This window comes from Serpentinicella sp. ANB-PHB4 (assembly GCF_031432315.1).
GTDB lineage: Bacteria > Bacillota > Clostridia > Peptostreptococcales > Natronincolaceae > Serpentinicella.
Map to the genome: position 1 here is coordinate 1 of NZ_JAVKGO010000010.1, position 57,671 is coordinate 57,671.

Consider the following 57,671-nt stretch of genomic DNA (forward strand, 5'->3'; position numbering starts at 1 on the left):
AAAGTTAATAAAACAAGTTTAAAAAACTAAGAAAACAAGAGTAAATGTAAGAAAAAACAAGATTATATAGGGAGGAAGTTCATGTCAAATAATTTGCTAATTGTAATAATTGTTATTTTCCTTATTATTTTAGTATCATTACAATATTCTTTAAATAAAATTATTGTCATATTAAAAGAGCTAAAAGATATTTTATACCAGCTTAATGGTAAACAAAGATGATTTAAGAAATTGACAAAGCTATGTCGTATAAATTACAATAAAGAAAGCATTACATATAAGACAATGGAGGATTATTATGGACATAGAAAAAAAGGTATGGGAAGTACTTTGCTCAGAAGAGAGTATAAAAGGAAGACTAAATGAACTAGGTACACAGTTAACACAGGATTATAAAGAAAAAAAATTATATGTTATTTCCTTATTAAAGGGTAGTTTTATTTTTGCAGCAGACTTAGTTAGAGAAATTAAAACACCAGTTAAAGTAAATTTTATTACTACGTCTAGCTATGGTCATTCGCTAGAGTCAACTGGCAGCGTTAAAATCGTTGCAGATATTGAAGACGATTTAACAGGCTATGATGTGTTAGTAGTGGATGACATAACAGACTCTGGGCTAACTATGAAGTATGTAATAGATCATTTAAAGAAAAAAAATGCTGCTAGCGTGAAAAGTTGTGTATTATTAGATAAACCTGAAAGAAGACAAGTAAAAATTGAACCTGACTATGTTGGTTTTACTATTCCAGACAAATTTGTAGTAGGTTATGGGTTGAACTATGGTGACTATTATCGTAATATCCCTTATGTTTTCGCTGTAACCGATCAAGATAGAATCTAATTTAAATATAGCTTCTAGAAGAATTCCTTAATGTTAAGGGATTCTTTTTATTTTTTGTTATAAATAATGCTTTTTTAACAAAAGATAACATTAAATATTGGTGATTTTCTGAGGAGGTATATATTAATGACTACGTTTTTACAAAATGTTATTGCTGGTATTGAAACAGGAAGTCTATATGCACTAGCGGCATTAGGCGTTGTTCTAATATACAGAGTATCTAGCGTAACTAACTTTGCACAGGGTGAAATGGCAATGCTAAGTAGTTTTGTTGCTTATACACTTTGGAAAAATCTATCTTTTATAATGGGCGGCGGAGATTTGACATATATAGTTGCCTTTATTGGGGCATTGATTTTTGCTATGTTATTTGGCTATTTAGTAGAAAGAATCTTTATAAGACCTGCTTTAAGAGGATCATTAGTAGGAAAAATGATTATTACTTTAGGGCTTATTATGATTGTAAACGGTACAGCTAGAGCAATCTTTGGAACAGACACCCATGCTATGAGAAGAGCGATAACAAGACCAAGCTTTTATATAGGTAATTTATTAATTCGTCCCAATGCGTATTTTATTATTTTTCTTACTTTAATTATTATGTTTATATTGTTTTATTTGATTAGAAACACAATATTTGGCGTGGCAATTCGAGCTACTGCTGAGAATGAAACAACTGCGAGACTGATGGGGATACCAACAAAAAAGATTTCATCGGCTTCGTGGATCATAGCGACTGTTTTAGGTGCAATTGCTGGTATATTAATTGCTCCAGCAACAAATGTGCATACTAATATGATGGCAGATGTTCATCTGAAATCTTTTATAGCAGCAGTTCTTGGTGGATTTACTTCATTTGTAGGGCCAGTAATTGGCGGTTTAATAATAGGAATCATGGATAATTTAGTAGGCTATTATATTTCTTCAAAGTGGCGGACAGTTATCGTATATGGTTTTCTTATTTTAATTTTAGTTATTAAGCCAGCAGGGTTGTTTGGAAAAGTAACAAGAAAGAAGGTGTAGTATGGCTGGATTAAATAGTGATATAAAAACAGCATCAAAAAGTAGCATTTTAAAAAGAAGACCTGGCAGTTATGTAATTGTTGGTATGATTTTTTTACTCATCCCAATTATTAATCTGATAAACCCAATTTTTGCTCACTCTACTATGACATTGCTAAACCGTGTTGTTATTTTTTCCATTGCAGCTTTAGGATTTAATATTTTATTAGGGTATTCAGGTCAAGTGTCCTTAGGGCATGGGGCATTTATGGGATTAGGCGCATATATATCAGCATATCTAACGATGCGACTGGAGCTTCCCTTTTTACTTGCATTATTTTTAGCTGGTGTTATTCCAATGATATTAGGCATCGGTTTAGGACTAGTTGCATTACGATTGGAGAGGTTATACTTAGCCATTGCTACTTTGGGACTAGGTGTGACGATTCAACATGTATTTTTAGAGTGGACAGAATTTACAAATGGACACGCCGGGCTAAGAAGAATACCGATACCATCAATTTTAGGATTTAGTTTCCGGCAAAGAGAATACTACTTGATTATGTCTACAATCATACTAGTTTGCTTAGCTATTTTTGCATATAACTTTATCCACTCAAAAACAGGACGCGCTTTAGTAGCCATGAGAGATAGTGAGCACGCGTCTCAAGCTATGGGAATTAGTTTGTTTAGGTATAAGCTAATAGCTTTTTCTTTGAGTACATTTTATGTTGGGATTGCAGGTTCTCTATATGCTCACCTGTTTAGGTATATTGAACCTGGAACCTGGGGTGCTGAGCTATCCCTTGATTTATTAGCAATGGTTGTAATCGGTGGAATAGCATCCATAGGAGGAAGTATAGTTGGAGCAGCGTTTATACAAGTACTTCCTAGAGTTATGCAAAATGTACCGCTCCTTAGAGGAATATCAAATATAAATTTTATATTAACAGGTATTGCCTTAATCCTTGTTATTATATATTTTCCCCAGGGGATTATTAGACAATTTGTAAAGCTTTGGAACAAATTAACCTATAAGAAATCAGTTTCTAAGTAGTAGAGCGACTGAGGAGGATGAGCATGAGTATATTACAGGTGAAAGATCTATCGATTAGCTTTGGTGGATTAAAGGCTGTTGATAATGTAACATTTGAGGTTCAAGAAAAAAGTATTTACGGTTTAATTGGACCAAATGGTGCTGGTAAAACAACAATATTTAATTGTATTAGTCGGTTTTATACGCCTGACGAGGGAAAGGTGATTTTCACACCAGGTGGTGATCGTTCAATAAATTTATTAGATTATCCCGTTTATAAAGTAATTAATAAAGGATTAGCTAGGACGTTTCAAAATGTTGAGCTATTCAAAATGATGTCTGTCATAGAAAACATTGTGGTAGGACAACACAGCCATATACAAACCAACTTTTTAATTGAAGGCTTTAAACTCCCAAAAGTTAAGCGGGAAGAAGAAAGAGTAAAGTCAAAAGCAATTGAGATAATGAAATTTCTAGGTCTGTCAGGCATAGAGAATGAATCAGCAGCAGCCCAATCTTATGGCACACAAAAACTAATAGAGTTAGCCAGAGCACTTGTATCAGAGCCAAAATTAATTATTTTAGATGAGCCCGCTGCAGGCATGAATAGTACAGAAACGAAAGAACTAGCAAAATTAATTAGAAAAATAAGAGATAAATTTGGTACAACTATTTTATTAGTGGAACATGATATGGGGCTAGTAATGGATATTTGTGAAAGAATATGTGCAATAAATTTTGGGAAAAAAATTGCTGAGGGAACACCAAAGGAGATACAAAATAATCCAACCGTACAAGAAGCTTATCTTGGAAAGGAGGATGCATAAAATGCTCAGTATAAAGGATTTAGATGTGTATTATGGATATGTTCACGCATTAAAAAAAGTGACAATGGATATCCCACAAGGAAAGATAGTTGCATTACTTGGAGCAAATGGAGCAGGGAAAACAACAACATTAAAGGCAATATCAGGCTTAGTACAAATGAAAAATGGCAGCATTGTTTTAGAAGAAAAACATCTGAAAAATATGCCTGTAGAAAAAATAGTTTCACTAGGAATTGTTCAATCTCCTGAAGGGAGGCAAATCTTTTCTGCTTTAACTGTTGAAGATAATTTAAAAATAGGAACCTATACCCTAAAAGACAAGAAAAATACAAAGTCTCTCTATGATAGGGTATACTCATACTTTCCTAGACTTGGGGAAAGAAAAAGTCAGGTGGCAGGAACATTATCTGGGGGAGAACAGCAAATGCTCGCAATAGGAAGAGCGCTTATGGCAAAACCTAAGATTCTTTTACTAGATGAACCATCATTAGGTTTAGCACCATTAATAGTTAAAAATATTTTCTCAATTATAAAAGATATTAATAAGGAAGGCACAACAATTTTATTAGTTGAACAAAATGCAGTACAAGCACTGTCAATTGCCCACTATGGCTATATTTTAGAGACGGGTAAAATTGTTCATCATGGACAGGCAAAAGACTTGAGACACGATGAAAAAGTGATACAGGCATACTTAGGAGGGCAATAAATTAATTTAATTCCGGTTTATTTTGCACACGAAACTAAAGTTAATAAAAATATTGTAAAATAGAAAACTATTATGAGGAGGAATGACCAATGTTTTTGAATGTCAAGCGTAGAAAAACGATACTAATATGTTTACTGATTTTAGTAGTTATCATCACAGTAATAGGTTGTGGACAAGACACAGAGGGAACAGATGGATATGCTCAAGGGGTAACTGACGATCAAATAAAAATTGGAACAATAGGTGTAATGTCCGGTCCATTATCCTTTATTGGAGCACCTTACTTTCAAGGTATGGAAGCATATTTAAAAATGATAAATGATGATGGTGGTGTAAATGGTAGAACCATACAACTTTTTAAAGAAGATGATGAATTTGATCCAGGACAAGCAATAGCATCAGCAGAGCGACTAGTATATGATGAAAATGTATTTGCTATTGTTGGACAATTAGGTACACCTGGCGTAATGGCAACAGCCGAAATCGTTGAACAAGAGGGCATGCCATCTGTTTATTTTGGATCAGGTGCAGCGGAACTAACGGAACTTGGTGAAAACTTTTTTCCTGTACAACCTAATTATGTTTACGAAGGAATGTTAATGTCAAAGTACGCAATCGACTATTTTGAAGCAGAATCTATTGCTGTATTATATAGCAATGATGATGTTGGTAATGAGGGTATTATTGGTATAAGGGAAGGGCTAGATGAGCTTGGAAAAAGAGATTTACTAACGCTGGAAAGACCATTTAATCCTGAAGATACAGACTTTACAACAGATATGCTACGAACAATTGAAGCGGATCCCGACTTAGTTATTGTTTTTGGGTTATCGAATAGTGTGGCTAATATCCTATCTAATGCAGAGGAATATAACGTAAATGTACCTATGCTTACAACGTATTCAAATGCTGATGCTTCATTTTTAGTTTTAGCATCAGATAGAGCACCAGTAGCAGTTGAAAATGTTCATGTTATGGGCTGGTTAGATGTTGAAGAAGAAAAATTAGAACCTTTAATCAATGCAATGGAAACTTATTTCCCTCAAGGAAATCCATTCAATGCCTACACGATGGCAGGCTGGGTTGCAGCTGAGACATTCGTTGCAGGCTTACGAGAAGCTGGAGATGATTTAACCTGGGAAGGATATATAAATGCAATGGATAATCTTCACTTCACAGAGGGATTAGCACCAGAAATCTCTTTTGCCCCAGGCGAAAGGCAGGGTGTAACAATGATGGCAATAAGTGAAGTAGTTAGAGATGATGATGGCAACTACATGTTCCAGACAGTAACAGACTTTAATGAATTTTAATCAAAGCCAGTTCTTATGAACTGGCTTTAATGTATATTAGAATTCTCCTATCGCAGATCTTCTAAAAGTTGAACTTTATCGTTGGTTTTGTTATCTTTAGTTTTAATAATTTTAGCGGGGGTCCCAGCGACAACTGTATTTGGACGAATATCCTTTGTTACTACAGAACCTGCACCAATAACAGCACCTTTACCAATGACAACACCTTCAAGAACTACAACATTAGCACCAATAAATACATTGTCTTCAATTACAACAGATTTACTGCTCGGGGGTTCTAAAACACCAGCAATTACCGTTCCGGCGCCAACATGCACGTTTTTTCCTATTATTGCTCTAGCGCCAATAACACAATTCATATCGATCATAGTATTTTGCCCAATTGTTGCTCCTATATTAATGACCGCGCCCATCATAATTACAACATTTTTTTGGATTATAACCCCTTCCCTTATTACAGCACCAGGCTCAATTCTTGCATTTAGCTCAAGTAAGTTTAGTAAAGGAATTGCTGAGTTTTTACGGTCGAATTCCAAGTGGTAATGTTCAATTGTATTTTTATTTTTATCAAGAATCTCCTTTATTTCATTAAATTCACCAATCAAAATCCAAAAAGAATTAGAACCAAATGATTTAACACTTAAATCGAATGGTTTATTTATATAACCTTGGATGTACGCTTTTATTGGTGTTGTTTTTTTTGCGTCCTTAATGTACTTGGCAATTGCTTTGGGGTCTTGAATATCAATAGGCATAAATCTCATTCCTTTCAATCATTTTTTATACAGCGTCCTATAGACGAAAACTTTCAATAGGGTTTCAACTGACTCATAATAAATTTATGACTGAAAACAGATAATAATCCTAGATTTTAAAAAATATTAATGAAATGTCACTTAAAAAGGATTTAAGTAGTGTCCATTAGGGTTTATTCACCCACAATTTTTTATATAATTCATATCTACTTTAATTATGTACTCTAAAGTTTTTTTATAGTAATTATGCAATTTCCTCTAGTAAGAAGTTGAATTTATTGTTATTAAACTATAAAATTAGTTATACGTATTTACAATGAAAGGATTGATACTATGTTCAGCACAAAAATAGAGCATCTAGGAGAACTAATAAAGAATGTAAGACAGGACTTACATAAAATACCTGAAATCGCTTTTGAGGAATTCAAAACAGCATTATACATAGAACAATTTTTAAAAGACTTGGGTGTTTCCTTTGAAAAGGGTATTGTAGGTACAGGAATTCTAGTTTCTTTCAAAGGCGTTAGCCCAACAAAAACCATATGCTTTAGAGCAGATATGGATGCACTGGATGTTGAAGAGCAAAATGATGTTAGTTATAAATCTCAGCACAATAAAAGAATGCATGCTTGTGGACATGATGGACATATGGCCATATTGTTAGGTTTAGCAAAATTTTTAAAAGATCATGAGGATAGGATTAAAGATAATATTATTTTGTTATTTCAGCCAGCGGAAGAGGGACCAGGGGGCGCAGCACCTATAATAGATAATGGGATTCTAAAAAAGTATGGCGTGAGTGAAATTTATGGACTACATTTATTTCCAAATATAAGTGAAGGGAAATTTGGCGTTAAAAAAGGACCTATGATGTCACAAACAGGGGAATTTGACATTTTGATAAAAGGTAAAAGTGGACATGGGGCAATGCCTCATACTGCGTTAGATAGTATAGTAATCGCATCTGAAATGGTAATAGGATTACAGTCAATAATTAGTCGAACTGTTAACCCAATTGAACCAGCCGTACTTACTATAGGTAGAATAGATGGGGGAGAAATAAGAAACGTTATTGCAAAACAAGTAAAGCTAGAGGGAACAATTAGAACTTTTAGTCAAGAAGTATATGACTTAATTAAAGGTAAAATAAATGACTTTAAAAAAGGCTATGAGACCAGTTACGGATGTACTATAGAAGTAATATTTAGAGATATGTATCCAGCAGTTATTAATGATGAAACATTAACCCAATGTTTTATAGATGCCCAAAATGAAGGAACCGTTGAAATTATTGACCCAATTATGCTAGCGGAGGACTTTTCATATTATCAAAAGGAAATACCGGGAGTATTCTTCTTTTTAGGTACAAAAAATGAAAGTAAAGGATATACATATCCTTTACATAATGGCGCCTTTAATTTTGATGAGAAAGTTCTCCAGGTAGGGTTAGATGGTTTTGTTAAGATACTAATACAACGTGGTGCTCTAGTTTAGTCTAAGGAGTGAAAAAATGGAAAAAAAGTTAAAGGTATTAGATGGCAATATACTGTACGTAATAAGTGCATTAATATTTCTGTTTATAGGGATGTTTTTACATTTTGAAGATGAACGTATTGGGTTAATCATGATACAAGTTTTTGTTGTCTTAATTCCTCCAATAATATATTTAAAATTAAAAGGCTTGAGTGTAAAAAAAATAATGCGATTTAATAAATTAAGAGGAAAACATAGTTTCTTAATTGTATGTATAACCATTTTGATGTATCCCGCAGCTATGTTAGGAAATATGCTTTTATTAATAATTCTTAGTTTGTTTGGTGAACTTCATCCTCCTCAAATACCAACAGCAGAAAATGTTGGGGAGTACGTTATTTTGATGCTAATTGTTTCGATCACAGCAGGTATTTGTGAAGAAGTATTCTTCAGAGGTTTCATGCTTAGAGCTTATGAATCAATAGGAAAAAGAAAGGCAATTATTTTTACTGCGGTTTTATTTGGGATGTTTCATTTTAATTTATACAACTTATTTGGACCTATTGTACTAGGCTTAGTGTTTGGATACCTTGTTTACTTAACTAATTCTATATATGCTGGAATTATTGGTCATATAGTAAATAATGGATTTGCTATGACTTTAGCCTTTGCCATTAATGTATTTTCATCGAACACCCAAGGGGATATAGTTGCTGAACCGGAAATATCAGTAACTTTAAGTCTAATTGTTACATTTATATTTTTCAGTATAATAGCCTCCTTTACCGGCTATTTAGCTTATCAGCTAATAAAAACGATCAAAAAGGATTTGGCCCATGAATTAAATAAAGAATTTGAAGTAGTAGAAAAAAAGACTAGATTTTGGGAGTTTACTCCATTACTTATTGTAATTTTTATATTTGCTTTTGTATCTTCATTTCAAATAAGGCAAATTCTTAATATGTTGTAATAAGAAGATAAAAATCTGTTAATGAAATGAATAAACTGCTTATACAGCGTACATAATAACCATAGGAGGTCATGCTATGGTTAGGAAAAAAACAAAAGAAATTACCCCTGACTTAAGAATGAAGTATGAAATAGCCACTGAATTAGACCTGCTAGACAAAGTAATGAAGTTTGGGTGGGGAGGCTTAACTGCAAAAGAAACCGGTCGTATAGGGGGAATTATGACAGCTAGGAAAAAGAAAAAAAAGTAAATATTGTTGACAGCTGTGTTGTAGCATGATACACTAAAAAAGAAATAAAGGTGTGATATACATACTTTTATAAAATTAAGTTTTTAGGAGGAATTTGTAAGATGGAAAATGGTACTGTAAAATGGTTCAACGCTGAAAAAGGATTTGGATTTATTTCAAGAGAAAATGGTGAAGATGTATTTGTACATTTCTCAGCAATCACTATGGATGGTTTCAAAACTCTTGAAGAAGGACAACAAGTTCAGTTCGAAATCGTTCAAGGCGAAAAAGGACCACAAGCTACAAACGTAACAAGAGCATAATAGAAACGTAGTTATGAACGTAACTGCATCCCTAATGGGATTAATATAAAGATTATTCTTTATGATTTAAAACAAGTTAGTAAGCTAACTTGTTTTTTTTATATAGTAGGAAAGGTCTACTTACCTACTATATAAAAAAATGGTTTGGCTGCATAGCGTCCTCTTTTCTTATACTGAAAGTGTACTCACACAGCTTACCTGTCTTAAAAAGAAACCTAAAATAACAGAGTGAAAGTGACACTAACTACTTTTTTATAGTTATTTTATCATATATGTATAAAAAGAATACAATTGAACCTAAATATAACAATAGTATCTTAGTTGTAGATACATTATAAACTAAATAATATGTAAAAGAGAGGAGAAGAACATGAAAAATACGGTATTAAGAGCAACTGCAGGTCAAGGTAGTATACGAATATTTGTTGCAAATACAACGAACATGGTTGAAAAAGCTAGAAAAACGCATATGGCATCACCTGTAGCAATAGCCGCATTAGGAAGAACCTTAACTGCAACATCTATTATGGGTTTAATGTTAAAAAAAGATGGAGAAAAAATAACAGTCAAAATAGATGGCAAAGGACCATTAGGCCCAATTGTTGTTGTAAGTGATCATTTAGGGCAAGTAAAAGGATATGTTTCACATCCACAAGTGAAAGGGAGTAATATTAGACCTGGCAAACTAAATGTGGGTGAAGCTGTGGGGAATAAAGGAAATATAACAGTTATAAAAGATCTTGGTCTAAGAGAGCCATATAGAGGGACATATGAACTTGTGAGTGGTGAAATTGGCGAAGATTTTGCTGCTTATTTTCTACATTCTGAACAACAACCTTCAGCAGTTGCATTAGGAGTACTAGTAGATCGGGATTATTCTATCAAAGCGTCTGGTGGTTTTATTTTGCAGGTATTACCAAATGCAAAAATAGAAGTGATTAGTAAATTAGAAGAAAAACTAAGTAAATTAGAACCAATCACAGTACTAATGGAAAAAGGGATGAGTGAAGAAGATATACTACATCATGTATTAGGGGACATGGATGTAAAAATATTAGAACGAAATGAAATCGATTTTGTATGTGATTGTAATGCTGAAAGATTTGAAAGAGGTTTAATTAGTTTAGGAAAAAAAGAACTAAAAGAAATAATAGAAGAAGACAAGGGTGCGGAATTACAGTGTCATTTTTGTAATGAAAAATATTATTTTGATGAAGAAAATCTTAAAGGATTACTAAGTAGAATATAATGATCAATACTAGCATATAATGATTTAAGTTTTTTATATGCTAATATAGGGTTAATATCATAATAATTAATGAGTTAGCATGGCTAACTCATTTTATTTATAATTTTTTTTATTGTTTAAAACTTTAGAATTTTCTAAAAATATATTGACATTATAGAATTTGCTTGTTAAAATACATTAAATACTTAAATAATTTCGACAAAAAAATGATGATGGAGACAGGTATTTTAATAAAAACAGTCACAGAGAGTCGATGGTTGGTGAAAATCGGCACTGTTATAAAATACAAATCACTCCTGAATTATATCTCTGAACCAAAGTAAGAGATGATCGGTAGCAACGTTATAGCTAAGACTTTAAATCTCAAAGTGGTTTTTGTTAACACAAAAACAAATTAGGGTGGTAACGCGTGTTAATCCTCGTCCCTGCAATTTTATGCAGGGGCGTTTTATTTTTTAAAAATACATAATGGGGGAGTGATAATATGAATAAACATGTTCTTTCAGTATTAGTGGAAAACCAGTCAGGTGTACTTAGTAGAGTAGCAGGATTATTTAGTCGTCGGGGATATAATATTGACAGCTTATCAGTAGGAGAAACAGAAAACCCAAAAATTTCAAGAATGACAATTGCAGTTCGTGCGGATGCGTTAATATTAGAACAAATTATAAAGCAGTTAAGCAAACTTGTGGATGTTTTAAAAGTAGTTGAGCTAAAACCAGAAGAGTCCGTATATAGAGAACTTGCATTAATTAAAGTAGAAGCAGATTTTGAAAACAGATCTTCAATTATTGAAGTTGTTGCAGTTTTTAGAGCAAAGGTAATTGATGTGTCTAAAGAAACACTTACAGTAGAAATAACAGGTGATAGGCAAAAAATTTCAGCCTTTATTGAAGTAATGACGAGTTATGGAGTCAAAGAAATTGTCAGAACAGGGCTTACAGCACTGGGAAGATAAAAATATATTATTTTAAAAAATAGGGGGAATAAAAATGGCAAAATTATATTATGAGAAAGATTGTAACTTAGATTTATTAAAAGGAAAAACAGTAGCAGTAATTGGTTATGGAAGTCAAGGTCATGCCCATGCTTTAAACTTACATGAATCAGGTGTGGATGTAATTGTTGGTTTATATGAAGGAAGTAAATCATGGAAATTAGCAGAAGAGGCAGGATTAAAAGTTGCTGTAGCCGCTGATGCCGCAGCAAAAGCCGATGTAATCATGATTCTTGTAAACGATGAAAAACAAGCACAAATTTATAAGGAAAGCGTTGCACCTAACTTAAAAGCAGGTAAGTCTTTAGTATTTGCCCATGGGTTCAATATTCACTATGCACAAATTGTACCACCAGAGGATGTAAATGTATTTATGGTAGCACCTAAAGGGCCAGGTCATACTGTTAGAATGCAGTTTGAAGAAGGTAAAGGCGTTCCTTGTTTAATTGCTATTTATCAAGATGTTTCAGGAGATGCAAAAGATCTAGCTTTAGCTTATGCAGCAGGAGTTGGTGGAGCAAGAGCAGGGATTCTTGAAACAACTTTTAAAGAAGAAACGGAAACAGACTTATTTGGAGAGCAAGCAGTATTATGTGGTGGGGTATCTGAGTTAATTAAAACAGGTTTTGAAGTTTTAGTAGAAGCGGGATATCAACCAGAAAGTGCATACTTTGAGTGTCTACACGAGATGAAGTTAATTGTCGATATGATCAATCAAGGTGGATTAGAATATATGAGATATTCTATTAGTGATACTGCAGAGTACGGTGATTATTCAGTAGGTAAAAGAATTATAACAGATGAAACAAAACAAGAAATGAGAAAGGTACTAAGTGAAGTTCAAGATGGAACCTTTGCAAGAAATTGGATTTTAGAGAATCAATCAAATAGAGCGGCATTTACAGCAAGAAGAAGAATTGAAAAAGACCACCAAATCGAAGAAGTTGGTAGAGAGTTAAGAAAAATGATGAGTTGGTCTAAATAGTATTTAGTGTTAAAAAAAAAGGGGTTTTAATGATGGGGAGAAAAATCAAAATTTTTGATACTACACTAAGAGATGGAGAGCAATCTCCAGGTTGTAGCATGAATTTAAACGAAAAAATAAAAGTAGCCAAACAACTAGAAAAAATGGGTGTGGATGTGATTGAGGCAGGTTTTGCTATCGCATCCCCTGGAGATTTTGCTTCTGTTAGTGCTATTGCAAGAACAGTAAAAAATTCAGTAGTAGCAAGTTTATGTAGAGCTCTCCCAAAAGATATAGATAAGGCTTATGAAGCTGTAAAAGAAGCAGAACAGCCTAGAATACATACTTTTATTGCTACTTCCGATATCCATATGAAATATAAATTAAAGTCTAGTAAAGAAGAAGTATTAGAAAGAGCCGTAAACATGGTTAAGTATGCTAAAAAATACTGTAGTGATATTGAGTTTTCAGCTGAGGACGCTTCAAGAAGTAATCCGGAATTTCTTTATAAAATATTTGAAGAAGTAATAAAAGCAGGAGCCACAGTAATCAATGTACCAGATACAGTGGGATATACTACACCAGATGAATACTACAACCTTATTAAAGGGATCCGAGAGAATGTTCCTAATGTAGATAAAGCTGAAATCTCAGTGCACTGCCATAATGATTTAGGAATGGCAGTAGCCAATACATTAGCAGCAGCAAGAGCAGGAGCTACACAACTTGAATGTACAATTAATGGTATTGGTGAAAGAGCTGGAAATGCCGCTATGGAAGAACTAGTGATGGCCATTAATACAAGAAAAGATTTTTATGCCTTAAGTACAAACATAGATACCACACAAATTTATCCAGCTAGTCAGTTAATAACTAAAATCACTGGAATGAAAGTACAGCATAACAAAGCAATTGTAGGGAAAAATGCTTTTGCACATGAATCTGGTATACATCAACATGGAATGTTAGCCAATGCTAGCACTTATGAAATAATGACCCCAGAGTCTATTGGACTTTCAAAAAATAATATTGTCTTAGGTAAACATTCCGGCCGACATGCTTTTGAAAATAGGTTAAATGAGTTGGGATACAATCTTAATACAAAACAAATAGACAGAATATTCAATGATTTCAAAGTCTTAGCAGATAAGAAAAAAGCTATTTTCGATAAAGATTTAGAGGCATTAGTACAAGAAAAAGTTATTGAAGTAGAAGAAACACTTAAACTCCAACAGTTTACGATTAATTGTGGAAATACAATCACATCTACTGCGACGATAAATGTTTTAAATAATGGAAATGAAGTAGAGGAAGTATCCCTTGGACATGGGCCAGTAGATGCAGCTTTTAAAGCAATTGATAAAGTATTAGATGGTAGCTTTACTTTAGATGATTATGCATTAAACTCTGTTACTGAAGGAGAAGATGCACAGGGTGAAGCAACGGTTAAAATAAAGCGCTATGGACGCTTGTATACTGGGCGCGGATTAAGTACAGATGTTGTTGAGGCAAGTATAAAAGCGTATATAAATGCGGTTAACAAAATGTTAAACGATATAGAAGGGCAGGAAGGGTGAGACATATGCCTAAAAAGATTGAAATATTTGATTCAACTTTAAGAGATGGTGCACAGGCTGAAGGAATTTCATTTTCAGTCGATGATAAATTAAAGATCGTTAAAGCTTTAGATGCTTTAGGGGTTTCATATATAGAAGCGGGAAATCCCGGTTCAAACCCGAAAGATCTAGAATTTTTTCAAAAAATAAGAGGCCAAAAGCTCAGCAATGCAAAATTAACAGCTTTTGGGAGCACGAGGCGTGCAGGTATTTCTGTACAAGAAGATCCTAATGTTCAATCTTTACTTAAGGCGGATACTCCTGCAGTTGCAATATTCGGTAAAAGTTGGGACTTTCATGTAACGGATATACTTAAAACAACATTAGAAGAAAACCTCAACATGCTAAAAGACACTATTTCGTTCTTTAAACAACAGGGAAAAGAAGTTATTTTCGATGCAGAGCACTTCTATGATGGATATAAAGCAAATCCTGAATATGCTATGGCTACGTTAAGGGCTGCTGAAGAAGGCGGTGCTGACTGGTTAGTATTATGTGAGACAAATGGTGGTGCGTTTCCTGATGATATTTATGAAGTAACAAAAAAGGTTGTCGAAACCTTCAACGTTAGCGTTGGTGTTCACTGCCATAATGATAGTGGTATGGCAGTTGCTAACTCGATAATGGGTGTGGAAGCAGGCGCTGTTCAAGTTCAAGGAACCTACTTAGGTTTTGGAGAAAGATGTGGTAATGCAAATCTAAGCACGATTATTGCGAATCTACAAGTAAAGAGAAATTATAATTGTATATTAGATGATCAAGTACAGAATCTTACACCAATAGCAAGATATATGGCTGAAATTACTAATATTTCTGTAAATGAAAGAGAGCCATACATAGGCAATTCTGCCTTTGCTCATAAAGGTGGTATGCATATAGATGGGGTTAGTAAATCAAGCAGTTCCTTTGAGCATATAAATCCTAAAAAAGTCGGAAATAAACGAAGATTTTTAATGTCAGAAGTTTCAGGTAAAAGTACGATTCTTTCGAAAATACAAAAAATCAATCCTAATATAACGAAAGACTCTGCAGAAACTCAAGCGATTATAGATAGGTTAAAAGAGCTTGAATATGCTGGATATCAATTTGAAGGTGCAGAAAGTACTTTTGAGTTAATTATAAGAAAACAGTTAGGTAAATATAGACCATTCTTCGAACTTATTCATTATAAAATCATTGGAGAACAACCTGCAGACAGTTCAGATAGTTCTTCAGCATTAGTAAAAATAAATGTGGATGGTCAGGAAGAATTAACTGTAGCTGAAGGTGCTGGACCTGTAAATGCTTTAGACAAAGCACTAAGAAAGGCCTTAGAGGTATTTTACCCACAAATAAAAGATGTATGCTTGACGGATTACAAAGTTAGGGTTTTAGACACAAAAACTGCTACTGCATCTAAAGTTAGGGTGCTTATTGAGTCAACAGATGGCCGCAATATATGGAGTACAGTTGGGGTATCTACAGATATTATTGAGGCAAGTTGGATTGCATTAGTAGATTCCGTTGAATATAAACTGATACAGGATATAGAGGAAAAAGTAAGAGCTTACATGTAAATATAATTGAATTGGAGGTATTTTATAATGGGAATGACAATGACACAAAAAATATTAGCAGCACATGCTGGCTTAGATAGTGTAAAGGCTGGACAACTGATTCAAGCGAATCTAGATTTAGTCCTAGGAAATGATGTAACAACCCCTGTTGCAGTTAAAGAGTTTAACAAAATTGGTGTTGATAAAGTTTTTGATAAGAAAAAGGTAGCAATTGTTCCTGATCATTTTACACCGAATAAAGATATACAGTCAGCTGAACAATGTAAATTTATTCGTGAGTTTGCTCATGAAAAAGAGGTAGAAAATTATTTTGAAATTGGAGAAATGGGTATTGAGCATGCGTTAATCCCTGAAAAAGGTTTAGTTGTACCTGGAGATGTTGTCATAGGAGCAGATTCACATACATGTACATATGGAGCCTTAGGTGCTTTTTCTACAGGAATAGGAAGTACAGATATGGCAGCGGGTATGGCTATTGGGCAATGTTGGTTTAAGGTACCAAGTGCAATTAAATTTGTTTTAACAGGAAAACCTCAGAATAAATGGGTAAGTGGTAAAGACATCATTCTTCATATCATTGGAATGATCGGTGTAGACGGAGCATTATACAAGTCTATGGAATTTGTTGGAGACGGAATACAACATTTATCAATGGATGATCGTTTTTCAATGGCAAATATGGCCATAGAAGCAGGAGGGAAAAACGGAATATTCCCAGTTGATGAAAAGACCTTAGCGTATGTTAAGGAGCACGCTACAAAACCTCATACGGTTTATACTGCGGACGAAGATGCAGAGTATGATGAGGTATATGAAATAAATTTAGCTGAGATAGAGCCAACTGTATCTTTCCCACATTTACCAGATAACACAAGAAAAATCACAGAAGTAGGGGAAGTAAAAATTGATCAAGTTGTAATAGGTTCATGTACAAATGGACGAATTGAAGATATGAGAGTAGCCGCTAATATATTGGCGGGTAAAAAAGTTGCTAAAGGTGTTCGTGTAATAGTGTTCCCAGCAACGCAGAAGATATATCTTCAAGCCCTAAAAGAAGGCTTGATTGAAAAGTTTGTTCAAGCAGGAGCAACTTTTAGCACACCAACCTGTGGACCTTGTCTAGGTGGACATATGGGTATTCTAGCTAAGGGTGAGAGAGCGATAGCAACAACCAATAGAAACTTTGTTGGAAGAATGGGACACCCTGAATCAGAAGTTTACTTATCAAGTCCAGCAGTTGCAGCTGCATCAGCTTTAACAGGAAAAATTACTAATCCAGAGGATATAGCATAAAGGGGGAAATATAATATGAAAGCAAATGGAAGCGTATTTAAGTATGGAAATAATGTAGATACTGATGTTATTATTCCGGCAAGGTACTTAAACACATCAGATCCAAAAGAGCTAGCTAAACATTGTATGGAAGATATAGACGCAGATTTTGTAAATAAAGTTAATGATGGAGACATAATTGTAGCTGACAAAAACTTTGGATGTGGATCATCTAGGGAACATGCACCATTAGCGATTAAAGCATCAGGAGTATCCTGTGTTATTGCCTCAACTTTTGCAAGAATATTTTATAGAAATTCTATTAATATCGGACTGCCAATATTAGAGTGTGAAGAAGCAGTAAAGAAAATAGATAATGGGGATAAATTAGATATTGACTTTAAAGCTGGTGTTATTAAAAACTTAACTAAAAATGAAGTATATCAAGCAGAACCTTTTCCAGAATTCATACAAGGTATTATGGCAGCTGATGGATTAATACAGTATATTAAAAATAATCTTAACAAGTAAATCAAATACGGGGGAATAAAATATGAAATATAATATAGCGACGATTCCTGGGGATGGAATTGGACCGGATATAATAGAACAAACAATATTAGTACTTGAGAAAGTAGGGCAAAAGTACGGACATGAGTTTGATTTCACAGAAGTGCTTGCTGGTGGATGTGCTATTGATGCTAAAGGAGAACCTTTACCAAAAGAGACCGTAGAAGTTTGCCAGAAAAGTGATTCAGTTCTTCTAGGTGCAGTAGGTGGTCCAAAGTGGGATAATTTACCTGGAGATGCTCGACCAGAACAAGCTCTATTAGGATTGAGAAGTGTACTTGGTCTGTTTGCTAATCTAAGACCAGCTTTACTACATAATGCACTAAAAGATGCTTGTCCTTTAAAACCAGAAATTGTTGGTGATGGCATTGACATTATGGTTGTAAGGGAATTAACTGGTGGGATCTACTTTGGGGATAGAGGTAGAAGAGCTGAAGGAAAAATGGGTGAAGAAGCTTATGATACCGAGGCATATAGTGTTGGAGAAATAAAGAGAATAGCTAAAGCTGCTTTTGATATTGCAATGAAACGTAATAAAAAAGTAACAAGTATAGATAAAGCGAATATTTTAGAAAGCTCAAGACTTTGGCGCTCGGTAGTAACAGAAATGGCAAAGGATTATCCAGAAGTTTCATTAGAGCATATGTACGTTGACAATGCCGCAATGCAATTAGTTAGAGATCCAAAACAGTTTGATGTTATCGTTACAACAAATATGTTTGGAGATATTTTGTCAGATGAGGCGAGTATGATTACAGGCTCAATTGGAATGTTGCCTTCAGCAAGTCTTGGAGAAGGTGGACTAGGAATGTATGAACCAATTCATGGATCAGCTCCGGATATTGCAGGGCAAGACAAAGCAAATCCTATAGCAACTGTGGTATCAGCAGCTATGATGTTAAGATATTCATTTGGTTTAGATAAAGAAGCTGATGCAATAGAAGCAGCGGTTACTAAAGTCCTGGATCAAAAGTATCGTACTGGAGATATAATGAGTTCGGGTATGAAAATGGTTGGAACAAACGAAATGGGTAGATTAATTATAGAAAATATATAAGCGTGATCCTCGTCCTTACAATAGTAGGGACGAGGATAATATTATCTGAAACAATAAACCTTGACTGTTAATATGAATGCGGATTAGGAGTGATTACATGCGAAGTGATAGAGTAAAGACGGGCGTTGAACGAGCACCCCATAGGTCATTGTTTAAAGCAATGGGCTATACAGATGAAGAAATAAAAGCACCTTTAATAGGTGTTGTGAATGCAAAGAATGAAATTGTGCCAGGACATATTAATTTAGATAAAATTGCAGAAGCGGTTAAAGCAGGCGTCAGAATTAAAGGTGGAACACCAATTGAGTTTCCAGCAATCGGTGTATGTGACGGTATTGCCATGGGGCATGTAGGTATGCATTACTCTTTAGCTTCAAGAGAACTTATAGCTGACTCTATAGAAGCTATGGTAATGGCTCATGGTTTTGATGCACTAGTTATGATACCTAATTGCGATAAAATTGTTCCAGCAATGCTAATGGCGGCAGCAAGAGTAAATATTCCAACGGTTGTTGTAAGTGGTGGACCAATGTTAGCAGGGAAAGTTAGAGAACAAGAAGTTAGCTTATCAAATGTTTTTGAAGCGGTTGGATCAGTAAAAACAGGAAAAATGACAGAGGATGAACTTTCTGACTATGAAGATCATGCATGCCCAGGTTGTGGATCTTGTTCTGGTATGTTTACAGCAAATAGTATGAACTGTTTAACAGAAGTGTTGGGCATGGGTCTGCCTGGAAATGGAACAATTCCTGCTGTATATGCTGAAAGAATCCGTTTAGCAAAAAGAGCTGGTATGGCAGTATTAGATATTCTTGAGAAAGATATAAAACCAAAGGACATCATGACAGAAAAAGCTTTCGATAATGCACTCACAGTAGATATGGCCCTTGGATGTAGTACCAACAGTATGCTCCACTTACCAGCTATTGCTTATGAGGCAGGTATTGACTTAGATCTGGAAAAAGCGAACGAGATTAGTGCAAAAACACCTAACCTGTGCAAATTAAGTCCTGCAGGACCAGACCATATTGAAGATTTGTATGCTGCCGGAGGTGTTGCAGCAGTTATGAAAGAACTTACTAAAAAAGAACTACTACATGTTGACTTACCAACTGTGACAGGGAAAAGTATAAAAGAAAATATTCAAAGTGTTAACAATTTGAATACCAAAGTTATTAGAACCATTGAGAATCCATACAGCAATACCGGCGGGATTGCTGTATTAAAAGGTAATATTGCACCAATGGGATGTGTTGTAAAAAGATCGGCTGTAGCGAAAGAAATGCTTCAGCATAAAGGACCAGCACGAGTATTTGAGTCTGAAGAGGATGTTATAGAAGCGATATTAGGTGGAAAAATTAATAAAGGTGAAGTAGTAGTGATCCGATATGAAGGGCCTAAAGGTGGACCAGGTATGAGGGAGATGCTATCACCGACATCAGCACTAGCTGGTATGGGTTTAGATAAAGATGTGGCATTAATTACAGATGGACGGTTTAGTGGAGCTACAAGAGGAGCCTCCATTGGACATATATCACCAGAGGCTGCAGAAGGTGGACCAATTGCCCTTGTAGAAGAAGGGGATATGATTGAAATCGACATAAATAATGGTACAATTCACCTAGAAGTAAGTGAGGAAGCACTAACAAAGAGAAAAGAAAAATGGGTAGCACCTGAACCTAAAATTAAAACTGGATACTTGTCTAGATATGCTAAGTTAGTGACATCTGCAAGTACCGGAGCAGTTTTAAAAGTATAAATATATTAAGGGGGAGAACAATGCGACTAACAGGAGCAGATATTTTGATTGAATGTTTATTAGAGCAGGGCGTAGATACTGTATTCGGCTATCCTGGTGGTGCTGTTTTAAATATATATGACTCACTTTATAAATATCAAGATAAAATAAAACATATATTAACGGCTCACGAGCAAGGAGCTTCTCATGCAGCGGATGGGTATGCCCGTTCAACTGGGAAAGTAGGTGTATGTATCGCTACATCTGGACCAGGAGCTACTAATTTAGTGACAGGGATAGCTACAGCTCATATGGACTCAGTACCTATGGTTGCGATTACCGGAAATGTACCTTTGTCTCTACTAGGAAAAGACAGTTTTCAAGAGGTAGATATTACAGGGATTACTATGCCCATAACAAAGCATAATTTTATCGTGAAGGATGTAGAAGATCTAGGTGATATTGTACGAAAAGCATTCTATATTGCTCAAGAAGGAAGACCAGGACCTGTACTTATTGATATTCCAAAAGATATCACTATTCAGATGACAGAGTATAGCAATCAAAAGCCTAAAGAGGTCAAAAGAAATACTCAAAATATAGAACAAAAAGATTTAGAAAATGCAGTAAATCTTCTTAAGAATGCAAAGAGACCATCACTTTATGTAGGTGGGGGGGTAGTAACCTCTGGAGCTTCTGAAGAATTGGTTACTTTAGCTGAAAAATTACAAATACCTGTAACTTCAAGCTTAATGGGACTTGGTGGATTTCCAGGTGGACATGAGCTTTTTACTGGTATGGTAGGTATGCATGGAACAAAAGTATCTAGTCAGATTGTTACAGAATGTGATTTATTAATTGCAGTAGGAGCTCGTTTTAGTGATCGAGTAATTGGAAAAGCGGATCAATTTGCTGCAGATGCACAAGTTTTACAGATTGATATAGATGCAGCTGAAATTAATAAAAATATCTTAACGACCCATCATGTTGTCGGGGATATTAAAGAGGTACTTGTTAAGATAAATGATGGTTTATCACCACAAAAACAAACAGACTGGATAAATCGACTTAAAGAGTTGAAAAATACTTATGCATTAAAGTACTGTAATGATGGGTCGCTGAAGCCACAGTTTATAATAGAAAAGATATCGGAATTAACAAAAGGAGATGCAGTTATAGCAACAGAGGTAGGTCAAAATCAAATGTGGACTGCTCAATACTATAAGTTCCAGAACCCTAGAACATTTTTATCTTCAGGAGGCTTAGGAACAATGGGGTATGGATTAGGCGCATCTTTAGGAGCAAAAATGGGCATGCCTGAAAAGACAGTATTTAATATAGCCGGTGATGGATGTTTTGGAATGAACTGTAACGAGCTGGCAACTGCGGTGACTTACAACATTCCAGTTATAATCGTAATATTAAACAATCGTGTCTTAGGCATGGTTCGTCAGTGGCAAAATATGTTTTTTGATGAGCGATATTCAGAAACTAATTTAGAAGATCGAGGAACAGACTTTGTAAAATTAGCAGAAGCTTTTGGGGCAACTGCATATAACGTAAAAGAACCAGAAGAAGTAGAACAAGTATTGAAAAATGCTTTAAGTGTAAATGGACCTGTAGTAATAAACTGTGAAATTGATAGAGAAGAAAAAGTTTTACCAATGGTACCACCGGGTGCATCACTTAAAGAGATAATTGTAGAATAACTTAGAAATAAAATGATAGAAAATTTATACTTTCTATCATTTTATTTTTTTTTGCACATATTTATAAAAGGTATAAAAGAAAAAGGGGGATTTGAAATGTACGTAGATGATTATATTAAAAAAACAAAGGACAAGTACAGAGTAGGGGATAAACTTAATATCGAAAACTATTCTAAAAAGAAAGAAGAAGGAACTATAGTACAAATTACAAATTACTTTGCTGTAGTACAGTTTAAAAATTGGAAAGAGTGCTTTCATTGGCATGACCTACATATAAGGAATATAGAACCAAGACGACCTAATTAATAAATAATGCAGGGGTTGTGATATTTCTCACAAACCCTGTTATTTAATTGACATTTAGGTATTGCAATACTAAAATACTAATATAACCAATTATTACTTACCGATTGATGTGAAAAAATCAATCAAATTATATTAAATGGAGGGATAAATTATGAGTATGTTTTGTTATCAATGTCAAGAAGCTGCCAAAGGAACAGGGTGTACAGTAAGAGGTGTATGTGGAAAAACTTCTGATGTGGCAAATTTACAAGATTTATTAATTTATACGTTGAAAGGGATTTCAATCTATAACCTTGAAGCTAAAAAAGCTGGAGTAAACAATGAAAGAGCAGATAAGTTTGTAATGGAAAGTTTATTTGCAACAATTACAAATGCAAACTTTAGCAATCAAGATTTTACAAATAGAGTTAAAGAAGCGCTAGAAATAAGGGAAGAAATTAAAACACAACTTAAAAATGAAAATGTTAATTTAGAAGCAGACCTTCATGACAGTGCATTATGGTACGATGATACAAGAGAAGGATTTGAAGCAAAAGCTAGAGAAATTGGCATTTTATCTACTGAGAACGAAGATGTTAGATCTTTAAGAGAGTTAATGATATATGGTGTAAAAGGTATGGCTGCTTATGCAGAACATGCATTTGTATTATCACATAAAAAACAAGAAATATTTGATTTTATGCAAAAAGCTTTAGTTGCAACTACTAAAGATGATCTATCAGTAGATGAACTTGTGGCATTAACAATGGAAACAGGGAAATATGGTGTAGAAGTAATGGCTATGCTAGACGAAGCAAATACATCAACTTATGGAAACCCTGAAATAACAAAAGTAAACATCGGCGTGAGAAATAATCCGGCTATTTTAGTAAGTGGTCATGACCTAAAGGACTTTGAACAACTTTTAGAACAAACAAAAGGAACTGGTGTTGATGTATATACCCATAGTGAAATGTTACCTGCTAACTACTATCCAGCATTTAAGAAGTATGATCATTTTGTTGGAAACTACGGGAATGCATGGTGGAAACAAGATAAAGAATTTGAGTCATTCAATGGTCCAATTTTAATGACAACAAACTGTTTAGTACCTCCAAAAGCTTCATACAAAGACAGAGTATATACAACTGGTGTTGTTGGCTTTGATGGACTAAAGCATATAGAAGGAAAAGATGGTGCAAAAGATTTCACTGAGATTATTGAATTAGCGAAAAAATGTGATGCTCCACAAGAAATTGAAAAAGGTGAAATAGTAGGTGGATTTGCACACAATGCTGTCTTAGGCTTAGCAGATAAAGTGGTAGAAGCAGTAAAAACCGGTGCCATTAAGAAGTTTGTAGTAATGGCAGGTTGTGATGGTAGAATGAACAGTAGAAACTATTACACAGACTTTGCAGAGCAATTACCACAAGATTCTGTTATATTAACAGCAGGATGTGCTAAATATAGATACAACAAACTTAATTTAGGTGATATCGGAGGCATTCCTAGAGTATTGGATGCGGGACAGTGTAACGATTCTTATTCATTAGCAGTTATTGCACTTAAGTTAAAAGAAGTTTTTGGATTAGAAGATGTAAATGAACTACCAATCGCGTACAACATTGCATGGTACGAGCAAAAAGCAGTTATTGTTCTTTTAGCTTTACTTCATTTAGGCGTAAAAAATATTCACTTAGGACCAACACTACCGGCTTTCTTATCTCCAAATGTAGCTAATGTTTTAGTAGAAAACTTTGGAATCGCTGGAATTACAGATGTAGAAACAGATATTGAAAAAATGGTACTTTAAGAATAACATCAAGAAAGTTACAAAGTGATATAAAAATAATGAAAAAAGTATGGTGAATCTAATTCGCCATACTTTTTTCATTCAGTAAATTAAATTATTTTAAAATCTTTTAATATATAAAATTAAATAAGTTCTCTAGCAACATCAGGGTGTAGTTATTAATTTTCAAGTTTTGTAGATATAAAATGACTAAGGTGCTTTTTCTTTAAAAAAGCAACAATCTCATCATTTGCTTTGTCTAATACATCATCAAAAATGCAATGTCTAAATGAACATAAATTACAATTAGTAGGACACTTTTTTACATTTATGGGGCCTTCGACAGTTTCAAAAATATCATAAAAGGATATTTCATCTGGAGATAAATTAAGTTTAAATCCCCCTTTAGGTCCCCGTACAGAACGAATAAAACCTGCTCTCACTAATCTTTGTAATATTTTTGATAAATGAAATTCAGAAGCCGATGTTTCCTTTGCAATTTCCTTAACATTAATTAGATCTTGTTCTTTTTGTGCAATTAAAATCATGCTATGAATTGCTAATGTTGCCATTTCAGATAGATTGATAATTCCAGACATATGTAGATCCTCCAAATTTGTTTGTAAAAATGAGATTTGATAGTATTATTTTTCAAATATAACACAATGCCTTCTTTTATATAAAAATTTATATATTTTAATAAGTTAAATCGTAAATACCTTTATTTTGTATATAGAATATGATTAAAAATTAAACATATACTACTAATACAATAGAAAGGAGTGAAGAAATGCAGTTGTTATCTATTGTAACAGACAACGATGTAAATTTACTACAGTCAATCATCTATAACGAGATAAAAGCCTTGCGAAATGAAGGTGTTTTTATAGATAAAGAAATAAATAAAGATAAGCATTATTATATACTAAAATATATGGTTGATACAGAATCAATAAAAGATTATCCAAAAGAGGATTTTAACAATAAGTTTGCTTATTATATAGCCAATGCATTATGTAAATTTATAAGAGCTGGTGAAGAAAAAAATGTATTCGAAGATATCATTAATTACGAATATAATTATTTTACTACATCAGAAAAAAAAGATATACTAACCCGGGCTTTAGATTTGGTGAAAAACCAAAAAAAATTAAAAGAATTATTTTTGGAAATTAATAATGAATGCATAACAAAGGAACTAGTTGATTATTTAAAAACCAATAGCCAAATTAATATAAAAGGCCTAATAACCTTTAGGTTAAAATCATATTCTGACTCCCTAAAAGAAGTAGTGGATCAGGCAGTAGAAGATTTTCTAATGGACAAAGAGTACAATGAGTTTATTAAGCTATTAAAATATTTTGTGGATATACAAGAACCAAAATTAGAAGTAGTTAACATATATCTAAAATCAGAAGGAAAATATAGTTTATATGACCATACAGGAAAAGAAATAAATAACGATTATCTTAGGATTATTGCCCAAGAAATGAACGAAAAAGATGTCAATTATGATGACCTTTTAATCAGTTCTTTAATTACAATTGCACCTAATGAAATAATTATCCATAAAACTGAAAAAAATAGTGAAGAAATAACAAAGACGATAAAACGAATTTTTATGAACAAAGTCCAATTGTGCGAAGGCTGTGAATATTGTATAATTAAGTCGAATGTAAAAAAAGAGTAATTAAAAACTCCAGAAACTTCTGGAGTTTTATTAACAAAAGAAGGTGATCATTTGACGATAACATTATTAACAATGAGTGCTATTGGGGCAATTATAGGTTGGTTAACGAATCTGCTGGCTATTAAGTTATTATTTAGACCATATGCACCGATTAAAATTCCGGTATTTAATTATTATATTCAGGGGTTAATACCTAAGAGAAAAAATGAGATTGCAAAAAGTATAGGTAAAATAATTGAAGAAGAACTATTATCCGTAGATGATTTAATTGCTAATTTTCTTCAGACTGAAAAAAAAGAATATGTAATAAATATTATAAAAGTAAAGGTTAAACAAACAATACAGGATAAAATACCAAGTCTAATACCATCTGGACTGGTGTCCCTAATAGTAAATTATATTGATGAAGTAATTGAGGAAGAAGCCGAAAATGTCATATTAAATATAGTTGAAAGTATCGCCAGTGATCAACAGAATATAATCCAGATTTCAAAAATTGTAGAAGAAAAAGTGAATCAGTTTTCTATGATCCAACTAGAGGAAATTGTTGTACATATAGCGAAAAAAGAGCTTAAGCACATTGAAATGCTAGGTGGGGTATTAGGTGCAGTAATAGGTATTGTTCAAGGTTTAATTGTGACATTTATATTATAATTTCAGTAAAAAAATTTTTCGAATCATTTCATCACTTGACAAAAGTGTATATAAAAATTATAATTTAGCTAAAAATAACAAGCGTTGACTTGGGATAAGTAAGTTTAACCCAATACTCAGAGAAAGATCACCTTGGCTGGAAGTGTTCTTGTATATGGCAAACTGAAAACTACCCAATAGCTGTTTTTTAGTAGCAGATATCTCTGTGAAAGAAAACCGTTGACTACGATATCAGTCTAACATTAAGTAGGATTATAGGGAACTATAATCAAATTAGGTGGAACCGCGGGTATACTCTCGTCCTTTATTAGTATAGGATGAGAGTTTTTTGCATTTAAAATAATAAACCAAAAATATAGTCTTATGAGAAACGGAGGAAATAAAAATGATAACAATCACATTAAAAGATGGTACGCAAAAACAAGTAGAGAAAGGCACAACAGTATATCAGATTGCCAAAGATATCAGTGAAGGATTAGCAAGGGTTGCAATAGGTGGAGAAATAAATGGAAAAAAAGTTGACCTGATGCATAAGGTAAATGACGATGTAGCGCTTAACATATTAAGATTTGAAGATGAAGAAGGCAAAGAATTTTTAAGACATACAAGTTCCCATGTACTAGCGCAAGCAGTAAAAAGGCTATTTCCAGGCACAAAATTAGCTATTGGACCAGCTATAGAGAATGGATATTATTATGACTTTGACACAGATCATCGTTTTACCCAAGAGGATTTAGAAAAAATTGAAGCTGAAATGAAGAAAATTGTTAAAGAGAAACTTGAATTAGAACGATTCGAACTCTCGCGGGATGAAGCCATAGCATTAATGCAAGAGCAAGGGGAAGACTATAAGGTAGAATTAATTCAAGATTTACCTGAAGATGCAATTATATCTTTTTACAAACAGGGTGAATTCGTAGATCTTTGTGCTGGGCCACATGTACCAAGCACTGGGAAAATAAAAGCAATAAAACTTTTAAGTGTTGCCGGTGCCTACTGGCGAGGGGACGAAAAAAACAAAATGCTTCAAAGGATATACGGAACTTCATTTGAAAAGAAAAAGGATTTAGAAGAATATCTACATCGGCTAGAAGAAGCTAAGAAAAGGGATCATCGAAAACTAGGAAAAGAGCTAGACTTATTTAGTCTACAAGAAGAAGGTCCAGGGTTCCCATTCTTTCACCCAAAAGGAATGGTAATCAGAAATATGTTAGAAGATTTTTGGAGAGATGAACATGTAAAAAGAGGCTATGAAGAAATTAAAACGCCAATTATTCTTAACGAAAGTCTATGGCATCAATCAGGACATTGGGATCACTATAAAGAAAATATGTACGTAACGAAAATAGACGATCAAGATTTTGCTGTCAAACCTATGAACTGCCCAGGATCAATTTTAATGTTTAAAAGAAAAATGCACAGTTATAAAGACCTACCAATAAGGATGGGCGAACTAGGTTTAGTGCATCGACATGAATTATCCGGAGCGCTACATGGACTTATGCGAGTTAGATGCTTTACACAAGACGATGCGCACATATTTATGCTACCTGATCAAATAAAAGATGAAATTATGGGTGTTATAGATTTCGTTGATTATTTTTACAATATCTTTGGGTTTAAGTATCATATAGAATTATCTACAAGACCTGAAGACTCAATGGGTACAGATGAAGAGTGGGAATTAGCAATTAATGCCTTAGAAGATGCATTAAAAGAAAAAAATATTCCATATAAAGTTAACGAAGGCGACGGAGCTTTTTACGGGCCTAAAATCGATTTTCACCTGGAAGACTGCCTAGGGAGAACATGGCAGTGCGGGACAATACAATTAGATTTCCAAATGCCTCAAAGATTTGATATAAATTATGTTGGTGCAGATGGTGAGAAACATAAACCAATTATGATTCACCGAGTTATTTTTGGAAGCATTGAAAGATTTATTGGAATTTTAATCGAGCATTTTGCTGGTAAATTCCCAACATGGTTAGCACCTGTACAAGCGAGAATATTACCAATTACAGATAGACAATTAGAATATGCAACACAGCTAAAAAACAGGCTTATAAGTCAAGGTATTAGAATAGAAGTAGACACTCGAAGTGAAAAAATTGGCTATAAAATAAGAGAAGCACAGCTGTCAAAAGTACCTTATATGCTTATAATAGGTGACAAAGAAATGGAAACAGAAACGATAGCTGTTAGATCCAGGGACAAAGGTGAACTAGGAGCTATTGAAGTATCAACCTTTATAGAACAAGTTAAAGAAGAAGCAATCAATAAATCACTATAAATTTAAAATAATACCCTACAATAAGCTATGTTGTAGGGTATTATAATTTAAATAACAGTGGCTATTGTAGTTTTTTAGTAAAATAACTTGGAAAAGAATTTAACAATTTTTGACGTTCAATTGGATCTAATGGCAGGTAATACTTCAATTCTAGACAAGTAACAAAGTTAGGTCCTTTAGGAAATTGAAATATTTTTTGCAACCAACTTTGTTTTTTGTTTTTGGACATTATTTCAACCACCTTTCATAAGCGTGCTTTTATTTAGTATATTAACAAAAGCGAAACTTGTGCAGGTACATGTGTTAAATATTTTCACATGGTTTTTCTAAGGTTAAAAACTTTACAGCACTTCACTAAAATGGTAAAATTTCCTTTGAGAATTTTAAAAATTACTTGGGGGGAACAGAATGGAACAATCTATAGACCAATCAAATAACGGACTATCTTTTTGGGGAGCAACATTTTTATTAGTATTTTATAGAGTTCTAATTGGTTTTTTAGTAGCCATGGCTGGTGCTACAATATTAGGGATTGTCGGGGAGTATCAAACCATATCTGAAGCACAGTGGTCTAGTATGTTCAGTTTTTTTCTAGACATAGTGGCAGAGCCTTTGATTATTCTTTGTGTTTATTATAGTGCAAAAAAGAAAGGACTTGAAAAGCTAAATTATGTTGGTAACGCTAAGACTCAATCTTATTTATGGATTATTATTGTTTTTTTAGGCTATATAATGTTTTTTAAAAATACGATTGCCTTGCCTTTAGAAAGAATAGAAGTATCTCAATCCTTTATAGAAGCGATGGAAATAAGACTTACAGTACCAATACTTTTTATGTTTTCTGTAGCCGTATTAGCACCGGTTTTTGAAGAAATATTATTTAGGGGTATTATTTTAGAGAGTTTTTTAAAAAGATATAAAGAAGGATACTCAACCATAATATACAATATATACGATAGAGGGTTTAATCTAATACATTTTTTAATAGGCATACTGCTTTTAACATTATCAGTGCTATTTTATATAAAGAAGCCTTATTTAATCACTAAGAAAGTAAAAACCCTAACATAATTAAATTAAAGGCGCTATAGAATTATTCTATAGCGCCTTTAATTATAAATGGTAGACAATATGTTATTAAACTGCCTCTAATTCTTCATTATCTTTTGGTATATCTAAAAGTTTATCAAGCTCCTCGGCACTTAAAGTTTCTTTTTCTAATAATGCTTCAGCAACTTTAGTAAGGTTTGACTGATTATTTTGAAGGTACTTATAACATTCTTGATAACAATGATCAACAATCTTATTCACTTCTTTAGTAATTTTAAATCCAAGACATTTAATCATCTCTGGACTATTATACATGTAGCCAAGTTCACTCATGCCATACTCACAAACCATTTGCATAGCCATTTCTGTAACTTTTTTTAGATCGTCCTTAGCGCCAGTTGAAATATGTTTAAATATTAAATCTTCTGCGGCTTTGCCTCCGAGCATAACCATTATCTTATTACAAAGTTCATCTTTAGTCATAATATAACGATCATCCTGGGGCATATGAATTACGTAGCCTAAAGCTTGGCCTCTTGGGACGATAGATACTTTTTGAACCATGTCTGTTCCAAGTAGTTTTGCTACTAACGCATGACCTGCTTCGTGGAAGGCAACAATTTTTTTCTCTCTTAACAATATAGTAGAATTCTTAACCTGTAGACCAGCCACTACTCGTTCAATTGCTGCATCAAAATGCTCAGAAGTAATCGTTTTTTTATCCTGTCTAACAGCAATGATAGCAGCCTCATTGGCTACATTCGCTAAATGAGCACCGCTCATACCATGGGTTTTACGTGCAAGCTGAGCAATGTTAACATCTTTGGATAAAGGTTTATTGTTTGTGTGAACTTTTAAAATGTCTTCCCGTGCTCTAACATTTGGATTACCTATAAACATATGGCGATCAAAGCGACCAGGCCTAAGTAGAGCTTCATCAAGCATATCCATACGATTTGTAGCACCTACTACAACTACTGTTTGCTCTGTATTAAATCCATCTAACTCTACTAGTAGTTGGTTTAAAGTTTGGTCTTTTTCATTATTACTATCAAGACTTCGCTTTGCACCGATAGCATCCATCTCATCAATAAAAATAACACTTGGACCTTCTTTTTTCGCTTTTTCAAAAAGTGTTCTGATCCGTTTTGCACCGACTCCTACATATTTTTCAACAAACTCCGATCCACTTACTGAAAAGAAAGAAGATTTAGTTTCTCCAGCAACTGCAGATGCTAATAATGTCTTTCCAGTACCAGGAGGGCCATGAAAGAGGATTCCCTTTGGAATTTTGGCACCCATACTTCTATATTTATCTGGTTGATTAATAAAATCAATAACCTCAGACAACTCTTCTTTAACTTCCTCTAAGCCTGCAACATCTTCAAAGGTTGTTTTTGGCTTTGTAAAAAACTCATTAGAATTTTGATCTTTTTCTTTTTTTTCAAACTGCTGAATTGGTGCATGGGCATATTGAGGATTTTTATTCATACGATAGTAATATAGTACAAATAAAGAGGATAAAATAATTAGAAATATTCTGTTGCCTGTTGAAAACAAAGATGTTGTATTATCGTTATACCAGTTAGAGTAGCTAGATAGAATGGTGATACCGACGATAACACACATTAAAATAAATATAATTCTTTTTTTCATGTCTTCACCACCTCGTCAGTTTATGTTAAAATTAGTTTGTCCTAAAAAGTGATAATCATAATAAAATTAAAGCCCGTTTCGAAGGTAATATAAAGATTCACTGACATAATTTTCAATAAAATATTTTATTTTTATATTGTTGTTGACATATAATAAAATTATTGTTATTATTAACTTTGTAAATAAAAACAAAGTAGAAGATTCCGCTTCTCACCTTGCAACACTGTTAGTAAGGTCAATAAAGATGTTCTAGACTAGATAATCATCTTGTATTGAAGCGGATAGTGAACGTACTATCTGTTTTTTTATTGCCCAAAATATATATTTTATTAATAAAAAAATTGGAGGTGTTTTATTATTAAAGACACTAATGAAGTGCAAATCAACGAAGAAATTCGTGATCGAGAAGTCAGAGTAGTAGATGTAGAGGGTGAGCAATTAGGATTAATGTCATCTAGGGATGCACAACAATTAGCTAATGATAAAAATTTAGACTTAGTTAAAATAGCCCCGAAAGCAAAACCCCCTGTTTGCAAGATTATGGATTACGGTAAGTACAAATATGAGCTTGCAAAGAAAGAAAAAGAAGCTAAGAAAAAACAAAAGATGACTTCTGTAAAAGAAGTACGACTTAGTGCAAAAATAGAAAGTCATGATTTACAAGTTAAAGCAAATCAGGCGATAAAGTTTTTGCAAAATGGCGATAAAGTTAAAGTAACTTTAAGATTCAAAGGAAGAGAACTTGGAAATATCAGCATGAATAAAGGTTCTATAGAAGAATTTAAAAAACTTTTAAGTGATGATTCTATAGTTGAAAAACAGCCGAAATTAGAAGGTAGACAGATGGTTATGGTTTTGGCTCCAAAGAACGGATAATTTGAAGGGAGGAAACACAAATGCCAAAAATGAAAACCCATAGAGGTGCAGCAAAAAGATTTAAAAAGACAGGTTCAGGAAGAATTAAAAGAATGAAAGCTTTTACAAGCCATATTCTAACTAAAAAATCAAGCAAAAGAAAAAGAAACTTAAGAAAATCTACACTAGTATTTAAAGGTGAAGCAAAAAAAATAGCGCAATTACTAAAATAATTTCAAAAGATAAGGAGGTTGTGAAATATGGCTAGAGTAAAAAAAGGTGTTACAGCACATAAAAGACATAAAAAGGTATTAAAACTTGCAAAAGGTTTCAGAGGGGCTAGAAGTAAATTATATAGACCAGCAAATCAATTTGTTATGAAAGCATTAAGACATGCGTACGTAGGTAGAAAACTGAAAAAAAGAGATTTTAGAAAACTTTGGATTACAAGAATTAATGCAGCTGCAAGATTAAATGGGTTATCTTATTCTAAATTTATGAATGGGCTAAAACTAACAGGAATTCAAATGAACAGAAAAGTACTTGCTGAAATGGCAATTAGTGATAAAGAAGGATTTGCTCAATTAGTAGAGCAAGTAAAACAAAAACTTAACGCATAGACTGTATATGTGTATAACCAGTTAAGGTATAATAATATGCCTTGACTGGTTTTAATTTTAGAATTATTTATAAATAAATACGTACAATACATATGAATAGAACCAAATAGTATAATGGTAGGAATGGTGGTGCTATAAATTGGAGAGAATGGACAATTTTAAATTAGATCCAACTCAAATATTAGTATTGGGATTTGCGAGCTTAATTTTAATTGGTGCTATACTATTAAATTTACCGATAGCATCACAAGATGGAAATAGTATTGGGTTCGTAGATGCACTTTTTACATCCGCATCAGCAGTATGTGTAACAGGTCTTGTTGTTGTTGACACTGGAACATATTGGACTGTATTTGGGAAAACAGTTATATTGATATTAATTCAAATTGGTGGACTAGGGTTTATGACATTAGCAACCATGTTCGCAGTTTTCCTTGGAAAGAAAATTTCCTTAAAAGAGCGTCTTATTATACAAGAATCCCTAAATCAGTACTCTTTATCTGGTTTAGTAAGGTTTACACAGTACATAATAATAGGGACACTAATTATTGAAGGTTTAGGTGCGCTGTTTTTATCCTTTACTTTTGTTCCAGAGTTAGGTTGGGCAAAGGGAATTGGTTATTCAATTTTTCATTCTATTTCTGCTTTTTGTAATGCAGGATTCGATATTATTGGTCAAGGACGGGGTTTGACACCCTATGTAAGCGCACCATTTTTAAACTTTAGCATTTGGTTTCTTGTAATACTTGGCGGAATTGGTTTTTCAGTAATTGTTGACGTATATAATAAAAGGAACATAAAACGTTTATCCTTACATACAAAGCTAGTTTTAATAATGACCGTTTCATTATTACTTCTAGGTTTTATTTCCTTTTTAGCTTTAGAATGGAACAATCCTAATACATTAGGTGAGTTAGATACTGGTGGGAAGTTTTTAGGCGCGTTTTTCCAATCTATGACAACAAGAACTGCTGGTTTTAACACGATATCCTTAGATCAAATGGGAGATGCTTCAATATTACTTACGATGATTCTCATGTTTATAGGTGGATCACCGGCATCTACAGCAGGAGGAATAAAAACTGCCACATTAGGTGTTATTCTTTTCACTGTGATCTCAGTTATCAAAGGGAATGAAGATACAGAGTTGTTGAAAAAAAGAATACCGAGGGATATTGTTAACAGAGCAATTACTGTTGCTATAATAGGATTTACATTGATATTACTTGTTACAACCATACTCACTATTACAGAGCCAAACTTAGCCTTTGTAGAAATTTTATTTGAAGTGATTTCAGCTTTTGGTACCGTAGGTTTATCCTTAGGTATTACATCGGAACTAAGTGTAATTGGTCGCTTAATTATTGCATTAACAATGTTTGCTGGTAGAGTTGGTACGATAACCATTGTTTTCGCGCTGGCTATAAAACAGCGTAAAAATAAAGGGACAATTAAGTACCCTGAAGGAAAAATAATAGTTGGTTAAGGGGTGTTTGTTATGAAGCAATTTATTGTTATTGGATGTGGGCGTTTTGGAGGAAGTGTAGCTAAGACCCTTTATCAAATGGGGCATGATGTTTTGGCAATAGATGCAGACGAAGATATTGTACAGCATATATCCGAACATGTAACCCATGCAGTTCAAACGGATGCTACTGATGAGCAGTCATTAAGGTCTTTAGGAATTAGAAACTTTGATGTGGCTGTAATAACAATAGGGTCAAATATACAGTCTTCCATAATGGCTACATTAATAGTGAAAGACTTAGGTATAAAGTATGTGGTGGCAAAAGCACAAAATGAGCTCCATGCAAAAGTGCTTTATAAAATTGGTGCAGATCGGGTTGTATTTCCTGAGCGAGATATGGGTATGCGTGTAGCCCATAATCTTGTGTCAAGCAATATACTCGACTATATTGAATTAGCTCCAGAATATAGCATTATGGAAATTACAGCTCTGGAAGAATGGGATCAAAAAACTTTGCATGAGATAGATGTTCGTGCTAAGTATGGCATTAACATTATGGCTATAAAGCATAGTAAAAATGATAAAATCAACGTATCCCCTGCTGCAGATGATGTTATACGTATAGATGATATTTTAGTTGTAATTGGACATAATAAAGATTTGAAAAAACTACAAAGGTAGTGTGGCGGTAGTATGAATAAAATTGTAATAACAAGTGATGAAAATAAACTAATAAAACATATAAAAAGTTTACAACTTAGAAAAAATAGAAACAAATATAATCAGGTTATTATTGAAGGGTTTAATATTGTTGATGAATGTACAAAAATTAAACCCGAGTTAATTGAATATCTAGTGTTTAGTCAAAAAGGACTATATACCCTAAATGGTAATGAAGAGAAGTATGACCAGTTTAGGTGTTATGAGATTTCTGACAATTTATTTAAAAAAATTGCTGGTACGGATACACCTCAGGGGATTTTAGCAGTAATAAAGATACCGAATTATAATCTTGATGCACTATTAAATATTGAAGGTGGCTTTTTTATTATACTGGATAGAGTTCAAGACCCTGGCAATATGGGAACGATTATACGGACAGCGGTTGCAGCCAATGCTACAGGGATTATTCTAACTAAAGGAAGTGTTGATCCTTTTAATTTAAAAACAGTAAGATCCACGATGGGCGCAATGTTTAGCATCCCGATTTTTCAGTCTAATGAAAATGAAGACGCTATAAGCACCTTAGTGAGTAAAGGTTATAAACTAATTGCTACTGATTTGAATACCGAAAGTACTTATAGCAATATCAGTTACAAGGGAAATATAGCAATTATTATTGGTAATGAGGCCCAGGGGATCAGTCAAAACCTATTAGAGGTAGCTAATGTTAAGGTAAAAATTCCTCTATTAGGGAATATCGAATCTTTGAATGCTGCTGTATCAGCAGGAATATTAATTTACAAAGCTGTGGAACAGAGAACCAAGTAGTTAGATTTTTCTAAAAATTTAAAACCATTTTCTTCAAATTTTATTGTTTCAAGCTATAACATATGCTATAATAAGTTTACATAAGGCTTGAAGGAGGGAGTGGTCCAATGCAGACCGCAAATACATTTTGGAAACTATTTGAATTAACTGGGTCCATAACAGCCTATATTATGTATAAAAAATTAATTTTAAATAAAATATAAAATATAAAAGATGAATACTATAAAAAGCATATTATAATAGCTGAGATAGAGATAAGTATGTAATAGACTGTCTACAGAGAAAAAGCACCATGGCTGGAAGTGCTTTTATACAAGTATTACTGAAATTCACTCTTGAGCTGTAAAACTGAAATTAAGTAGGTTTTATCGGGTAGACGCCGTTATATGTCTTAAAAGTGGCATTTGAATAATGCTATTAGGGTGGTACCGCGGATTATACCTTCGTCCCTTCATGGATGAAGGTATTTTTATTTTTTTGTAAAAATCATCAAACTAAATTTGATTTATTTGAAAGGAGAATTATAATAATGGAGCAAAAATTAAGAGCCCTTGAAGAACAAGCAAAACAAGACGTCAATGAGGCTCAATCAACTGATGCTTTAGAAAAAGTAAGGGTAAAGTACTTAGGAAAAAAAGGTGAATTAACGCAAGTACTTAGAGGTATGGGAAGTCTTTCAGCTGAAGAAAGACCGATCGTTGGTAAAATAGCTAACGTCGTAAGAGAGAGCATTGAAAAAAGTTTAGATCAAGCTAAATTACATATAAAAAACATTGAAATGACAGCTAAACTTGAAGCAGAAGCTATTGATGTTACAATGCCAGGAAAAGAAACGAAAATTGGTAGAAAGCACCCACTCTCGCAAGGTTTAGATGAATTAAAGGATATTTTTATAAGTATGGGTTTTAAAGTTGCTGAGGGCCCGGAAGTGGAAACAGTGTATTATAATTTTGATGCACTAAACGCCGCGCAAAATCATCCTTCAAGAGATATGAGAGATACTTTTTATATAAATGACGATGTAATATTAAGAACGCAAACCTCTCCTGTACAAGTTCGAGTGATGGAAAAAATGAAACCGCCAATTAGAATTATTTCACCAGGAAGATGTTTTAGAAATGATACACCAGATGCAACACATTCACCAATGTTTCATCAGCTTGAAGGGCTTGTTGTAGACAAAGGGATAACATTAGCAGATTTAAAAGGGACTTTAGAAGTATTTGTTAAAAAATTTTTAGGAGATCATACACAAATAAAATTTAGACCCCATCACTTTCCATTTACTGAACCAAGTGCAGAGATTGATGCTACATGCTTTAAATGTAATGGAGATGGTTGTCCATTTTGCAAAAAAAGTGGTTGGATTGAACTGCTTGGTGCAGGTATGGTTCATCCAAACGTACTTAAAAATGTAGGGATTGATCCTGAAGTTTATAGCGGTTTTGCCTTTGGTATGGGAATTGATCGCTTAGTAATGCTGAAGTATGGGATTGATGATATAAGACTACTTTTTGAAAATGATATGCGCTTTTTAAACCAGTTTTAATTATACTTATAATAGGAGGTTGTAATAATGTTTGTACCTGTTAAATGGTTAAAAGAATACGTTAATATAAATATCGATACAAAAACATTCGCTGATAAAATGACAATGTCAGGATCTAAGGTTGAAGAGGTTAAAGAAGTTGCTAAAGGTATTATGGGAGTTGTAGTAGGAAAAATATTATCTATTACAGCACACCCTAATGCTGACAAATTGGTTATCGTGTCAATAGATGTAGGGAAAGAAAAATTGCAGATTGTTACTGGTGCTGACAATATATCCGAAGGGGATTATGTACCGGTTGCATTACATGGAGCGGAGTTAGCCGATGGACTAAAGATAAAGAAAGGTAAACTCAGGGGAGAAGTTTCAGAGGGCATGTTATGTTCTCAAGAAGAACTAGGAATATCTAAAAATTTAATACCAGAAGAATTAAAAGATGGTATTTGGATATTAGATCAGGCCTATCCAATAGGTTCAGATATTAAAGAAGTACTACCTTTGGAAGATGAAGTGATAGAATTTGAAATAACATCTAATAGACCGGACTGCTTAAGTATGATAGGTATTGCAAGAGAAGCTGCGGCAACTATTGATACAAAGCTTTTATATCCAGAAGTAAAAATAAATGAAGTTGATAATAAAGCCGAAGACATTGCGACAGTAAGCATTGAGGATGAAGATGGATGTCCAAGATATATGGCAAGAGTAATTAAAGATGTAAAAATTGAACCTTCACCACTGTGGATGCAGCAAAGGCTTGCAAAGGCAGGGGTTAGACCAATTAATAATATAGTAGATATTACGAACTATGTAATGCTAGAGTACGGTCAACCACTACATGCTTTTGACATTGATTTTGTTAAAGACAATCATATTATAGTGAGAAAAGCTAAAAATGAAGAAAAAATTACAACCTTAGACGGTGTAGAAAGAACATTGAAGAACAATATGACCGTTATCGCTGATCCAGATAAAGCACTAGCAATTGCTGGGGTAATGGGTGGAGAAGAGTCCGAGGTAACAAATAATACACAAACAATACTATTAGAAGCGGCATATTTCAACAACGATAGTGTAAGACAAACATCAAAAGAATTAGGCTTAAGATCGGAAGCATCTTCTCGTTTCGAAAAAGGATTAGACCCAAACCTTGTTGAAGTTGCCTCAAAAAGAGCTTGTCAGTTAATTGAAGAGCTAGGTGCAGGTACAATATTAAAAGGAGCAGTAGATCAATATCCAAAGGTATATGAAACAAAAAAAATGACCATACGTCCTACACGAATTAATAATTTATTGGGCTTAAATCTTACTACAGAAGAAATGATTAATATACTTGAAAAGTTAGAAATTAGTGCTAAGACGAAAGAAAATATGATAGAAGTTACTGTGCCGAGTTTCCGTATAGACTTAGATCAAGAAGCGGATTTTGTTGAAGAAATCGGAAGGATGTACGGATTTGATAATATTCCTGCAACCATGGCAAAAGGAAATATCACTGTTGGTGGAAGAACAAATGAACAAACAATAGAGGACTACACAAAAAAAATATTAAGTAACATGGGAATAAATGAAGTGCTAACTTATTCATTTATTAGTCCTAAAGGCGTAGACAAAATTAAGTTAGGTGAAAATGATATCAAACGTAATTTTGTAAAATTAATAAATCCATTAGGAGACGAAACAAGTGTCATGAGGACAACGATTCTTCCAAATATAATGGAGGTTATGGAGCGTAACTACAACCGTAAAGTTGAAGCCGCTAGCGCATTTGAAATAGGAAGAGTTTTTATCCCTCAACCTGATAAAAAGAAAAAGCTACCTTTAGAGCTTAAAAGGCTAGTTATGGGTATGTATGGTGAAGTAGATTTTTTCACAATAAAAGGCAATGTGATTACCCTTCTAGAAAGATTAGGCATAACAAACTATAAATTTGAAGCAGAAAAATATAATCCAACCTATCATCCAGGAAGATGTGCAAATATTATTTTGGGGGAATATAACCTAGGGACAATAGGAGAAATTCATCCAGTAGTTGCAGAGGAATATGGTATAGGTAGCCGAACATATTGTGCAGAATTAGACTTTGAATTGATCATTCAATTTGCGCGTTTGGATGTTGTTTATAAGCAGCTTCCTAAGTATCCTGCAATAACAAGAGATTTTGCTGTAGTGCTAAAAGATGAGATATTTGTTCAATCAATTGAAGATATTATAAGTAAAATGGGTAAAGGTATATTGGAAAATTATAAACTATTTGATGTTTATAAGGGAGATCAAGTTGATCAAGGATATAAAAGTGTTGCTTATACCCTTACTTTTAGACATAAAGAGAGAACACTAAAAGATGATGAAGTAAACAAAGTTTATAATAAAATAATTGATTCTATTAAAGAAGAACTTGGTGGAACCCTTAGAGAGTAGAATTTATTACAGTGCCTAAGACCCATTTTTAAACTTCGGTTAACGTATCTGATTTTTAGGAAGGATTTTAATTTTAAATAAAGAATTATAAAGATATAACAGTATGTAGAAGGGGGGATAAAAATGGTTCAAAACAAAAATAAGGTATATGTAAAAATAAATGGCCAGGAATATCCTATAATTGGGGCTGAGCCAAAGGACTATCTTATCAAAGTTGGTACCTTTGTTGATGAACATATGAAGGAGATAACCCAAGCGAACAAACAACTTAGCACATCAATGGCGGCTGTATTAACAAGTATAAATATTGCTGACCAATACTTGAAGTTATATATGAACGTTGAAGAATTTAAAAAAGAATTACATCCTAAAGAAGAGGTCGAAAGCATAAAAAAACAATTAGATGTAACGGTAAAAGAATTAGGGGATCAAAGAGATAAAAATATGTTACAACAAAAGCAAATAGAAGATTTAATTGATTATAAAGAAAAAGCGCAGCAAGAGAAGGTTGAATTTGAAGAAAAGGCTAAGAAACAAGAAGATGAGATTTCAAAAGCGGATGATATGATTAATGACTTAAGAAATAAGTTATTAGAGAATCAGATGAAACTTGTTGAAACGCAAACCAAGTTAGAAGAATATATAAATCGCAACGAAAAAAATAATAGAAAATAAAATATTAGTATTAAAGCGCCTAGATAAATTATTTTATCTAGGCGCTTTATATTTACAAGCACCTAAATCATATCGGGTTAATATACTACTAGTAGATGTTTGTTAGACGCAAGAAACTTTTATTATAAGAAACAAATTTTTTATAGGGAGGAGTAAATATGGGCATAGTTAACGCTTTGGATATTAAGAACTTGAGCGTTTCATATAATAGTAAAACAGCATTGGAAAATATCGATGTAGCTGTTGAACCCGAACAGTTAGTAGGAATAATCGGACCTAATGGGGCAGGAAAATCAACTCTGATAAAAGCAGTATTAGGTTTATTAAAGCCAGAACAAGGCCAAATCAGTTTTTTTGGTCAGCCACTAAAAAAATCCCATAAAAAAATTGCATATGTGCCGCAGCAAAGTGATATTGATTTAGATTTTCCAATTACCGTAGAGGAAGTTGTACTTATGGGAAGATACCCTCATATTAAATGGTGGAGAAGAGCAGATAAAAAAGATTATGAAATTGTAACAAGATTCTTAAAGGAGGTGGGGACGGAAGAACTACGCAACAAACAAATTGGTGAGTTATCAGGAGGCCAAAGACAAAGGGTATTTTTAGCTAGAGCATTAACCCAAGAGGCAGATATATTTTTTCTTGATGAGCCTTTTTCTGGTATAGATATGGCATCAGAGGAAATTATTATTAAATTATTAAAGAAATTAAGGGATCAGGGGAAGACCATTTTTGTTGTACATCATGATCTAAGTAAAGTAGAAGAATATTTTGATAGTTTATTGCTACTGAATAAACAGTTAATTAGTTATGGCAAAAGTACAGAAGTGTTTAATGTAAAAGCGCTACAAGAAGCATATCAAGGTAACTTAACTGTTATTCCAGGTCATAGCCAGTTGGTGGTGACATGTTAATGAGTGAAATAAACTACTTTATTGATGCATTAAAAAGCTATCAATATTTACAAAATGCTATGATGGCTGGGGTATTAGTTGGTATTATTTGTGGTGTTATTGGTTGCTTTATTATATTACGAGGAATGGCACTTATGGGGGATGCAATTTCTCATGCTGTTTTACCGGGAGTTGTAATTGCCTATATACTAGGGTTTAGTTTTTTTATAGGGGCAGTGGTAACAGGTATTATTACGGCTTTAGGTATAGGATATATTACCCAAAATAGCCGAATAAAAGATGATGCAGCAATAGGCATTATGTTTACAGCTGCCTTCGCTTTAGGAATCGTCTTAATTACAGCACAAAGAGGTACCGATGTACATTTATGGCATATTCTATTTGGAAATGTATTAGCTGTATCTAAAAGTGATTTGTGGATGACTTTAGGAGTAGGAAGCTTTGTGTTAATGATAATTTTTTTATTTTACAAACAGTTTGTACTTAGTTCTTTTGATCCAATTATGGCTCAAGCGATCGGACTTCCAAAAAAATTGATACATTACACATTGATGCTACTTTTATCACTTGTGACGGTAGTTTCACTAAATACCGTTGGCGTCATATTGGTTGTAGCCATGTTAATTACACCTGGTTCTACTGCATATCTTTTAACCGATAGACTTAGTGTTATGTTAGGGCTTTCTGCTGGGTTTGGTGTAATATCATCTATATTAGGGGTTTATTTTTCCTTTATATATGATGTAGCAACAGGAGCTTCAATTGTATTGGTTGCATCCTGCATCTTTTGCTTAGCGTTTATGTTTTCTCCGAAGCGGGGGGTTATTACGCAAAAAATTAGAAAAAAGATTGTAAATAAGAAGTCAAATACTCAGTTAATTGAATAATATATAGGGAGGGAGTAACAATGTATCGTAAAAAAATCACATATTTTTTATCTATTACACTTATTTTAACAACCATGTTATTTACGGGATGTAGTACGAATCAACAAGTAACAAGAGAAGAAGACCAAATACATGTCATAACAACCATATCAATTTTAGCAGATATTACGGAAAACATACTAGGAGATTTGGGAACCGTAGAGTACTTGGTACCAATAGGTGAAGAACCAGAGGAATATGAACCGATTCCTAGTGACTTTAGAAAAGTAAGTGATGCAAAATTGTTAATAGCAAATGGATTAGAAATTGAACCTTGGCTTGAAAGAGTTACAAATGTTACGGAAATGGAGCCTATATATTTAACAGATGGTGGTCCTACGATCCCATTGGTCGGTGGTAGCGGATTAGACCCACACCTTTGGTTAGATGTTAGTCTTGTAAAAGATTATTATGTAGATAATCTATTAGAGGCCCTAATTGAAATAGATTCAGATAATGAGGCTATATACACAGAGAACGCTGAGACATATAAGCAAGAATTAGAGGAATTAGATAATTGGATTTATGAACAAGTAAAAATCGTACCAGAAAAAAATAGGTATGTAGTAATAAGTGAAAATGCATATAAATATTTTGGAGATGCTTATGGATTCCAAACCGAAGGAATTTGGGAATTAAATTCTCATGAAGAAGGGACGCCTCAACAAATATCAAGAATTGTTGAATTAGTAAAAGAGAAAGATTTACCATCAATATTTGTAGAGACTACAGTTTCGCCAAGATATATGGAAATGGTATCAAAAGAAGCAAATGTACCAATTGCCGGTGCAATATATTCAGATGCACTTGGTGTAGAAGGTAGTGGCCAGGAAACTTATATTAATATGATGAAACATAACGTAGAGGTTATTGTGAATGGTCTAAAGTAGTTTATAAGTCCATAAGTCTAGATTTAATTGGAAATCTAGACTTATTTAATATACTAGGGAAATGCTTTGTTTAATTAAAAAAAACAAGGTTATTTCCCTAGAGTTAATTAAGAGAGTTATTTATTATTTATAAAAATGGTATAATAATATCTAAATTGTTTACAGGGAAGAGGTTGTTATACCATGAATAAGATAGAGTTATTATCCCCGGCTGGAAGTTTTGAAGCCTTAATCGCAGCTGTACAAAATGGAGCAGATGCTATTTACTTAGGAGGTAAAGAGTTTAGTGCAAGGGCATATGCATCAAACTTTGATCGTAATCAAATTGAAGAAGCTGTGGCCTATGCACATGTACGTGGTGTGAAAATATACGTTACGATAAATACATTAGTTAAAGATCGTGAAATAGATGCATTACTTGACTATGTTGAATTTCTATATAATGCAGATATAGACGCAATTATTGTACAAGATTTAGGGGTGTTAAATATTATAAGAAAAATATTCCCTAAGTTAGAGGTCCATGCCAGCACCCAAATGAATATTAACAATGTGGAAACTGTAAGATACTTACAACAACAAGGCGTTAAAAGAGTTGTTTTATCAAGAGAACTTTCATTAAAAGAAATAAAAGAAATCCATAAAGCAACATCTATGCCAATAGAAGTATTTGTACATGGTGCATTATGTGTTTCTTATTCAGGACAATGCTTGCTGAGTAGTTTTATTGGTGGTAGAAGTGGGAACCGGGGAAAGTGCGCCCAACCATGCAGAAAAAAATATCAACTAATATCTAATAAAGGTCAAAAACAGGATCAGTCAAAGTATTTAATAAGTTTAAGGGATTTAAATACCCTAGAAAATATAGAACAATTAATAGACAGTGGTATAACTTCATTTAAGATAGAGGGAAGAATGAAAAAACCTCAATATGTTGCTGCTGTTGTAAGTGCTTATAGAAAAGCAATCGATGCTCATTTAAAAAATGGAGATCATTTTAAGGATGATAAAACTCAAAATGAGTTAAAGCAAGTTTTTAATCGAAAGTTTACAAAAGGATATATTCTAAATAGTGCTAAAGAAGAAATAATTAATATAGAAAAACCGAATAATCATGGTTTGTTTTTAGGACAAGTAGATTATTATAATAAAAGAAAAAATTGCATTGGGATAACGTTAAAAGAAGACATTGCACAAGGTGATGGCATAGAAATTTGTGGAAAGACAAAAGACGTAAGGATAACTGTACAAAAGCTATTTGATAACGGCCGTTTAACCCATGAGGCTTTTAGAGGGAATCAAATAGAAATCGAAATTAACGATGCAGCTAATGTTGGAGATCTTGTATATAAAACCTATGACAAAAGACTAGACAAATCCCTAGAAAAATCCTACAGTGGTGGGCTAGAAAATAAAAAGATTGGAATATATGGTGATATAAAAGTAGAAAAAAATAAATACATGACGCTTTCTATATGGGATAATGATGGGAATAGCATAATTGCAAATAGTGAATTTATCGTCGAGCAAGCGATTAAATCACCTATTGATAAATCACGCATATTAGATAATTTAAATAAGCTCGGTAATACACCTTTTTATTTTAAGCATATTCAAGTAAGTCTAGATCATGATGTGGTGGTCCCATTATCGAGTATTAATAGAGTACGTAGAGAAGCAATAATTGCTTTAATAGAGAAAAGGAAAATAATTAATCATCGAGATCAAATTATTAAAATAGATCCTTGGAAGTGGGATAATAAAATGAATAACTATCTCCTCACAAAGTCTGAATTTAAGCTATATGTAAAAGTAAACAATCTTGAAAAACTTAAAGAAGTTTTAACGCATAACATAGATAGAATTTATTATGAGGATATAAATACCCTAACTGAAGCAATAAATTTATGTGATATGAATGATGTACCAGTTTATTTGAAAACATCAAATGTAGTTAAGAATATAGACTTTACAAAGCTTAATAAACCACTTCAAAATAAAGGGCTAACAGGAGTTTTAGTTGGAGACTTAGGCATGTTAGAATATATAAGCAAACACTTTGGTAATTTAGATATTGTACCGGATATTTCTCTGAATGTATTTAATAGTTACGGAATTGATCAACTACAAAAAAAAGGCATTAAAAAGATTGCTATTTCCCCGGAAATTGACATTAAGAGCATTAAACAACTAAAACTAGCAAACCATATGGAATTAGAAGTGATCGCATATGGTAAGTTGCCAGTTATGACAATGGAGTACTGTCCTATTAAAAGTACAGGAAAGTGTAGTGGGGAATGTCAATTCTGCCAGCAATTTAATTATAGATATAAATGGGCGTTAAAGGATGAGAAAAAAATTCACTTTCCATTAACCCATGATACTTTTGGAAGAACAATTATTTATAACAGTCATCCAATTTTTATGGCTGATCGACTGAAAGATTTGAATCATACAGCTATTACAGCACTGCGTATAGAAATAAGTGATGAGTCAATTGTACAGGTATCAGAAATATTAGAGATGTTTAAATGCAAAAGAATGATAGATCCTCAACATATAAAAAAAATGGTAGGTGAATTTACAAGGGGCTATTATTATAAAGATATTGACTAAATCATACATAAAGCTTGACAATGCTGTTAATTATATATTAATATACAATAAACATATATGAATATTATTTTATTTAAACGAAGAAGGAACAAGTAGGCTTTTATATTACTTATTAGAGAGCAGACTGGCTGGTGAAAAGTCTGACAATATAAAAGTACGAATTACATTCTGGAGTTTCAATAGGAAACTATTGCGGCAAATATCCGTTATCGTATTTTGAGGCACTCACTATTGAGTGTAAATTAAGGTGGTACCACGAGTCTTCTCGTCCTTTGGATGAGCAGGCTTTTATTTTTTGAACAATACTAGGAGGGGAAAGACAATATGACAAATGTATATGATGTACTTACTGAGAGAGGGTTTACAGAACAAGTAACCCATGGAGAAGAACTAAGAGAATTACTGGGAAAAGAAAGTGTGCCATTTTACATAGGTTTTGATGCAACAGCAGATAGTCTTACATTAGGGCATTTTCTCCAAATTATGGCTATGATGCATATGCAAAGAGCAGGGCATAGACCGATTGTTCTACTTGGTGGTGGAACTACTATGGTTGGAGATCCTTCAGGAAAAGCTGACATGAGAAAAATGTTAACAAAAGAACAAATTAATCATAATGCCCAACGATTTAAAGAGCAATTTTCTAGGTTTATAAGTTTTGATAATGATGAAGCATTAATTGTTAATAATGCAGATTGGCTATTAGACCTTAATTACATAGATTTCCTTAGAGAAGTGGGAAGACACTTTTCTGTAAACAGAATGTTGGCAGCAGAATGTTATAAGTCACGTTTAGAAGGTGGATTGACATTCTTAGAGTTTAACTATATGTTAATGCAGTCCTATGACTTCTTGGAACTATATAGACGATATGATTGTAAGTTGCAGTTAGGTGGAAATGATCAATGGTCAAATATTTTGGGTGGTTACGAACTTGTAAGACGAGTAGACGGTGGTTCAGTTTATGCACTAACATTTAAATTACTTACAAATAGTGATGGTAAAAAGATGGGTAAAACTGAAGCCGGTACAATATGGTTAGATCCTGCAAAAACATCACCATTTGAATTTTATCAGTATATAAGAAACTTTGATGATAGAGATGTAGAAAAAGGTTTAGCGTTATTAACTTTTTTACCTATGGATGAGGTAAGGAAATTAGGTACATTAGAAGGTGCAGAAATTAATAAAGCTAAAGAAGTGTTAGCATTCGAAGTAACTAAACTTGTGCATGGAGAAGAAGAAGCAATAAAAGCACAAGAAGCAGCTAATGCACTATTTGGTGGAGGGATAAGTGCTACAGATATGCCTTCAACAGAGATAGAAACTTCTAGATTTGAAAATGGGATTGATGTAATAACCTTAATGCAAGAAGCAGGTTTAATTGGATCAAGAGGGGAAGGAAGAAGGTTAATACAACAAGGCGGTGTAACGATAGAAGATAACAAAGTAACGGACATTAATCAGATAATAACAATAAAAGATTTCAATGATAATAAATTAATGATTAAAAAAGGAAAGAAAGTATACCATCAAATAAAGTTAGTATAAAGTAAAAAGAAACATTATTTAGTTAAAATATCCGTTGATATGGACATTTTAATAATTAATGTTTCTTTTTTAATTTCAACATCGACAATCTTTGTAGAATGGTGATATAATGAAATTATATAGTTTTAAAGAAATATTTACATCAGATTAGGGGGGATGATAGATGAAATCAATCAAAGCGAAAATGACACTTTCGTTTGGGGTGGCTATGACACTATTATTAGTTATTTTAGGTGCTATAATTGTGTTTCAAACCCAAAGAACGATTGTCCCATTGACACAGGATTTAACCCAGCAAGTAATTGGTGCTAGGGCAGATGAAATAAGCCAGTGGATGGATTGGAAAATAGAAGGCGTTAATACTATTGCAAACAATGAGGCAATAAAAAGTGGGGATTGGGACTTAGTTAGAGAAGAATTTGATAGTATGCAAAATATCGATTCTGATTTTGAAACTGCTTTTTTTGCAGATTTAGATGGATTTACATACTACACAACTGGAGAAGGCGTGGGCATTTCAAGTCAGGGATACTTTAGAGAAATAATATATAATGGTAAAGCGCGAGTGATTACCAATACAATGATTTCAACCACAACTAGAAGACCAGTTTTTGTTATCGCCCAAGAAGTTCGAAATGAAGATGATGAAGTAGTAGGTTTGGTTGGTGCTACGGTACAATTAGAAATTTTAACAGATGTAATTGAAAATATAGTTATAGGTGAGACAGGACAAGGGTGGATTGTAGATGGAGATGGACTAGTAATTGCCCATGAAGAACCAACCTATCAATCTAGGTTAAATGTTATGCGGTCAGAGAGAGCCGACTTTATTGGACTTGATCAGGCGGGCGAAGAGATGATGTCTGGTCAGATTGGAAGTAATAGAATTACTATGCCTTCTGGAGAAGATGCTATCATAATGTTTACACCGATCCCTGATACACCAAATTGGAGCTTAGGGGTAAGTATTATATATTCCGAGTATATGGAAAGAGCAAATGAAAGCATGCAGACAATCATTTTTATAATAGTAGGAATTTTAGTAGTAATGGCCTTAATTATATATCAAATTTCAGGTAGATTAAGTAAAAAAATAAAGTTAATCACCGACTATATTGCTAAAATATCATCTTGTGATTTTAGTGAAGATGTGCCAAAAACACTTCTTAAATCAAAGGACGAATTAGGGGATTTATCTAGAGGATTAGAAAAAATGATTCATGCTATTAAAGGCACCGTTGGAAAAATCCAGTATTCTTCAGATGAAGTTGCAAATGCTTCGCAAAAATTAAAGTTAACATCGGAACAATCTGTTGTGGCTTCTGAGCATATTGCTTCATCGACAGGAGAAGTATCTAGACACTCAGAGAAACAAATGAAAGAGATTGAATCTGCCGCTACAGCTATGGGAGATATCTCTGCTAGTATACAAGAAATTTCTAGTAATGTTTACGAGATCAATGAGTCTAGTAGTAAAGTTTTTGAAAAATCAAATGAAGGTAAAAAAGAAATTAATAAAGCAGCTGTACAAATGAACAGTATTAGTTCTAGTACTAAGGAAGTAAAGCATGCTTTAAATAAAATAACAACAAGCTCAGATCAGATGAATGCAATTGTAAATGTGATAAAAAGCATATCAGAACAAACGAATTTACTTGCATTAAATGCTGCTATCGAAGCAGCTAGAGCTGGGGATGCAGGTAAAGGTTTTGCTGTAGTTGCAGAAGAAGTTAGGAAATTAGCAGAAGAAACACAAAATGCAACCGGTGAAATTAATGCTTTGATTGTTGAAAATCAAGAGAATATTACAAATGCTAATCACGTGATGGAAGAAAGTTATGAAAATGTAAGTGAAGGAATAAAAGTTGTTCATGATACAAAGTTATCCTTTGAAGAAATTTCAACGTTGATTAGTGAGGTTACAGGACAAATTGATGTAATCACTTCAGCTGTAAGTCAAGTGGCAGATAATAGCCAAAATATTGTATCTTCATCATCTGAAATAGAATCGACTACAAAGCTGGTCACTAGCGAAATTCAAAATGTTTCAGCGGCTACAGAGGAACAAACGGCTTCGATGGAAGAATTAGCAGATTCTAGTGACAGTCTAGCTAAACTAGCAAAAGACTTAAGGGACATTGTGAATTCTTTTAAAATTTAAATAAAGCTAAAAAACTCTACAATTTGATTTGTAGAGTTTTTTATATAGTTATTATATATTTTTTAATTTATATATAGATTTTTTCCAGTTTATTTAGTGTATTTTTGTTATTTTCTTTAAGCGCAATTAACTTTTTATTAAAATAGGTTTCTAAAATATCTTTAGCTAAAGGAGAAATTTCTTGGTTATCTATAATTTGATCGTAAGAAAAAAAAGCAACATCAGAATTTTCGAAGCAATCCGATTTAGGAATTCCGTCAACGAAGTCCATAGTAAATGCAATGAAGCAATCAGTAATTTCATTATCCACTAAAGTTCTTATAGCAAAAACATCTTTTGCTTTTGATTTAATTGAAGTTTCTTCTAGTACCTCTCTTTCAATTCCTTCATGGAGCATTTCACCTGGATCTAAATATCCACTAGGCAAGAACCATTTATTTTTAAAATTGCCGTAGGATTGTTTAACTAGTAATATCTTACCTTTGTTATCAACAATTCCACCAACCCCGATACAATTACTTTTATAAATGAATTTATTATAGGCAAATGTATTCATTATATCCGAGTCTCTACGCTTATTTTGAACTCTATCAACTTCATTTACATCTATAGAAACAGTATGTAAACCCTCTGTGTCATCAGCTTCATAAATAACCTCACCAGTAGGTGATATGACAACTGAATGACCAAAATAATTTTTTCCTACCCTATTTGTCCCAACAATGAATACTTGGTTTTCAATTGCCCTTGCTTTGAGTAAAGTAATCCAATGATTATATAGTGGATCAGCAAATTGAGCAGTTACAAAAATAATTTTTGATCCTTGTAAAGCGAGTCCACGAAATAACTCTGGAAAACGTATGTCATAACAATTTGCAACGCCAAAGGTAGTATTATTTACTTTAAATTTAGGGATCCAATTTCCTGGTTCAAAAATTTTAGCTTCTAAGTTATTTGCAGTAACTAAGTGCATCTTTGAATATTTATCTTGAATGTTACCTAGTTTGTCAAAAACAAAAGAGGTATTAAAAATTCGGTCTCCTGCTTTTTCTGGTATACTGCCACCCACTACGACAGCGTTATATTTTTGTGATAATTCACTTAGGTCTTGTACAACTATTGCAGTATCTAAGCTATGAATATTCATTTTTCTAAAGTCAAAATCAACTGACCACATTTCAGGTAAAACAATAACATCAACATGATCATCTAGTGATTTCGTTAAACGTGATACAGTAGACTTATTTTTATAATAGTCTCCTTTACATATATTCATTTGAACTAAAGCTATTTTAATGATAGACATAGGACCTCCTAAAAAATAATATGCCTTTAATTATAAGGTTTATATTGGTATTCTATAGGAGCATTTAGAAATTTTCAATAGAAATAACATTTTTAAATATTTTTTATCTCTGTTTATGATAAAATGTCTATTAGATTAATATAATATATAGTTATATATAGATACATATGGAAATAATGAGGTGATAAATTGGAAGAAAAAAAATACTCGCTTATTCAGCTGTCAATGGCATTGTCTTCAGCAATAGACCTAATAAGTAAGCCATTGAACGATCATCATAAACAAGTGGCCTTTATTGCCTACTGTATTGGTCATGAAATGGGATTAGGAGACCAACACAAGGAAGAACTAGTACTGGCAAGTGTACTTCATGATATCGGAGGGCTTATTTATGATGAACGAGTAGAACTACTAGAATTTGAAGACCAAGATCATCAACAACATGCTGAAATAGGTTACCAATTGTTTAAAGAATCAACACACTTTTCTAGAATCGCAAAGATTATTAGATATCATCATGTGCATTGGAGCAAGATAGAAAATCAAACATCTAATGAAGTTATACCTTTGGAGAGTAATGTTATACATCTAGCAGATAGGGTTTCAATTTCTATTGACAAAAATAAAAGTATAATGCTTCAGGCAAAATATATAACGAAAAAAATCGATGAGAAATGTGAAAAAACCTTTAACCCAGAAGTAGTTAAAGCCTTTAAATCTATTGCAAAAAAAGAATCATTTTGGTTAGACTTAATAACAATACTTAACACTAATTTACTTTCCACATTGCCTATAAAAGATACTAAAATAAATATTGTTGAATTAGAAGAAATTACAAATATTTTTGCAAGGATAATTGATTTTAAAAGTAATTTTACAGTGGTTCATAGTACTGGAGTGGCAGCAGTAGCCGAAAGGATTGCTATAAAACTAAATAGCACATCACAATTTTGCAGAGAGATTAAAATAGCCGGTTATTTGCATGATTTAGGTAAACTCGCTATCCCGAATGAAATTCTTGAAAAACCCGGTAAACTAACTGAAGAGGAGTTTGATTTAATAAAAAGTCATACTTATTACACTTATCAGCTACTGAAAGATGTTAAAGGCCTGGAAGACATTAATGAATATGCATCATACCATCATGAACGTTTAGATGGTACAGGTTACCCATTTCATTTAAATGGTGATCAATTAAAACTTGGATCAAGGATAATGGCAGTTGCTGATGTATTTACTGCAATAACGGAAACTAGACCTTACAGAAAAGGAATGAGTGGTGAACAAGCGAGGGAAATTTTAAATCGCATGTCAAAGTCATTTGCCCTTGATGCAAGTATTGTCAATGTTGTTAATAGGAATTTTTCTGAAATAAATCAAATTAGAGTAGAAGCTCAAAAAAAGGCATTAGAGGATCGTGATAATTTTTCTAAGTTTGCTAATGCTGTAAATCAATAATTTTTCTAAACAGCCCTCTTTAATTATATTCTTTTAAAAAGAAGAATATAATTAAAGAGGGCTGTTAGATTTTAACAAACAAAAGATTTTTAGATGGGAAACAAGCACATCGTTATTTTGGATAAATATATTAGTAATAAGTATTTAATTAGGCGGTGATTGAACTGAATAAAAAAGGTGAATTTCATAGGAATCTTTTGTTATTAATATCTTTAGGGATAATATATATATTTATAACAGGATTAGAAAATACAGCTCCTGTGCCAGTGCCAAGGACACCGATTATAGTGCCTACTGAAAATGTTTGAAATGGGGTTTTAAAATGCTTACTAGAGATCAATTAGACGAATTGATTGCGAATGCGGTAAAACAACTTGGGAATGATCAAGAGTTAAATAGTATTGAGGAGAAACAGTTGAACATAAAACCATCTCAAGTATTGGCGTTATCAGGTCTCTTAGCTGGTGTATTTGATGTAACCTCTATTGTTATTAGAAGAAATCAGCAAGTGGAGTTAGTACTTGCAGGATCTTTGAAAAGAAATGAAAAGACAGATTTGGAAAGATTGATGTCAGAAATAGGAAAGATGCCTTTTGATGAGGTGTTAAAAGCGATGTTAAGTGATATGAAATAGCAATGGGATAACCACTGCTATTTTTTAGTTAGCAAAATAAAATTGTATATATACATTTATGGTGTTAAAATAGAAATGTTGTATAAAAATAATAATAATAATAAAAGATATGGTTACAGAAAGAAGGAACCACAGTGAATAGATCTCAACGATTGAAAGAAGATAAAATTTGGAAGCTGCTACTAAAATTTTCATTGCCTGCTATAGTTGGCATGATGGTAAACGCACTGTATAATGTAATAGATAGGATATTTATAGGACGTGGTGTAGGGGCTGATGGACTTGCTGGTATAACCATTGGTTTTCCAATCATGTTAATTTTTATGGCCTTTGGTATGTTAGTTGGCGTTGGAGGATCTGCGCTCATATCTATAAAATTGGGTGAAGATAATAAGGATGAAGCTGAGTTAATACTGGGCAACTCAGTATTAATGTTAACAGTAATCATATTAATCTTTTCTGTTTTAGGATTGGTGTTTTTAGAGCCTTTGTTAATTTCATTTGGTGCCAGTGACGATGTATTACCCTATGCAAAGCAGTATTTAACAATTATACTAGGTGGTGCTATTTTCCAAGGAATAGGTTTCGGTATGAATAATTATATTCGAGCTGAAGGTAATCCTAAAATTGCAATGATAACAATGTTGATTGGTGCAATTATTAACATTATTTTAGATCCCTTATTTATTTTTAGATTTAATTGGGGAATACAGGGAGCAGCATGGGCTACAATTATAGCCCAAGCAGTGTCTTCTGTGTGGGTGTTATTATATTTCTTTGGTGGAAAGAGCACCTTAAAAATACGGAGAGAAAATTTAAGATTAAACAAGAACATTGTTACGAAGATATTAGCTATCGGTTCGGCGCCCTTTTCTATGCAAATAGCATCTAGTATTGTAATCACTTTGTTTAATAGGCAACTTGCTACTTATGGTGGTGATACAGCTATTTCAGTAATGGGAATCATTCATAGTGTTTCAATGTTTACGTTAATGCCTATTTTTGGTATTAATCAAGGGGCGCAACCAATTATAGGATATAATTACGGAGCAAAAGCTTTTAACAGAGTAAAAGAAACACTAAAAATGGCTATTGTTTTTGCCACTGTTATTGTAACATCTGGATTTTTAATTACTAGATTATTTCCAAGACAAATAATTTACCTGTTTAACCGTGAAAATATAGAGCTGATTGAAATGGGAATTAATGCGATACAAATCTTCCTATTTGCACTACCTATAATTGGGTTCCAAATTGTAAGCTCTAATTATTTTCAGGCTGTTGGAAAAGCCAAAATAGCTACTTTATTAACGCTATCAAGACAGGTATTAGTATTAATTCCGCTCCTACTTATTTTACCAAAGTATTTTGGTTTGATGGGTGTTTGGTTAGCCGCACCGATATCTGATATTGCATCTTCAGTATTAAGTGGAACTTTTTTAAAACTTGAATTAAAAAAATTGACTAAAAAAACAATCAACGAATAAGCTGATCAATAGACTAGGGGGAATAGAATGAAACGTATAATTACAGGTGTTTTGTTAGTATGTATGATATTAGTCATACCTGCTCATGTTAACGGTTTAGGTTTAGAAGAAGCAAATGCTGGGGCTGTATTGCTAATGGAGCAATCAACAGGAGAAGTTATTTATGAAGTTAATGGATATGATAAAATGTATCCCGCAAGTACGACCAAAGTTTTAACTGCCTTAGTTGCATTGGATTATAGCGATATTGATGATATAGTAACAGTAGGAAATGAAGTTTATACGGTACCTTTAGACGCAAGTAAAGCTGGACATGTTCCAGGAGAAGAGATTTATCTGAAAAACTTAATTAAGGCATTAATGCTGCCTTCTGGTAATGATACCGCCTTTACCGTAGCTAATCACACAGTAAAAAAAGTAACTGGTAACGAAAATATTAGGAATGATGAAGCAGTTGCTATTTTTTCGAATCTAATGAATGAAAAAGCAAAAGAAATTGGAGCGGTTAATAGTAATTTTGTTAATCCTCATGGATACCATGAGGAAGCACATTATTCTACAGCATACGATTTGGCCCTAATTATGCAAGAGGCAATGAAGAATGAAGATTTTAGAAGAATTCAAAGTCTACCGTTTATTAATATTGAGGAAGGTGAGTTAGAAAATCAACAAAGCTATTACTGGAATAATAGAAATCTACTACTTCGTTCATCTTTTTCACAATACTACTATTCAAATGCCACGGGAGGTAAGACTGGTTATACAGGGCCTGCAGGAGAGTGTCTTATATCAACAGCATCAAAGGATGGTATGGACTTAATTGCAGTTGTACTTGATGCTCCTGAAAATAAACGTTGGGCAATTTCGAAAATATTATTTGAACATGGATTTAATGATCATACGCTTCACAATATTGCAAAAGAAAATGAGGTTATACAAAATGTTAGCATTTCAAATGCCTCTTTTAGAGATGAAGGTAATTTAGATGTAAAGGCAAAAGAAGATCTAACAAAAGTAATGAAAAATGAAAACATTGATAATATAAAAGAAGAAATTATATGGGATGCTGGGTATATAAGTAATGAAAGCACAGAGGAAATTAGTGTATTAACAGCACCAATAAATAAAGGTGATATTTTAGGAACAGCCACCTACACTTTAGATGGAGAAACATTGGGTGTTGTTGACCTAATAGCTGATAGAACTGTAAAGAAACAATTATTTATTTTTACACTATTCTCAATTAGAAACTTACTTTATTTAACGGGTGGACTATTATTAGTGGCGCTATTCATAGCTATAAGAAATAAAAGGAACCGGCGAAGAAGAAATTCAACATTACGATTTAGATAAATCAAAAAAATCTCTCAACATTAGGATGTTGAGAGATTTTTTATTTAATAATTTGTAGTAAATTATATGAAATAGTGGTATTTACTGCATAATAGGTATATAATTAAGTAAAAATTATAAACATCAATATTTGCTAAGAAAGGATGAGATCTGTGTCAAAGCAGCTTTATTTATCAAAACGCAATAAAAAAGTTGGTGGAGTTTGCGGTGGTATTGCAGAGTATTTTGATATAGACCCAACTATTGTGAGGTTATTTTGGGTAGTATTTTCACTCACGGGTGCCGGAGTGATCGGATATATTATAGCACTAATTGTTATACCAGAAGATCCAAATAACAATTATAAAATGGAAGCAGAGTATAAGGAAGGCTACTATGAAACGGATAGAACTGAGAGGAGAGATTCAAATAGCAATCTTATAATTGGTGGTATTTTTATTTTAATTGGTTTACTTTATATGTTTAGAAAGATTTTCCCGTTCTATTGGATTAATATTAGCCATCTATGGCCACTAATTCTTGTATTTATAGGCGTTATGCTAATTCTAAAAGGAAGGGAGTAATTCTTGTGAAAAAGGAAACATGGTGGACTGGTGTTTTATTAATCGTAATCGGGTTAATTTTTTTAAGTGCAAATGTTGGGCTTATTAGCTGGTCGTTCGTATTTAATATTAGTGTACTATGGCCATTAATTGTAATTATCATCGGGGTTAATATTATATTTAAAGAGAATTATAAACTGAGAACATGCTTGTGGATCTTTTTCCTTCTAGTATTAGTAGGATATTCATTTATTAATGAGGGAACAAACTATAATGCCTTTAATGAAGATGCAACTACTGAAATGGTGATAGAAAAAGAAGAAATCCAATCAGCGAATCTAGATATTAAGGTTGGAGGAACAAACCTAAATGTAATGGAAACCTCTGAAGACCTTATAAGAGTAGTAGGGATAAATGAGGAATTTCAGTATTATGTAACTTCTGAAAATGACAATGAAAAGTCTATTAACCTACAAAATAGAAAGAATCAAAAAAACTTTTTCAATTTCTTTAATAGAAAAAGTGGAAAGTTAGATATTCATTTAGATAAAGATATATATTGGAATATTAAATCCTCTATCGGAGCTGTATCTGGAGACTTAAATTTTAAAGATATCAACCTAAAAAGTCTGAATTTAGATGTTGGGGCGGGCAACTTAGATATTCATTTAGGAAATAACGTCGACTATTCTGAAATGATTTTAAATGCAGGTGCATCTAATATAAAGATTTATGTACCGGAAGAACTGGGTGTGAAAATAAGCTCAACTGGAGCACTAAACAATACTAACCTAAATAGATTAGGTTGGGAAAAAGATGGTGATACATATAAATCATTAAATTATGAAGAGATGGATAAAAAAATGGATATAGAGATTAAGATGGGTGTTGGTAATTTGAATATTGAAGTAGAAAAATGATAGCGAATAATTCGCTATCAATAAACACCTTGTTTGTTTAAAAATTCTCCATATAGACTATCTGATTTGAGTATGTGGTTTTCTATCCAATTTGCTATAAATTGAAGAATATCCATAGAAACTTTTACTTGATCATCATCTACATCTTTTTTAAATAACTTATTAACTTCATCAATAAAAAGATCATGTTCTATTTTATGGGATA

General features: G+C 33.0%; 54 protein-coding genes and 4 other annotated features (1 of these 58 running past the window's edge). Of the genes, 49 read left to right on the plus strand and 5 right to left on the minus strand.

Annotated elements, in window-relative coordinates; all coding sequences use genetic code 11:
* Positions 1-81: 81 nt before the first annotated feature.
* The 7 genes from RH915_RS08620 (at position 82) to RH915_RS08650 (ending at position 5,728) form a co-directional block, all read left to right on the plus strand.
* On the plus strand, positions 82-222 hold the full coding sequence (locus RH915_RS08620; RefSeq protein ID WP_310479342.1) for a hypothetical protein: 141 nt from the start codon (positions 82-84) through the stop codon (positions 220-222).
* Between the two features lie 76 nt (positions 223-298).
* Complete coding sequence (hpt, locus tag RH915_RS08625) at positions 299-841, plus strand: hypoxanthine phosphoribosyltransferase (protein ID WP_310479345.1); 543 nt, start codon at positions 299-301, stop codon at positions 839-841.
* Between the two features lie 126 nt (positions 842-967).
* Complete coding sequence (locus RH915_RS08630; RefSeq protein ID WP_310479347.1) at positions 968-1,864, plus strand: branched-chain amino acid ABC transporter permease; 897 nt, start codon at positions 968-970, stop codon at positions 1,862-1,864.
* Position 1,865: 1 nt separating this feature from the next.
* Positions 1,866-2,900 carry a branched-chain amino acid ABC transporter permease gene (locus RH915_RS08635; RefSeq protein ID WP_310479348.1) on the plus strand — a complete coding sequence of 345 codons (1,035 nt, stop codon included), beginning with the start codon at positions 1,866-1,868 and terminating at the stop codon, positions 2,898-2,900.
* Between the two features lie 23 nt (positions 2,901-2,923).
* A complete protein-coding gene (locus RH915_RS08640; protein WP_310479349.1) occupies positions 2,924-3,706 on the plus strand; it encodes an ABC transporter ATP-binding protein in 783 nt (260 codons plus the stop codon).
* A gap of 1 nt (position 3,707) precedes the next feature.
* Positions 3,708-4,415, plus strand: a complete 708-nt coding sequence (locus RH915_RS08645; protein ID WP_310479351.1) for an ABC transporter ATP-binding protein — start codon at positions 3,708-3,710, stop codon at positions 4,413-4,415.
* Between the two features lie 89 nt (positions 4,416-4,504).
* The gene (locus tag RH915_RS08650; RefSeq protein WP_310479353.1) at positions 4,505-5,728 is read left to right on the plus strand and encodes an ABC transporter substrate-binding protein; all 1,224 of its coding nucleotides are present in this window, start codon (positions 4,505-4,507) and stop codon (positions 5,726-5,728) included.
* 47 nt (positions 5,729-5,775) lie between these two features.
* On the opposite strand, the gene dapD is transcribed toward RH915_RS08650, so the two are convergent.
* Positions 5,776-6,483, minus strand: a complete 708-nt coding sequence (gene dapD, locus RH915_RS08655; RefSeq protein WP_310479354.1) for a 2,3,4,5-tetrahydropyridine-2,6-dicarboxylate N-acetyltransferase — start codon at positions 6,481-6,483, stop codon at positions 5,776-5,778.
* A 333-nt stretch (positions 6,484-6,816) separates the two neighbouring features.
* On the opposite strand from dapD, the gene RH915_RS08660 reads away from it, so the two are divergent.
* The 16 genes from RH915_RS08660 (at position 6,817) to hcp (ending at position 24,304) form a co-directional block, all read left to right on the plus strand.
* Positions 6,817-7,977, plus strand: coding sequence for a M20 metallopeptidase family protein (locus RH915_RS08660; RefSeq protein WP_310479355.1), 1,161 nt, complete (start codon positions 6,817-6,819; stop codon positions 7,975-7,977).
* Positions 7,978-7,993: 16 nt separating this feature from the next.
* Positions 7,994-8,926, plus strand: a complete 933-nt coding sequence (locus tag RH915_RS08665) for a type II CAAX endopeptidase family protein (protein ID WP_310479356.1) — start codon at positions 7,994-7,996, stop codon at positions 8,924-8,926.
* Between the two features lie 76 nt (positions 8,927-9,002).
* Positions 9,003-9,176 carry a small, acid-soluble spore protein, alpha/beta type gene (locus tag RH915_RS08670; protein WP_310479357.1) on the plus strand — a complete coding sequence of 58 codons (174 nt, stop codon included), beginning with the start codon at positions 9,003-9,005 and terminating at the stop codon, positions 9,174-9,176.
* A 101-nt stretch (positions 9,177-9,277) separates the two neighbouring features.
* On the plus strand, positions 9,278-9,478 hold the full coding sequence (locus RH915_RS08675; protein ID WP_310479358.1) for a cold-shock protein: 201 nt from the start codon (positions 9,278-9,280) through the stop codon (positions 9,476-9,478).
* A gap of 370 nt (positions 9,479-9,848) precedes the next feature.
* On the plus strand, positions 9,849-10,727 hold the full coding sequence (gene hslO / locus RH915_RS08680) for an Hsp33 family molecular chaperone HslO (protein WP_310479359.1): 879 nt from the start codon (positions 9,849-9,851) through the stop codon (positions 10,725-10,727).
* 200 nt (positions 10,728-10,927) lie between these two features.
* Positions 10,928-11,157, plus strand: a binding site (T-box leader).
* A 54-nt stretch (positions 11,158-11,211) separates the two neighbouring features.
* Positions 11,212-11,685 carry an acetolactate synthase small subunit gene (ilvN, locus tag RH915_RS08685; protein WP_310479360.1) on the plus strand — a complete coding sequence of 158 codons (474 nt, stop codon included), beginning with the start codon at positions 11,212-11,214 and terminating at the stop codon, positions 11,683-11,685.
* Positions 11,686-11,719: 34 nt separating this feature from the next.
* On the plus strand, positions 11,720-12,709 hold the full coding sequence (gene ilvC / locus RH915_RS08690; RefSeq protein WP_310479364.1) for a ketol-acid reductoisomerase: 990 nt from the start codon (positions 11,720-11,722) through the stop codon (positions 12,707-12,709).
* Positions 12,710-12,741: 32 nt separating this feature from the next.
* Entirely contained in the window at positions 12,742-14,265 is a 1,524-nt protein-coding gene (locus RH915_RS08695; protein ID WP_310479365.1) for a 2-isopropylmalate synthase, read from the plus strand.
* Positions 14,266-14,270: 5 nt separating this feature from the next.
* On the plus strand, positions 14,271-15,860 hold the full coding sequence (cimA, locus tag RH915_RS08700) for a citramalate synthase (RefSeq protein ID WP_310479367.1): 1,590 nt from the start codon (positions 14,271-14,273) through the stop codon (positions 15,858-15,860).
* A gap of 27 nt (positions 15,861-15,887) precedes the next feature.
* A complete protein-coding gene (gene leuC, locus RH915_RS08705; protein WP_310479368.1) occupies positions 15,888-17,153 on the plus strand; it encodes a 3-isopropylmalate dehydratase large subunit in 1,266 nt (421 codons plus the stop codon).
* Between the two features lie 15 nt (positions 17,154-17,168).
* Complete coding sequence (gene leuD, locus RH915_RS08710; protein ID WP_310479370.1) at positions 17,169-17,663, plus strand: 3-isopropylmalate dehydratase small subunit; 495 nt, start codon at positions 17,169-17,171, stop codon at positions 17,661-17,663.
* Between the two features lie 22 nt (positions 17,664-17,685).
* Positions 17,686-18,759, plus strand: a complete 1,074-nt coding sequence (leuB, locus tag RH915_RS08715) for a 3-isopropylmalate dehydrogenase (RefSeq protein WP_310479372.1) — start codon at positions 17,686-17,688, stop codon at positions 18,757-18,759.
* Positions 18,760-18,856: 97 nt separating this feature from the next.
* On the plus strand, positions 18,857-20,518 hold the full coding sequence (gene ilvD / locus RH915_RS08720; RefSeq protein ID WP_310479373.1) for a dihydroxy-acid dehydratase: 1,662 nt from the start codon (positions 18,857-18,859) through the stop codon (positions 20,516-20,518).
* 20 nt (positions 20,519-20,538) lie between these two features.
* Positions 20,539-22,206: a biosynthetic-type acetolactate synthase large subunit gene (gene ilvB, locus RH915_RS08725; protein WP_310479374.1), complete on the plus strand. Its 1,668-nt coding sequence runs from the start codon at positions 20,539-20,541 to the stop codon at positions 22,204-22,206.
* A 96-nt stretch (positions 22,207-22,302) separates the two neighbouring features.
* On the plus strand, positions 22,303-22,512 hold the full coding sequence (locus RH915_RS08730; protein WP_310479375.1) for a hypothetical protein: 210 nt from the start codon (positions 22,303-22,305) through the stop codon (positions 22,510-22,512).
* A 151-nt stretch (positions 22,513-22,663) separates the two neighbouring features.
* Positions 22,664-24,304: a hydroxylamine reductase gene (gene hcp / locus RH915_RS08735; RefSeq protein WP_310479377.1), complete on the plus strand. Its 1,641-nt coding sequence runs from the start codon at positions 22,664-22,666 to the stop codon at positions 24,302-24,304.
* A 158-nt stretch (positions 24,305-24,462) separates the two neighbouring features.
* Here hcp and RH915_RS08740 read toward each other — a convergent pair whose 3' ends face one another.
* On the minus strand, positions 24,463-24,882 hold the full coding sequence (locus tag RH915_RS08740; protein ID WP_310479378.1) for an RrF2 family transcriptional regulator: 420 nt from the start codon (positions 24,880-24,882) through the stop codon (positions 24,463-24,465).
* Positions 24,883-25,073: 191 nt separating this feature from the next.
* Between RH915_RS08740 and ytxC the strand changes: the two genes are divergently transcribed.
* From ytxC to RH915_RS08760, 4 genes are all read left to right on the plus strand, one after another.
* Positions 25,074-25,973 carry a putative sporulation protein YtxC gene (gene ytxC / locus RH915_RS08745; RefSeq protein WP_310479379.1) on the plus strand — a complete coding sequence of 300 codons (900 nt, stop codon included), beginning with the start codon at positions 25,074-25,076 and terminating at the stop codon, positions 25,971-25,973.
* A 51-nt stretch (positions 25,974-26,024) separates the two neighbouring features.
* Positions 26,025-26,627, plus strand: coding sequence for a DUF445 domain-containing protein (locus RH915_RS08750; protein WP_310479380.1), 603 nt, complete (start codon positions 26,025-26,027; stop codon positions 26,625-26,627).
* A gap of 75 nt (positions 26,628-26,702) precedes the next feature.
* Positions 26,703-26,935, plus strand: a binding site (T-box leader).
* 77 nt (positions 26,936-27,012) lie between these two features.
* Positions 27,013-28,920 (plus strand): threonine--tRNA ligase, encoded by a 1,908-nt coding sequence (gene thrS, locus RH915_RS08755; protein ID WP_310479381.1) that lies wholly within the window; start codon positions 27,013-27,015, stop codon positions 28,918-28,920.
* Positions 28,921-29,328: 408 nt separating this feature from the next.
* Positions 29,329-29,991 (plus strand): CPBP family intramembrane glutamic endopeptidase, encoded by a 663-nt coding sequence (locus RH915_RS08760; protein WP_310479382.1) that lies wholly within the window; start codon positions 29,329-29,331, stop codon positions 29,989-29,991.
* A 66-nt stretch (positions 29,992-30,057) separates the two neighbouring features.
* On the opposite strand, the gene ftsH is transcribed toward RH915_RS08760, so the two are convergent.
* On the minus strand, positions 30,058-31,626 hold the full coding sequence (gene ftsH / locus RH915_RS08765) for an ATP-dependent zinc metalloprotease FtsH (RefSeq protein ID WP_310479383.1): 1,569 nt from the start codon (positions 31,624-31,626) through the stop codon (positions 30,058-30,060).
* A 375-nt stretch (positions 31,627-32,001) separates the two neighbouring features.
* On the opposite strand from ftsH, the gene infC reads away from it, so the two are divergent.
* From infC to RH915_RS08845, 16 genes are all read left to right on the plus strand, one after another.
* Positions 32,002-32,502: a translation initiation factor IF-3 gene (gene infC, locus RH915_RS08770; RefSeq protein WP_310479384.1), complete on the plus strand. Its 501-nt coding sequence runs from the start codon at positions 32,002-32,004 to the stop codon at positions 32,500-32,502.
* Between the two features lie 20 nt (positions 32,503-32,522).
* Positions 32,523-32,714 (plus strand): 50S ribosomal protein L35, encoded by a 192-nt coding sequence (gene rpmI / locus RH915_RS08775; RefSeq protein ID WP_310479385.1) that lies wholly within the window; start codon positions 32,523-32,525, stop codon positions 32,712-32,714.
* Positions 32,715-32,741: 27 nt separating this feature from the next.
* Positions 32,742-33,101: a 50S ribosomal protein L20 gene (gene rplT, locus RH915_RS08780; protein ID WP_310479386.1), complete on the plus strand. Its 360-nt coding sequence runs from the start codon at positions 32,742-32,744 to the stop codon at positions 33,099-33,101.
* Positions 33,102-33,249: 148 nt separating this feature from the next.
* Positions 33,250-34,587 carry a TrkH family potassium uptake protein gene (locus RH915_RS08785; RefSeq protein ID WP_310479442.1) on the plus strand — a complete coding sequence of 446 codons (1,338 nt, stop codon included), beginning with the start codon at positions 33,250-33,252 and terminating at the stop codon, positions 34,585-34,587.
* A 12-nt stretch (positions 34,588-34,599) separates the two neighbouring features.
* Positions 34,600-35,250 (plus strand): potassium channel family protein, encoded by a 651-nt coding sequence (locus RH915_RS08790; protein ID WP_310479387.1) that lies wholly within the window; start codon positions 34,600-34,602, stop codon positions 35,248-35,250.
* Between the two features lie 12 nt (positions 35,251-35,262).
* Positions 35,263-36,060 (plus strand): TrmH family RNA methyltransferase, encoded by a 798-nt coding sequence (locus tag RH915_RS08795; protein ID WP_310479388.1) that lies wholly within the window; start codon positions 35,263-35,265, stop codon positions 36,058-36,060.
* Between the two features lie 107 nt (positions 36,061-36,167).
* Complete coding sequence (locus tag RH915_RS08800) at positions 36,168-36,263, plus strand: YqzL family protein (protein WP_310479389.1); 96 nt, start codon at positions 36,168-36,170, stop codon at positions 36,261-36,263.
* 33 nt (positions 36,264-36,296) lie between these two features.
* Positions 36,297-36,514 (plus strand) — a binding site (T-box leader).
* Between the two features lie 75 nt (positions 36,515-36,589).
* Positions 36,590-37,609 (plus strand): phenylalanine--tRNA ligase subunit alpha, encoded by a 1,020-nt coding sequence (pheS, locus tag RH915_RS08805; RefSeq protein WP_310479390.1) that lies wholly within the window; start codon positions 36,590-36,592, stop codon positions 37,607-37,609.
* 27 nt (positions 37,610-37,636) lie between these two features.
* Complete coding sequence (gene pheT, locus RH915_RS08810) at positions 37,637-40,030, plus strand: phenylalanine--tRNA ligase subunit beta (RefSeq protein WP_310479391.1); 2,394 nt, start codon at positions 37,637-37,639, stop codon at positions 40,028-40,030.
* 123 nt (positions 40,031-40,153) lie between these two features.
* On the plus strand, positions 40,154-40,705 hold the full coding sequence (gene zapA, locus RH915_RS08815) for a cell division protein ZapA (protein ID WP_310479392.1): 552 nt from the start codon (positions 40,154-40,156) through the stop codon (positions 40,703-40,705).
* A 158-nt stretch (positions 40,706-40,863) separates the two neighbouring features.
* On the plus strand, positions 40,864-41,622 hold the full coding sequence (locus RH915_RS08820; protein ID WP_310479394.1) for a metal ABC transporter ATP-binding protein: 759 nt from the start codon (positions 40,864-40,866) through the stop codon (positions 41,620-41,622).
* Positions 41,622-42,509, plus strand: coding sequence for a metal ABC transporter permease (locus tag RH915_RS08825; protein ID WP_310479395.1), 888 nt, complete (start codon positions 41,622-41,624; stop codon positions 42,507-42,509). Before RH915_RS08820 ends, RH915_RS08825 begins: the two co-directional genes overlap by 1 nt.
* 20 nt (positions 42,510-42,529) lie before the next feature.
* Entirely contained in the window at positions 42,530-43,438 is a 909-nt protein-coding gene (locus tag RH915_RS08830; protein ID WP_310479396.1) for a metal ABC transporter solute-binding protein, Zn/Mn family, read from the plus strand.
* Between the two features lie 183 nt (positions 43,439-43,621).
* Positions 43,622-46,054 carry a DUF3656 domain-containing U32 family peptidase gene (locus tag RH915_RS08835; protein ID WP_310479397.1) on the plus strand — a complete coding sequence of 811 codons (2,433 nt, stop codon included), beginning with the start codon at positions 43,622-43,624 and terminating at the stop codon, positions 46,052-46,054.
* Between the two features lie 71 nt (positions 46,055-46,125).
* Positions 46,126-46,330: a binding site (T-box leader), on the plus strand.
* Between the two features lie 48 nt (positions 46,331-46,378).
* Positions 46,379-47,605 (plus strand): tyrosine--tRNA ligase, encoded by a 1,227-nt coding sequence (tyrS, locus tag RH915_RS08840; protein WP_310479398.1) that lies wholly within the window; start codon positions 46,379-46,381, stop codon positions 47,603-47,605.
* A 163-nt stretch (positions 47,606-47,768) separates the two neighbouring features.
* A complete protein-coding gene (locus RH915_RS08845; RefSeq protein WP_310479399.1) occupies positions 47,769-49,766 on the plus strand; it encodes a methyl-accepting chemotaxis protein in 1,998 nt (665 codons plus the stop codon).
* A 67-nt stretch (positions 49,767-49,833) separates the two neighbouring features.
* On the opposite strand, the gene RH915_RS08850 is transcribed toward RH915_RS08845, so the two are convergent.
* Positions 49,834-51,072 (minus strand): nitrilase-related carbon-nitrogen hydrolase, encoded by a 1,239-nt coding sequence (locus RH915_RS08850; protein ID WP_310479400.1) that lies wholly within the window; start codon positions 51,070-51,072, stop codon positions 49,834-49,836.
* A gap of 189 nt (positions 51,073-51,261) precedes the next feature.
* Between RH915_RS08850 and RH915_RS08855 the strand changes: the two genes are divergently transcribed.
* The 6 genes from RH915_RS08855 to RH915_RS08880 all read left to right on the plus strand — a co-directional run bounded on the left by RH915_RS08855 (position 51,262) and on the right by RH915_RS08880 (position 57,466).
* Positions 51,262-52,530 carry an HD domain-containing phosphohydrolase gene (locus tag RH915_RS08855; protein ID WP_310479402.1) on the plus strand — a complete coding sequence of 423 codons (1,269 nt, stop codon included), beginning with the start codon at positions 51,262-51,264 and terminating at the stop codon, positions 52,528-52,530.
* A 322-nt stretch (positions 52,531-52,852) separates the two neighbouring features.
* On the plus strand, positions 52,853-53,164 hold the full coding sequence (locus RH915_RS08860) for a hypothetical protein (protein WP_310479404.1): 312 nt from the start codon (positions 52,853-52,855) through the stop codon (positions 53,162-53,164).
* Between the two features lie 134 nt (positions 53,165-53,298).
* A complete protein-coding gene (locus RH915_RS08865; protein WP_310479405.1) occupies positions 53,299-54,651 on the plus strand; it encodes an MATE family efflux transporter in 1,353 nt (450 codons plus the stop codon).
* A gap of 27 nt (positions 54,652-54,678) precedes the next feature.
* On the plus strand, positions 54,679-56,004 hold the full coding sequence (locus RH915_RS08870) for a D-alanyl-D-alanine carboxypeptidase family protein (RefSeq protein WP_310479406.1): 1,326 nt from the start codon (positions 54,679-54,681) through the stop codon (positions 56,002-56,004).
* Between the two features lie 152 nt (positions 56,005-56,156).
* Positions 56,157-56,567, plus strand: a complete 411-nt coding sequence (locus RH915_RS08875; protein WP_310479408.1) for a PspC domain-containing protein — start codon at positions 56,157-56,159, stop codon at positions 56,565-56,567.
* A gap of 5 nt (positions 56,568-56,572) precedes the next feature.
* Positions 56,573-57,466 (plus strand): LiaF transmembrane domain-containing protein, encoded by an 894-nt coding sequence (locus RH915_RS08880; protein ID WP_310479410.1) that lies wholly within the window; start codon positions 56,573-56,575, stop codon positions 57,464-57,466.
* 17 nt (positions 57,467-57,483) lie between these two features.
* Here RH915_RS08880 and RH915_RS08885 read toward each other — a convergent pair whose 3' ends face one another.
* A protein-coding gene (locus RH915_RS08885) for a bacteriohemerythrin (protein WP_310479414.1) crosses the window boundary here: on the minus strand, positions 57,484-57,671 show its 3' end. Its footprint extends 226 nt past the window's final position; the window shows 188 of its 414 coding nt (coding positions 227-414); its start codon lies off the right edge, out of view — the gene reads right to left on this strand; its stop codon occupies positions 57,484-57,486.

Bases quoted from the DNA above. Each gene is read 5' to 3' on its own strand.
- tyrS (WP_310479398.1), top strand. From the start codon at position 46,379: ATGACAAATGTATATGATGTACTTACTGAGAGAGGGTTTACAGAACAA.
- RH915_RS08670 (WP_310479357.1), top strand. From the start codon at position 9,003: ATGGTTAGGAAAAAAACAAAAGAAATTACCCCTGACTTAAGAATGAAG.
- RH915_RS08825 (WP_310479395.1), top strand. From the start codon at position 41,622: ATGAGTGAAATAAACTACTTTATTGATGCATTAAAAAGCTATCAATAT.
- ytxC (WP_310479379.1), top strand. From the start codon at position 25,074: ATGCAGTTGTTATCTATTGTAACAGACAACGATGTAAATTTACTACAG.
- RH915_RS08630 (WP_310479347.1), top strand. From the start codon at position 968: ATGACTACGTTTTTACAAAATGTTATTGCTGGTATTGAAACAGGAAGT.
- hslO (WP_310479359.1), top strand. From the start codon at position 9,849: ATGAAAAATACGGTATTAAGAGCAACTGCAGGTCAAGGTAGTATACGA.
- ilvD (WP_310479373.1), top strand. From the start codon at position 18,857: ATGCGAAGTGATAGAGTAAAGACGGGCGTTGAACGAGCACCCCATAGG.
- dapD (WP_310479354.1), bottom strand. From the start codon at position 6,483: ATGCCTATTGATATTCAAGACCCCAAAGCAATTGCCAAGTACATTAAG.
- RH915_RS08760 (WP_310479382.1), top strand. From the start codon at position 29,329: ATGGAACAATCTATAGACCAATCAAATAACGGACTATCTTTTTGGGGA.
- RH915_RS08740 (WP_310479378.1), bottom strand. From the start codon at position 24,882: ATGTCTGGAATTATCAATCTATCTGAAATGGCAACATTAGCAATTCAT.
- hcp (WP_310479377.1), top strand. From the start codon at position 22,664: ATGAGTATGTTTTGTTATCAATGTCAAGAAGCTGCCAAAGGAACAGGG.
- leuD (WP_310479370.1), top strand. From the start codon at position 17,169: ATGAAAGCAAATGGAAGCGTATTTAAGTATGGAAATAATGTAGATACT.
- RH915_RS08860 (WP_310479404.1), top strand. From the start codon at position 52,853: ATGCTTACTAGAGATCAATTAGACGAATTGATTGCGAATGCGGTAAAA.
- zapA (WP_310479392.1), top strand. From the start codon at position 40,154: ATGGTTCAAAACAAAAATAAGGTATATGTAAAAATAAATGGCCAGGAA.
- RH915_RS08790 (WP_310479387.1), top strand. From the start codon at position 34,600: ATGAAGCAATTTATTGTTATTGGATGTGGGCGTTTTGGAGGAAGTGTA.
- leuC (WP_310479368.1), top strand. From the start codon at position 15,888: ATGGGAATGACAATGACACAAAAAATATTAGCAGCACATGCTGGCTTA.
- RH915_RS08835 (WP_310479397.1), top strand. From the start codon at position 43,622: ATGAATAAGATAGAGTTATTATCCCCGGCTGGAAGTTTTGAAGCCTTA.
- RH915_RS08675 (WP_310479358.1), top strand. From the start codon at position 9,278: ATGGAAAATGGTACTGTAAAATGGTTCAACGCTGAAAAAGGATTTGGA.
- ilvC (WP_310479364.1), top strand. From the start codon at position 11,720: ATGGCAAAATTATATTATGAGAAAGATTGTAACTTAGATTTATTAAAA.
- RH915_RS08660 (WP_310479355.1), top strand. From the start codon at position 6,817: ATGTTCAGCACAAAAATAGAGCATCTAGGAGAACTAATAAAGAATGTA.
- leuB (WP_310479372.1), top strand. From the start codon at position 17,686: ATGAAATATAATATAGCGACGATTCCTGGGGATGGAATTGGACCGGAT.
- RH915_RS08665 (WP_310479356.1), top strand. From the start codon at position 7,994: ATGGAAAAAAAGTTAAAGGTATTAGATGGCAATATACTGTACGTAATA.
- cimA (WP_310479367.1), top strand. From the start codon at position 14,271: ATGCCTAAAAAGATTGAAATATTTGATTCAACTTTAAGAGATGGTGCA.
- thrS (WP_310479381.1), top strand. From the start codon at position 27,013: ATGATAACAATCACATTAAAAGATGGTACGCAAAAACAAGTAGAGAAA.
- RH915_RS08800 (WP_310479389.1), top strand. From the start codon at position 36,168: ATGCAGACCGCAAATACATTTTGGAAACTATTTGAATTAACTGGGTCC.
- pheT (WP_310479391.1), top strand. From the start codon at position 37,637: ATGTTTGTACCTGTTAAATGGTTAAAAGAATACGTTAATATAAATATC.
- rpmI (WP_310479385.1), top strand. From the start codon at position 32,523: ATGCCAAAAATGAAAACCCATAGAGGTGCAGCAAAAAGATTTAAAAAG.
- RH915_RS08850 (WP_310479400.1), bottom strand. From the start codon at position 51,072: ATGTCTATCATTAAAATAGCTTTAGTTCAAATGAATATATGTAAAGGA.
- RH915_RS08635 (WP_310479348.1), top strand. From the start codon at position 1,866: ATGGCTGGATTAAATAGTGATATAAAAACAGCATCAAAAAGTAGCATT.
- RH915_RS08650 (WP_310479353.1), top strand. From the start codon at position 4,505: ATGTTTTTGAATGTCAAGCGTAGAAAAACGATACTAATATGTTTACTG.
- RH915_RS08695 (WP_310479365.1), top strand. From the start codon at position 12,742: ATGGGGAGAAAAATCAAAATTTTTGATACTACACTAAGAGATGGAGAG.
- ilvB (WP_310479374.1), top strand. From the start codon at position 20,539: ATGCGACTAACAGGAGCAGATATTTTGATTGAATGTTTATTAGAGCAG.
- RH915_RS08830 (WP_310479396.1), top strand. From the start codon at position 42,530: ATGTATCGTAAAAAAATCACATATTTTTTATCTATTACACTTATTTTA.
- RH915_RS08795 (WP_310479388.1), top strand. From the start codon at position 35,263: ATGAATAAAATTGTAATAACAAGTGATGAAAATAAACTAATAAAACAT.
- RH915_RS08730 (WP_310479375.1), top strand. From the start codon at position 22,303: ATGTACGTAGATGATTATATTAAAAAAACAAAGGACAAGTACAGAGTA.
- rplT (WP_310479386.1), top strand. From the start codon at position 32,742: ATGGCTAGAGTAAAAAAAGGTGTTACAGCACATAAAAGACATAAAAAG.
- RH915_RS08785 (WP_310479442.1), top strand. From the start codon at position 33,250: ATGGACAATTTTAAATTAGATCCAACTCAAATATTAGTATTGGGATTT.
- RH915_RS08870 (WP_310479406.1), top strand. From the start codon at position 54,679: ATGAAACGTATAATTACAGGTGTTTTGTTAGTATGTATGATATTAGTC.
- pheS (WP_310479390.1), top strand. From the start codon at position 36,590: ATGGAGCAAAAATTAAGAGCCCTTGAAGAACAAGCAAAACAAGACGTC.
- RH915_RS08845 (WP_310479399.1), top strand. From the start codon at position 47,769: ATGAAATCAATCAAAGCGAAAATGACACTTTCGTTTGGGGTGGCTATG.
- hpt (WP_310479345.1), top strand. From the start codon at position 299: ATGGACATAGAAAAAAAGGTATGGGAAGTACTTTGCTCAGAAGAGAGT.
- RH915_RS08820 (WP_310479394.1), top strand. From the start codon at position 40,864: ATGGGCATAGTTAACGCTTTGGATATTAAGAACTTGAGCGTTTCATAT.
- RH915_RS08620 (WP_310479342.1), top strand. From the start codon at position 82: ATGTCAAATAATTTGCTAATTGTAATAATTGTTATTTTCCTTATTATT.
- ilvN (WP_310479360.1), top strand. From the start codon at position 11,212: ATGAATAAACATGTTCTTTCAGTATTAGTGGAAAACCAGTCAGGTGTA.
- RH915_RS08645 (WP_310479351.1), top strand. From the start codon at position 3,708: ATGCTCAGTATAAAGGATTTAGATGTGTATTATGGATATGTTCACGCA.
- RH915_RS08640 (WP_310479349.1), top strand. From the start codon at position 2,924: ATGAGTATATTACAGGTGAAAGATCTATCGATTAGCTTTGGTGGATTA.
- ftsH (WP_310479383.1), bottom strand. From the start codon at position 31,626: ATGAAAAAAAGAATTATATTTATTTTAATGTGTGTTATCGTCGGTATC.